This is a genomic window from Mycobacterium hainanense (genome assembly GCF_041890355.1).
Classification (GTDB): domain Bacteria; phylum Actinomycetota; class Actinomycetes; order Mycobacteriales; family Mycobacteriaceae; genus Mycobacterium; species Mycobacterium hainanense.
Map to the genome: position 1 here is coordinate 743,447 of NZ_CP169059.1, position 54,878 is coordinate 798,324.

The following is a 54,878-nucleotide window of genomic DNA, read 5'->3' on the forward strand; positions in this document are numbered from 1 at the left end:
GGACATGTACTCGTCAAGCTTCATCGGTTTCTCCTCTGGACGCCCCGCTGATCGTATGGGGGCGGCTTAGTATCACCTGATGCCGATGGCAGTCGAACCGTTTTCGATCCAGGGGCCCGGCGGCGTCCGCATCGTCGCGGACCGACTGGGTGATCCTGACGCGCGGGCCGTGGTGTTCCTGCACGGCGGCGGACAGACCCGCCGCTCGTGGGGCAAGGCCGCTGCCGCCGTCGCCCAGCGTGGCTGGCAAGCCGTCACCGTCGACCTGCGCGGCCACGGCGAATCCGATTGGTCCGACGAGGGCGACTACCGCGTCGTCAGCTTCGCCGGTGACGTCCAGGAGGTCCTGAGCACGCTGCCGCCGCAGCCGGTATTGGTCGGCGCCTCTTTGGGCGGGTTCACCTCGATGCTGCTGGCGGGCGAGATCGCGCCGGGAATCGCCAGCGCGGTCGTTCTGGTCGACATCGTCCCGAACATGGACGAGTCCGGCGCCAATCGGATCCACGCCTTCATGTCCGAGCGGGTGGAATCGGGCTTCGCCTCCCTCGACGAGGTCGCCGACGCGATCGCCGAGTACAACCCGCACCGGCCGAGGCCGACCGACCTGGACGGGCTGACCACGAACCTGCGCCGTCGCGGCGATCGCTGGTATTGGCATTGGGATCCCCAGTTCATCAGCGGGACCGCCGCCTTCCCGCCGTTCGAGGTCACCGACCCCGATCGGATGCACGCGGCGGTCGACGCGATCCTGCGCGGCGGCGTGCCGATGCTGTTGATCCGCGGCCAGATGAGTGACCTCGTCAGCCAGGAACGGGCCGACGAATTTTTGCAGCGCTTCCCGCAGGTCGAGTTCACCGACGTCCGCGGTGCCGGGCACATGGTCGCCGGCGATCGCAACGACATCTTCGCCGACGCCGTGCTGGGCTTCCTCGCCCGGCATGTCGGCGCCTGACCGTCGGCTGCCAAACGAAACGTGTTGCCGCACAAGGCTTCAATGGCTGTTGTCGTCCACACCAATACGGTGCGGCGTCGCCACCGGTCTCCGCGGAGTGGCCAGGGGGCCGAAACCCGCTGGCGCTGTTAACATGCTGCCCGACACTTCAAGAGAGGCGGCGGCCATGCGGTGGTTGCGAGGGTTGGGCTTGGTCGGTGCTGTGATCGTCGCCGCGACGGCGCTGGCGAACCCGGCGCGTGCGGACGCCCGCGTGACGCCGGGCAGCAAGGTCGAAGATGAAAATAGCTCGTGCACAGCCGGTTTCGCGGCTCAGGGCAATGACGGCAGTTACTACCTGATGACCAGCGGCCATTGCGACGCCCACGATGGTTCGTTGTGGACATACGGGAGCGACGTTCCGCTGGGGAGGATTACCGCCAGCGAGAAGGAGGGCGAAACGCGGGACGCCGCGATCATCCTCCTCGACCCGGGCGTGGGTGCACCGTCGGGCGACGTCGGCGGCAGGTACGTGGTTCGGGATGTGTTGAACCAGAACCAGATTCGTGAAGGTATGCCGTTTTGCAAACTTGGCTCGGTTACCGGTGAAACCTGTGGTTTCGTCAAACACGTAGAGGATGGCGTGGTGACGGCCAGCGTGTTCAGCCTCAACGGTGACAGCGGCAGCCCGGGTTTCGTCAAGAACCCCGACGGCACCGTAAGCGCGGTAGGCCTGCTGATGTCTTCACCCGATGGTGACGACTACACGACCGACTTCACACTCGTCGATCCACTGCTGGGCAGGTGGGGATTGCACGTCCTCCCTTGAGGGATGACCCAGGGCATTTAACACCGCGTTTACGGCTGCGGGGTACCGGGTACCCCGCAGCCCGCGACGTCGGTGAGGCCTCGCTACGTTGACGAAGCCAATGAGTTGTGCAGTGCGACACCAGCGACACGAAGGAGAGCAGTAGTGAAGCGTGGGATTGTCGTCGGCGTGGCGGGCGTGGCCGTGGTGGCCGCGGCATGCGCCGGCTGTTCGAGCAACAAGTCAAGCACCGGATCCTCGGGCTCGTCGACGCCCGCAGCGTCCGGCCCACAGGTGATCGTCGACGGTCAGGCGCAAAACGTGAGCGGCCAGGTCACCTGCACCCCGGCGGGGGACAACACCAACATCGGCATCGGCGACCCGACGGCCGGCGTCGGCGCGGTTGTCAGCAACGCCAACCCGCCCATCGTGCACTCGGTCGGGCTCGGCAGCGTCAACGGCATCACGCTCGGCTTCTCCGACGCGGCTCCCAACCAGGGTGGCAACGCCGGGGCCGCGGTGAACGGGAAGACCTACGCAATCAAGGGCACCGCGACCGGGCTCGACATGAGCAACCCGCAGCAACCGCAGCAGGTGACCAAGTCTTTCGAGTTGGACGTGACATGCCCGTAGTGCAGGCGATCGACACCCAAGAGGGGACGCAGCTATGTCTATGAAACGTGTCGTCAGTGCGGCGGCGTTCGCGGCGGGTTTGAGCTTCTCCGCGGTGACTATGAACGCGGGCCCGGCCTTCGCGGCCCCGCTCGACCCCCCGCCGCCGTGCCCTGGTTGCCACGGCGGCGGTGGCGGGGGCAATCCCGGCGGCGGCGGTGGCGGGGGAAACCCCGGCGGCCCCGGCGGGCAGCATGGTGGTGGTCCCGGCGGCCCGCAGAGCGGACCCGGTGGAGCGCCGGGCGGGCAGAACAACCCGCCCCCGGGCGGGCATGGACAGAATCCCCCGCAGGGTGGGCCGAACAACCCGCCCCAAGGCGGGCCAAACAACCCGCCCCAAGGCGGGCCGGGCAACCCGCCCCAGGGCGGGCAGAACGGGCCGGAGCCCAACGATCACGGGCCGAACCCGCAGCAGGGCGGCCCGAACAACCCGCCCCAGGGCGGGCAGAATGGGCCGGGGCCCAACGATCACGGGCCGAACCCGCAGCAGGGCGGTCCGGCCAACCAGCCGGGCGACCAAGGCCAGAACGGCCCGGGCGGACAGCCCAACGCGCCGGCGAACGGTCACAATCCGCCGCCGCCGCAGGGCAGGCAGGCGCTCAACCCGCCGAGCACGCAGCCTCCGCACCAGCCCTACGTTCCGCGCGGGACGTACGTCAGCGGCAACGCCCAAGTCGGCGGACCCGGCGACGCGCGGGCGGGCTTCAGCATCGTGGACCACGGGGCGCCGCCCCCGCCGCCCCCGCGCGGTCACGGTTGGAACGACGGTCCGGCGCCCGGCCACCCACCGCCACACTGGGTGGGCGCGCCCCCGCCCGGGGGCTGGGACGGTCCGCCGCCTCCGGGTGGCTGGAACCGCCCGTGGTCCGGGCCGCCGCGTGACGTCGCCGTCGCGCAGGTCGATTTCGGGCCATTCCAGTACGACAGCTACACCGCCATCCCCGTCTTCAACTGGCAGTTCGGTGGCTGGGGCTTCTGGTACATGGGAGTTTGGGTTCCGCTCTACTGACCGGTCTGACGGGCGCACTCGGCTCAGTGAGTGCGCCCGTCGGCGGGCGGCGATCCGGGGGCCATGGCAGGCTCCGGGAATGGATGTGCGAGAGAACGTCCGCCGCGCCATCGACGTGATGACGGCGTGGACATCGGACAGCGGCAACGAATTCGCCTGGAACCGCCTCGTCGAGAACGTCATCGACGAGCCCGACGGCGAAATCATGCTGCTGATGGGCTTCGTCAACCTCGCGGGCGAGCTCGGGATCAGGTTGGAGAAGGCCACGGGTCAAGACGTGCGGTCGCACCTGCAGGACATCGCCCTGAAGTACCTGTAGGCCGATGCGGTTACTGCGGATGGGTCGCCAGGTAGTCCTCGACCGGGATCGGGGACGCCGCCTCGTATCCGATCGGTAGCAACACGTCCCCGGCGGTGGTGACGTAATAGACGTCCCACCGATAGTAGGTGGGGAAGGCGGCGGGATCATTGGCGATCAGGGCGGCGTACTGGTCGACGGCCTGGACATATTGGTGGGCGTGGTTGTAGCCGTAGATCGCGCGGGCAGGGTCGTTGGCGAAGCCATTGGCGGCCAGAAAGCGGCCCGCCGCCATAATGCTGTCACGCGGGGAGTGGACGTCACCGCCCTGGCCGTAGGCGGCGAATGTCGACGGCAGGAACTGCATCGGTCCCTGCGCGCCCGCGGTGCTCACGCCGTTGATGCTGCCGAATCGGGTCTCGACCAGGTTGATCGCGGCCAGGTAGTTCCAGCCGACCCCCGTCTCCGCTTCAGCCGCGTGGTAATCGTTCATCAGTTCGTCGGCGGGAACGGGGGGCTCGATCCGCCAGGCGGGCAGCGTGTCTTTCGCCGCCGTCATCGCCTGGAGTTGGCGCCGCGCATCGAGGTTGCGGTCGTAGACGTCGGTTAGCTCCGCGGGGATGCGCAAGCGCGTGACCGAGTCCCATTCGGGGTGCCGCGCGATGGCACGATAGGCGGCCTGTTCGCGGTGCGCCGCGGCCACCAATGCCGGTTCCGGCGTCGACGGGTCCCGCAGCGTGCGCTCGTCGGCGACGAGATTGTCGGCCAGCTGAGCCGGGTCCGATGCCAGTTGGGGCTGCGCGCCGAGGGGTGGATTCGGCGCTGCCGCAACGGTTCTGGACCCGACAGGTGCCGCGGTCGCCGTGGTTGCCGAAGTGGCGACCGGCTTCGCCGTCGACACCGAGCAGCCGACGAGTGCAAACATGATCGCACCCAGCAGCGGCGCCGCGGACGCAGCGACTACCCGGTTCCAGTTCACAGTGGTCACTTCCGTCGATTGCGCTGACCAGTCTTCCGCATCCGACCGGGTGACATCAATGCGTTGACCGATACGTTCGGCGCGGTGCCGGCCGGCGAATTTGGCCGCGAAAGCTTCAACTTGCGACCAGCGCCACGCCATTTCACACTTGAGGATCGGCTTCCCGGCAGAGTGGAAAAGTTGCATGCCTGACGCACCGGCTGAATCATTCGCGAAACGAGCTGGCCGGGCTTCGGGCCGGGCAGTGATGAAGCGCGTCCCGCGCCTCATGCTTCCGGCGATGATCGCGGCAACGATGACCGCACTGGTCGCTGTACCCGAGACGCTCCCCCAACTGCCGCCGGGGTGCGCGATCGGTTGGACGATGGTCGGGCGTACGTTGATTTACGTGCCCGACTGCTCGCATCAGGCACCGGCTCCGCCGCCCCCGCCGGACGGACCACCGCCCGCGCCGGACGGACCGCCTCCGCCGGACGGACCACCGCCCCCGCCGGACGGACCGCCTCCGCCGGACGGACCGCCTCCTCCGGGTCAGTAGTGCGGCGGCGGGAGACGCCGAAACTGCTGTGCAAGAACGAAACTGGCGGGCTGAACCTATCCGGGGCTGGCCAATCAGGATTGCGCCGTGGAGGCGGAATCCTTCTTAGGTCCATCGGAGAAGATCGGGTTCTGCACCGGTTCCGCGTCACCGGCGGCGTGTGACACGACCTCGGGCTCGTAGCGATGCGAAAAGAGATCGGATGATGTCATAAACCGTGGTCCTCTTGGTTTGGCTTCGGCCCGACACGAGTCTGTGGAGCGAAGGGGGATCGATTCGTAGCTGCGCTCATCTGCACAGGAAATGGCTGCGGGGCGGCGCGTACAAAACCGCTGCCACCAATCTACACGCGCCCCGGAGACCGCGCCGCTTGATCGCCTTCCGACCTAGCCCCTTAACGCGCTGTGGGCTGGCGGGAAAGCACCCACCAGCCCACTTCGAGTAGGACTCGCGCTAAACGGCGGTTACTCCGACCGCCTGCGGACCCTTGGTCCCCTGCTCGATGCTGAACTCAACCCTCTGGTTCTCCTCGAGGGATCGGTAACCGCTCCCCTGGATCTCCGAGTAGTGGACGAACACATCTGCTGCGCCGCCGTCCGGAGCGATGAAGCCGAAGCCCTTTTCGCTGTTAAACCATTTCACAGTTCCCTGTGTCATACCTTCAACTTCTCTCATTTTCGAACGGATGCCGACGGGCATCCCCGGGCAGCGTAGCATGCCCGGCATCGGCCACGTGTAATCCGATGCAGCATAAGGTTTTTCATATCGTGCGAGAGCGCTGGCGGGCGAAGCTGCCGGGGGGAAGCGGCCAGCCCATGTCGGCGGACGTTCGAGGGCGTTGGGGCGGCCTCGCCGGTGCTCGAGGCGTCGCCAGGTTCCGGGACTTGTGCCATTGTCGTGACGCTCTCAGACTGGTGATATGCGCGACCGCGAGACGATCGATTCAGAATTGCGGCGCATCGCTCTCGGGCGTCGATCGGTCCGCGAGCGCGGCGGTCAGCCGTCGTCCCGAGAGATCGACGAACTGCTCGATGAGCTCCTAGCTCACAGCGCGGGGACGTCGTCCGTCCCCAACACGGGAAGTGTGCCTGACGGCGCGATCGTCGCCGACGCCCGGGGTGCTCACAAGTCCGGCACCAAGCTCCGCGCGCGCCTGGGTGTGCGGCGCCGCTTGGGTGTCCTCGCGGCGTTGCCGCTCTCGCTGGCGGCCGTCGTGGCCGCGGTGGTGGTGATGTTCGCGGTCCACCAACGGGATTCATCGGCGCAGCCGACCGAAACGGCGCCGTCGGCGGCGGCGCCGCCGTCGGCGGCTGCGCCGCCCAGTCGCATCGCGCCGACGGCACCCGCCCCGCGGATCGAGATCGCCGACATGGCGTTCATCGCCGCTTTGAAGCATGAAGGCGTACCGTTTCCCAGCCAGGAATACGTCATGACCCAGGGGCACGCCGTCTGTGACTTCCTGGCGCACCAACCCAATTTCGCCGATGCGGTGGCGTTCGTGCAGCGGTCCTCGATATGGGATGCAAACCAGAGCGCGCAAGTGACCGCCGGTGCCATCGTCGCGTACTGCCCCAGATCTCAACCCGCAACGCCGGATGAGATGCAGCCGGCCTATCAGAGCGTCCTCTCCGATCTGCAGGCGATCGAGGGAAAGTTGCGAGGCATTCAAGGGGATCTACAAGGCATCCAGGGGGATCTGGGAGACCTGCCGGGCCACCCCTGACCCCCACTCCCGGCGGGCAGGCTGCCCGGCCAGCATCTGCGTGCCGATCCCGTTCGTCCATATCTGCGCCGGAATCTGACGACTCCCGATCAACCCCAAATCCGGAGGTCCACCGGATCACACGAAGACCGTCTCAGCGGCGGCGTAACCACACGATGACGCCGACGGCGGCCGCCAGGACCGCCGCCACCACGGGCACAATGCTGCGGGATGGGAGCGGACCCGTCGCCCGGGCGGCGAGGTGGGTCGACTGTCTGGAATTTTCGTCGTGAGGGGCCACGGGCTCGACCGTTGCTGCGCTGCTCGACGGGGGACGGGTTGCCTCTGCCACCGAGCGCTCGGATGGAATCGGCTGCGCGGGCGCCCCTGGCGACGGTGGCGCCGGTGGCGAAGCCCCCGGCTTGCGGTCCGCTTGGTGGGCCTGCCCGCGACCGCGGTCGCGTCCCCGCCGCGGCGCCCAGACCTCGTCTCCCAACTCGTCGGGAATGAACCACATCAGCAGGGCGAAGTTGACCGCCGCCAGGACACCGTGCAGGACGATGTCGGCCGCGTGGAAGCCAAACGGCGTGAGCCGTGCACGCGCGGTGGCGACACTGCTGAAAAACAGCAACAGCGTGTATGCCACCGCACTCACCGCGGTGACGGTGATCGCGGCGCGGCGTCGGCCGGCGGCCGCGCTGGCCGCCACCCCAAGCCCCAGCAGTACAGCGCTTTGCGCCGGCGTTGATGCCAGGCCCAGAACCGGCGCGCCGGTCGGGCCGGCGGGCGGATGAAGGGCTGCCGACACCAGCCCCGCGACGCCGAACGCCGACACCAGCAGGCCCTCGGCGAGCAGGAACCAACGCCCGCTATGGAAACGCCCGGGGTCCATCGGGACCCTGCGCAAACCCGACGTCGCCCCCGGGACCGGCCCCGCCGTAACTGGCATCGCGCGACCTCCACCCTGAACACCAACCGCTATCACATCGGCTACCCACTGCGGCCGGCACGAAGCAGGTTCGCCTGAGGTGTGTCGCCCCGCCGGCCAACGCGGCATGGGCGGCGTCGAGCGCCGGTGATCGTGACTCGGGGCCTCTGACTCGCCGTGTATGACCGGGTCGTAAGTTCGTTCGGACCCGCAACCTGGCCCATAGGAACACGCGAGTAGGGGAAAGCTTATGAGAATGATCAGGTACCGCCACGCGTCAGTCGTCGCACTGGCCGCCATCGCGCTGATCACTGTCGGCTGCAGTAATGGCAAGAGCGTCGGTGCGTCGCCACAGCCTCAGGAACGGGCGAATACCACTTCCACCTCGCAAGCCCCAGCGCCGCCCACCGAGGTGAAGCTCCTCGGCGAGCGAGATGTGGAGGTGACGCTGACCGGGCCGATCGCCGCCAAGTACTCATCGGCGACCGAGGACCAGAAGAAGGCTCTCGGCAAGCCGCTGACGGGTGACCGCAACGCGGGCACACGGGAGAGCGGCGTGGTATTCCAGCAGTTCCAGGGCGGCGCGATCACCGCCAAGAACGGCGCGACCGGCACGCCCGCATACATCATCCTGGGCAAGATCCGGGAGGCCTGGAATGTCCCCCGCGACCCCGCCGGCGTGCCCTCGGTCACCGGCACCAACGGTTCGGCGGGTCCGCTGGGCGTCCCCACCAGCGACGTGAACGGCGTCGGAGATCTGCTCGTGTCGGAATTCGAGCACGGCAAGATCCAATGGAATCCGACGACCGGCGAGGTCGAAGTGACGGTAAACGGCAAGGTCGTACCGTCCGGGCTGTAGCGGCGCGCCACTGAAAATCGTCGGCGCGGGGAGCGGGCGACTGGACGGCTTGCCGCGACCCGCGCCTGACGTACAAGGTGAGATCGCCGACGGAAAAGCCTCGGCGATACGGGAACCGAAAGTGGGAGCCCCCTGTCAGGATTGAACTGACGACCGCTCGCTTACAAGGCGAGTGCTCTACCACTGAGCTAAGGAGGCGGGATCAAACCGGTCCAAGCCTAATCGGTCACTCGCCGGTGTCGATCACACGCGTGGAGCGCACCGACCGGGACGCGGGACGCCGCCGGCCCGGCAGCGGGATGCGGTCGGCGATGTTGCTCAGCGGGTTGACCACCATGGTCAGCGCGACGACGGCGTCCTGCAGCGTGGCGATCGCGGGCTCCAGCGCTTCCATCCCGGGCGTCAGCCGCGCCAGGGTGTCGGCGACGTCCGCGAGCTGGTCGAGCGGTCCATTCCTCGCCGTGAGTTTGTCGACCAGGCCGCCCTCGCTGAGCAGCCGATCGGCCAGGCCATCCTCCGCCAGCAGCCGCTCGATCAACCCGTCCTCGGCGAGGAGCTGATCGGCCAGACCGCCGGGCTGCAGGGTGCGGTGTAACCCGCCGCCCTCGGCGGTCAGGCGGTCGAGCAGACCGCCCTCCGACGTCAACATGTCGACCACCCCGCCCGGACGCAGCAGCCGGTCGATCGGCCCGTCCGGCGCCACCGCCCGCCCGAGGGGCGCGTCGTCGTCCAGCAGCCGGGCGAGCCGGTTGGCGCGAACGATCGCGTCGTCGATTCCGAACATCGAGGTCACGGCGGTCGATCCGGCGGTCCCACCGTCACCCAAAGCCCGTTTCGCCACACCGACCGCGGCGCTCGCGACGGTCAGGCTGGCATCCGCGGCGGCAAGTCCGACGCGTGCCGGGGCGGTCGCGGTCGCGACGATCCGTGCGGCGAGATTCATCCCACGAGTCTATTAGCGACGCGATCGTGCCATCCGGCGCAGGTCCAAGCCAATGCGATGATTCCTGGCAGACTACTATCAGAGTGTTGGCACTGAGCTTCCAGCAAACACACAATTTTTGCACAGGAAACCTTTAACTAAGGGGCGAAGAACCAATGACCGCGCCATCCCCAAACGAAACGAAACCGGAGGCTCGCGTCCTCGTGGTCGACGACGAGGCCAACATCGTCGAGTTACTCTCAGTGAGCCTCAAATTCCAGGGTTTCGAGGTCTACACCGCGAGCAACGGGGCCCAGGCGCTGGACCGGGCACGTGAGGCACGTCCCGACGCGGTGATCCTCGACGTGATGATGCCGGGCATGGACGGGTTCGGGGTCTTGCGGCGCCTGCGCGCCGACGGCATCGACGCCCCGGCGCTGTTCCTCACTGCCCGGGATTCGTTGCAGGACAAGATCGCCGGTCTCACCCTCGGCGGCGACGACTACGTGACCAAGCCGTTCAGCCTGGAAGAGGTGGTCGCCCGGTTGCGGGTCATCCTCCGGCGGGCCGGCAAGGGCGGCGCAGAGCCCCGCAGCGCCCGCCTGACGTTCGCCGATATCGAACTCGACGAGGAGACCCACGAAGTGTGGAAGGCCGGCGAACCGGTCTCGCTGTCGCCGACCGAATTCACGTTGCTGCGTTACTTTGTGATCAACGCGGGCACCGTGTTGAGCAAGCCCAAGATCCTCGATCACGTCTGGCGATACGACTTCGGAGGTGACGTGAATGTCGTCGAGTCCTACGTGTCGTACCTGCGGCGCAAGATCGACACCGGCGAGAAGCGGCTGCTGCATACGTTGCGCGGAGTCGGTTATGTGCTGCGGGAACCGCGCTGAGCCCGTCCTCGGTCGTCAGCGTTAGCGAGGATTCACGCACATGGCCACACAGGTTCGACGTGGGTTGCCGCTCCGGGTAGGGCTGGTCGCCGCCACCCTGGTGCTGGTGGCCTGCGGCCTGGCGGTCTCGGGCATCGCGGTCACGTCGATCCTGCGGCACAGCCTGGTCGCCCGTATCGATCAAACTCTGCTCGACGCGTCCCGGGGCTGGGCGCAGGCCCCGCGGCGACAGTCTCCGCCGCCCTACGAGGGCCCGGACCCGGCGCGCCCGCCGTCGAAGTTCTACGTGCGCGGTGTCGGCACCGACGGCACCCCGTTCACCGCGATCAACGACCGCAACGCCGAACCGGCGCTTCCGCCCAACAACGACGTGGGCCCCTACCCGACCACGCTGCCCTCGGTCAACGGGTCCGACATCCAGTGGCGCGCTGTGTCGGTGCGCGGCCCGCACGGCCTGACGACCGTCGCGATCGACCTCTCCGACGTCCAACACACGGTCAGCTCCCTCGTCTGGCTGCAGATCGGCATCGGGGTCGCGGTGCTGGTCGTGGTCGGCATCGCCGGCTTCGCGGTGGTGCAGCGCAGCCTGCGGCCGCTGTCCGAGGTCGAGCAGACCGCCGCGGCGATCGCCGCCGGCCAGCTGGATCGCCGCGTGCCCGAACGCGATCCGCGCACCGAGGTGGGTCGCCTGTCACAGGCCCTGAACGGGATGCTCGCGCAGATCCAGCAGGCGCTCGCGTCGTCGGAGTCGTCGGCCGAGAAGGCCCGGGGCTCCGAGGAGCGGATGCGACGGTTCATCACCGATGCCAGTCACGAGCTGCGGACCCCGCTGACGACCATCCGGGGCTTCGCGGAGTTGTATCGCCAAGGCGCCGCGCGAGACGTCGCCATGTTGCTGTCCCGGATCGAAAGTGAAGCCAGCCGAATGGGTCTGCTGGTCGAGGACCTGCTGTTGTTGGCCCGCCTCGATGTGCAGCGGCCGCTCGAGCACAACCGGGTCGACCTGCTCGCGCTGGCCAGCGACGCCGTCCACGACGCGCAGGCGATGGATCCGAAACGGACCATCACCATGGAGGTGCTCGACGGCCCGGGCACCCCGGAGGTGCTGGGCGACGAACCGCGGATCCGGCAAGTGCTGAGCAATTTGGTCGCCAACGCCTTGCAGCACACCCCGGAGAACGCCGACGTCACCGTTCGAGTCGGCACCAAGGGCGCCGACGCGGTGCTCGAAGTCGCCGACAAGGGGCCCGGCATGACCGAGCAGGATGCCTCACGGGTGTTCGAGCGGTTCTATCGCACCGACTCGTCGCGGGCGCGCGCCAGCGGTGGCACCGGGCTTGGGCTGTCGATCGTCGACTCACTGGTGCGCGCGCACGGCGGCAACGTCAGGGTGACGACCTCGCCCGGGGAGGGTTGCTGCTTCCGCGTCACGCTGCCGCGCGTCAGCGAGGTGCCGGCCCAGGAGCCAGTTCACGCCAATTGAGCCAGCGCCGCCTTGATCTTGGCCTGAGCCTCATCCAAGGATTCCGGTGACGGGTTGCGGTCGACGTTGGCGAACCCGAAGTCGCTCAGGCGCCGAGTGGGAAAGACATGCACGTGCAGGTGCGGTACCTCGAGCCCGGCGATGATCACCCCCGCGCGTTCGGTCTTGAAGGCCTTGCACACGGCCTTGCCGATGAGCTGACTGACGGCCATGATCCGGCCGAAGGTCTCGCTGTCGACGTCCTGCCACTGATCGATTTCGGCCCGCGGCACTACCAGCGTGTGGCCCTGGGTCATGGGCTCGATCGTCAAGAACGCGACGACGTCGTCGTCCTCGTAGACGAAGCGGCCGGGTAGCTCTCGGTTGATGATCTTGGTGAAGATCGACGCCATGGCCCCAGCATAGGGAAGTCGAACTTTTCGCCATGGTCCTGGTCGGCCTCACGACCGTGGCGGCAACCTGGGCGATGAGTTCGACGCGCGCCGACGGTCAGTCCTGTCAAGGATCGTCGACCCGGTTAATCACTCAGGAGCTTCACCATGTCACAGGTGCGCGTGCACAACTTCTCGGTTTCCCTCGACGGCTTTGCCACTGGTAGTGGTCAAAGCCTGGATGCACCTTTCGGGCACGCCGGCGGCCGGTTACATGAGTGGTTCTTCAGGACCCGCACCTTCAAAGCGATGCACGGCGAGTCGGGTGGCACTACCGGCGTCGACGACGCGCTGGCCAGCCAATGGGCCCCGGGCATCGGTGCCGAAATCATGGGGCGCAACAAGTTTGGGCCGCAGCGCGGCCCCTGGACAAGCCAGGCTGGCGGTGAAGAGTGGAAAGGATGGTGGGGCGCCGAGCCGCCCTTTCACACCCCGGTCTTCGTGCTCACCCACCACCCCCGGGGGCCGATCGAGATGGACGGCGGCACCACCTTTCACTTCGTCGACGCCGATCCCCCGCAGGCCGTCCGGCTGGCCCGAAAGGTGGCGGGGGATCGAGACATTCGCCTCGGCGGGGGCCCTTCGACCGTCCGTCAATTCATCGCCGCCGACCTGGTGGACCACCTGCACGTCGTGTTGGTGCCCATCGTCTTGGGACGGGGGGAGTCGTTGTGGGAGGGGCTTGAGGACTTCCAGCAGCGATTCGCGGTGGAGTCGGTCACCAGCGCGAGCGGCGTCACGCATCTGATCTTCAGGCGCCGCTGACCGAACCGCCGTTCACTCCTGCTTGCCGAACTCCATGACGTCGAGGTTCCAGTACCCGCGCATGTTGGTGATCAGCCCCTCGTCGTTGACCTTATAGGTGAACACGCCGCGCACCTTGCTCGTGACACCGCCCTCAAACTTGCTCTGCAGCACCAGAATATGGGCGATCTCGTCGGGTGAGCTGGACGGGAAAGTCTCTTCACACGTGATGGTCAGCTGATTCTTGGCGATGTTGTTGTCGAAGAACTCGCCGACGGCTGTTTTGCCGCGCACGCCGGTGCCGTCGGGGTTGGTGACGGACTTGCCGATCGGGTCCTCGATGACGACGTCGTCGGTCATCAGCGCCAGCCAGCCGTCCCGGTCTTTGGCTTGCGCGCAGCGCCACGACGACTGCGAGGCGGTTAGCGCCGGGGATTGAGCGGTTTGGGTCATGGTGATCTCTCCTGTCACTAGATTGCGCACGCGGCGCGGGCGCCTTCCTCGGTTGCCTTGCGGATCAGTCCCAGGCCGGTGCAGTCACCGGCGGCGTGCACTGGGGCGCCGGGCAGAGCGGCGACCAGCGCGTCGAACAGAGTGGTGTCGGCCTCGACCGTGCCGGCCAACACGACGGTGTCGGCTCGGAGCTGCCGGCTGGTGCCCGCCGCGGGCGTGAACACCACCGCGTCGCCGGTGATCCGTTCCACGATTGCCCGGACGTGCACGGTGACGCCGAGCCGGTCGAGGCGATCCATGTGTTCGGTCTTGCGTTTGTGGCCCACTTCCGGGGCGATGTCCTTGCCTGATTCGAGTATCGACACCAGCCGGCCTCGGCCCGCCAGGAATTCCGCCAATTCCAGGGCGACCAAGTCGCCGCCGATGATCGCGACTCGACGCCCGACCGGCATCCAGGCGCGGCTGGCCAGCCGGACCGCGGCGGGTCGCAGCAGCCGCTGCCGCCAGCCGCCGACCGCGGTAGCCGCGAGCCGCTGCCAGGTGGGAGCGCCGGGTTGGGCTTGGCCACCGAGTGATTCGCCCAATCCGGGTCCGGTGTACACGTGTGGCAGGTCGGAGCCTGGGATCGCCGGCACGGCCACCCGGCCGCCGGTCGCCACGACCACCGCGTCGGGACCGGCATCGACCACGTCTTTGGCCGAAACCGCCCGGCCCAGGCGGACTTCCGCGCCGCTGAGGTTGATCTCGTCGCGCAGGTAGCGCAGGAACGGGTGGTTCTCCGGATGCAGGACCGACGCCCAGCGCAGCGCCCCGCCCAGCGCGGCGCCGCGTTCGAAAAGAGTGACGCGGTGACCGCGTTGGGCCGCGACGCGCGCGGCCTCCAACCCGGCCGGTCCGCCGCCGATCACCACCACGCGCTTGACGCGCGCGGCGGGAGCCGCGGCCAGTTCGCGTTCTTTGCCGGTACGCGGATTGACGGCACAGTCGACCGAGAAACGCTGTTCCATTGCGTCGATGCAGTTTTCGCAAGAGATGCACTTGCGGACGCGGTGTGCCTGCCCGTCGCGCACCTTGCGCGGCAGGTCGGGGTCGGCCAACAGGGGACGCCCCATGGCGATGAAATCCGCGCGCCCGTCGGCCAGGATCCGTTCAGCGCGCGCCGGGTCGTGGATGCGGCCGACGGCGATCACCGGCACGTCGACCACCTGCTTGACCGCGGCCGCGGCCCCGACGTTGAGCTCGTCACCGTCGTCGGCGCCGTTGACCATCCCGGTCACCAACCGATCGATGACCCCGCCGCTGACGTGGAACGCGTCGACGCCGGCCGCCACGAAGTCCGGTGCCAGCTGCGCCGTCTCGAAGATGGGCCGCCCACCCGCGACCCGTTCGTAGCCCGAGATGCGCAACGTGATCGGCACCGCGTCACCGATCTCGGAGCGGATCGCGGCCAGCGCCTCCAGCACCACCCGCGCCCTGCCGCGCGCCGAATCGCCGCGATAGTCATCGGTGCGCCGATTGCGTTGCGGGGCAAGGAAGGAGCCCAGCAGCATGTAGCCGTGCGCGGCGTGCAGCTCGATGCCGTCGTAGCCGGCCTCGACGGACCGCCGCGCCGCGGCCTTGAACAGATCGAACACATCGCACAGCTGTTGCCTGCTGATCTCGACCGACGGGCGCCCGGTGAGGTAGGACGGGATCACCGACGGTCCCAATGACGTGACCCCGAAGATTTCGGGACCCAGGCCGTCGGGGCCGGCATGCACGATCTGCGGCTGGATCTTGGCTCCGTGCTCGTGCGCGACGTCCACCAGGGCCCGATGCGCGTCGACCGCCTCGTCGGTGGCCAGGTGCAGGCCGCCGGGCGTCTCGGGGTGTTGACGGTCGATGCCGGTGGCGCCCACCGTGATCAGGCCGACGCCGCCCCTGGCGCGGGCGGCGAAATAGTCGCGGGTGCGCTGCGAGGGCAGCCCTTCGGGGGTGCCGTACATGGTCTCCATCGGAGACATGACGAGGCGGTTGCGCACCGTCATGGCGCCGATTCGGCCCGGCGCCATCAGGTGACCGAAGCCGGTCACTCGCGACTCAGTGGGTGGGAGGTTACCGGTCGGCGTCCGTGTACCGGATGACCCCGCGAATGTTCTTGCCGTCCAGCATGTCCTGGTAACCCTCGTTGATCTGCTCGAGGCGGTATTGGGTGGTCACCATGTCGTCCAGGTTCAGCTTGCCGGCTTTGTACATCGACAGCAGCTGCGGGATGTCGTACTGCGGGTTGCCGCCCCCGAAGATGGTGCCCTGCAGGTTCTTCTGCATCAGGGTGAGCATCGCCAGGTTCAGGTTGACGTTGGTGTCCAGCAGGCTGCCGATGGCGGTCAGCACGCAGGTGCCGCCCTTTTGGGTGATGTTGAGGTAGTTGTCGATGTCGGCGCCCTTCAGCTCACCGACCGTGACCACGACCTTATGGGCCATCAGGCCGTAGGTGACCTCCATGATGCCCATCAGCGCCGCGTTGATGTCGGGATACACGTGGGTGGCACCGAATTTCAGCGCCTGGTCGCGCTTCCATTCGACGGGGTCGATCGCGAAGATGTAGCGCGCACCGGCGTTGACGGCGCCCTGCAGCGCGGCCATGCCGACCCCGCCGACGCCGACGATGGCGACGTCCTGGCCCGGCCGGATGTCGGCGGTGCGGACCGCCGAGCCGTAGCCGGTGGTGACGCCGCAGCCGACCAGGGCGGCCACCTCGAACGGGACGGACGGGTCGATCTTCACCACGGAGCTGCGGTGCACCACCATGTACGGCGAGAAGGTGCCCAGCAGCGTCATGGGGAAGACGTTTTGGCCACGCGCCTGGATGCGGAAGGTGCCGTCGGAGACGGCGGCACCACCGAGCAGACCGGCGCCCAGGTCGCACAGGTTGCGCATGCCGGCCTGACAGGTCGCGCACTGCCCGCAGGACGGGATGAACGACAGCACCACGTGGTCACCCGGGGCGATGTCTTCGACGCCCGGGCCGACCTCGGTGACAATGCCGGCGCCCTCATGCCCGCCGAGCACCGGGAAGCCGGCCATCGGGATGCCGCCGGTAACTAGATGGTGATCCGAATGGCACATCCCGGCCGCTTCCATCTGGATCTTGACCTCGTGCGCCTGCGGGTCGCCGATCTCGATTTCCTCGATGGACCAGGGCTGGTTGAACTCCCAGATCAGTGCGCCTTTTGTTTTCATGAAGGACCTCCATCAGCATGCCCTGACCCGAGTATCGGTGAAAGGGGCCGGCCGGTGCCGGCCGGCAAGTTAGAACGTGTTCTCATTCGCAGACCATTATGACCTTCGTCACCGGGCTGTAAAGAGGGGGGGACCACCAACCGGTCGGGAGGTCACCAGATGGGTACCGGAGCCTGTCCGAGGGGGTAGTAGCCGGGCAACTTCTCGCCGGCGATGCTGCGCTCGATTCGCTTCTGCATGCCGGTGGACAGATCGCCCGACTCGATCAGGGTCGCGAACATCTTGGCGACGTGGCCGAAGTCGAAGAAGTCGCGCTGCCACTCGATGACGTTGTCGGCATTCAGGCGGAACCAACTGCCGCCGATGCCGTAGATTTCGTCCTGGGTGCCGTCTGACTTGTTGACGATCTGCTTCCAGAAGCCGACGATCTCACCCTGCTTCTCGTCGATGAGGACCTTTTGGTATTCGTACACCCAGTTCTCCAGGCCCTCCATCTCGAGGCCGAGGGCGATGTCGCGGATCTCGTCGACGCCGACGCACATCACGTCTTCCTTGGGGCCGATGTTCCAGCCATAGGTGGCGTCCTGGGCGTAGAAGGCGGCCAACGGCCGCCAGTCACCGGCCTTCTCGCAGTCCTTGTTGGCCTGCAGCCAGCGATCGACCCATGTCTCGAGTTCCTCACGTGACGCCTTAGACATTTCGAGTCAGCCTCCCTTGTCTTCTTTGATGAACAGTGCATGCGTTGGGCACATGTCGACCGCGCGTTCGACTTCATCGCGGGCGTCCTCGGGCGGCTCGGGATCAAGGATTTCGACCTTGCCACGCTTGGGCACCCGGAAGTAATCCGGCGCCTCCAGTTCGCACATCGCATGACCCTGGCAGAGATCCAGATCCGCTTCGATTCGAAAACCCATGTTGTTTACGCTTTCCGCCTGCGGTAGCGCACCTTCGCCGGGCGGGCGAGCTGGACGACCATCTTGGAGTGGTCGTTGTGATAACTGTCGGCCGGCTGTGCCATTTCGAACTCGTACTCCCGCAACAAAACCGAGAAGATCGCTTTGATCTGCATCTGGGCGAAAGCGGCGCCGACGCAGCGATGTCGCCCGGCGCCGAACGGAATCCAGGTCCACCGGTTGACGATGTCGGCCTGCTCGGGCTTGTTGTAGCGGTCGGGGTTGAACGCGTCCGGGTCGGGGAAGTCCTCGGGTATCCGGTTCGAGATCGCCGGGGACGCCGCGACGAAGTCGCCGTTGTGGATTCCGAAGCCCTGCACCTCGAATTCGCCCTGCGCCACGCGCATCAGGATGATCAGCGGGGGGTGCAGCCGCAGGGTCTCCTTGACCACGTTGTCCAGCTTCGGGATCGACCGCAGCGCATGAAAACTCACCTCTTGCCCGTCGGCGTAGAGCTCGTCGAGCTCGGCCAGCACCTCGGCATAGACATCCGTGTGGCGGATCAGCTCGATCAGTGTCCACGCAGAGGTCCCGGAACTGGTGTGGTGCCCCGCGAACATCAGCGAGATGAACATTCCGGTGACCTCGTCGGCCGAGAAGCGCGGCTTGCCCTCCTCGTCCTTGATCGACACCAGCACGTCGAGCATGTCCCGGTCGGCCTTGTCCTTCGGCGGGTTGGCCAGCCGCTCGTTCATGATCTCCTGCACCAGCGCAACGAGTTTCACGCGGGCCTCGTCGCGGCGCTTGAAGCTCTCGATCGGCAGGTAGGGGTCGACGTAGCACAGCGGGTCGGTGCCGCGCTCCAGCTCGTGGTAGTACTCGGCGAACCGGTGGTCGAGCTGGTTGCGGAACTTGACGCCGATCAGGCAGGCCGTCGAGGTGTAAATGGTCAGCTCGGAGAAGAAGTCGAGCAGCTCGATCTCGCCCTCGTCGCCCCAGTCGGCGATCATCCCCTTGACCTGAGCCTCGATGGTCGCGGCGTGGCCCTTCATCTGCTCGCCGCGCAGCGCCGAGTTGTGCAGCATCTCCTTGCGCCGCTCCGGGCTCGCATCGAACACCACGCCCTTGCCGAAGATCGGCGCCATGAACGGATACGCCGCGGCCTGGTCGAGGTCCTCGTCGGCGGAGCGAAAGAAGAATTCATTGGCCTGGGCGCCGGACAGCAGGATGACGTGTTTGTCGACCAGCTGGAACCAGCCGACGTCGCCGCATTCCTCCCGGACGCGCTTCATCAAACCGATTGGGTCGGTGCGGAATTCCTCGAGGTGACCGTGCTCTTCCTCGCCGCCGGAAACCCGGGGCACGACGGCGGTGTTCGCCGTGGTTGCGTCAGCCATGTCCTGGCATCCCTTCTTCGCCGAGTGCGAGCTTTTGGCGATCTTTCTTGTCGGCCAGCGGGGCTTCGGGCTGAAGCTCCATGTTGGCGATGAAGCCACCGCGCGGGGTTTCGGCGACGAACGTGATGGCGCGCGCCAAGTCCGCCGCGCGCAGGAAGTAGTCATGGCGGGCCTGGCCCCATTTGGCCCAGTCCTCCAGGGCCGGGCCGATCTTGTCGGCCGGCAGGCTCCAGCCCATCGAAGTCTTCGTCGGTCCGGGGTGCACGATCGAGGCCCGCACCCCCGTGCCCTCGAGCTCCATCTGGAAGTTGGTGACCATGGCGACGAGCGCGGCCTTGGCCGCGCCGTAGGCGCCCATGTGGGGCCGCTGGCGCAGGGCGACGTCGGAGCCGACGAAGATCAAATCGCCGCGCTGCCGCTCCAGCATGCCTGGCAGCACCGCGGCGGCCAGCCGGTTGGCGCCGACCAGGTGAATCTGCAGCTGTGACTCGAATTCGTCGGTTGTGATCTCGGCGAGCTTGCCGAAGTAGGTGTCGCCCGCGCCGGCCACCAGCACCTCGATGTCACCGAGCGCGTCGATGGACTGTGCGACAAAGGATTTCACTGAGTTGGGGTCCGTGACGTCCAGATGGAACCCGACCGCCTCGCCGCCTTCGGCGTTGATCTTGCCGACGATGTCGTTGAGCTTCTCCACCCGGCGGGCGCCGAGCGCGACCGGAAAGCCGTGCGCCGCGAGCTCGATGGCGGTGGCCTCCCCGATACCGGAGGAGGCGCCGGCCACGATGGCCGGCCGTCGTTCGGGCAGGGGGTCGAAGCGGGGCATTCAGCGGACCTCCACGGTCATCGGTAGGTGAGCGAATCCGCGGACATTGCTGGAGTGGACGCGGACGGCGTTGGCCTCGTCCACCTCGTATCCGCGGATTCGCTTGAACAACTCGGTGAGCGCAACCCGGGCTTCCATCCGCGCCAGATGCGCGCCGAGGCAGAAGTGTGCGCCACTGCCGAAACTCAAGAGTTTGGGCCCGATTTCGCGTCCAATCCGGTAGTCGTCGGGGTTGTCGAAGACGCGCTCGTCGCGATGCCCAGAACCGGGCAGCAGCAGCAGGACGTCGCCCTCTGGGATGGTGGTGTCGTACAGGGTGAGCTCTCCGGACACGGTGCGGGCCAGGATCTGGCTGGAGGTGTCGTAGCGCAAGGTCTCCTCGACCCATTGCGGCACCAGGGAAAGGTCGGCATAGACCGGCGTCAATTGGTCCGGATTCTTGTGCCCCCAGAAGGCAGCATTGGCAAGCAGTTTGGTGGTCGTCTCGTTTCCGGCGATCACCATCAGGAACATGAAACCGAGCACTTCGTCGTCGGTGAGGCGGTCGCCGTCGATCTCGGCCTCCAGCAGCGCCGAGGTCAGGTCGTCCGTCAGCTTCTTGCGCCGCTCGGCCACCATGGCCTGGTAGTAGACGATCAGGTTGATGGAGGCCTCGACCGCCTCCGGCGGCACGTCGGTGACACCCTCGTCGCGGTGCATCACCCCGTCGGCCCAGGCCCGGACCTGGACCCGATCCGGCTCGGGAACGCCCATCAACTCGGAGATGACGTCCATCGGCAGCTTCCCGGCGAATTCGTCGACGTAGTCGACCGTGCCGTCCTTCGCCCTTTCCAGCATGGCGTCGAGGTGCTGGGTGGCGATCTCGGTGACGCGCGGCTCGAGTTCTCGAATCCTTCTGGGTGTGAACCCTTTTGACACCAGGGTCCGTAGCCGCAGATGAGCGGGGTCGTCCATCGCCAAGAACGACATCGTCTTGGACGCGTGCGGGCCGCGCGATGCCGGATCCAACGAGACGCCGTACTTGTTGGACAGCGTCGCGCTGTTGCGGAATCCCTGCAGTACGTCCTGGTGCCGCGACAGCGCCCAGAACTTCAGGTCGTGATTGCGATACAGCGGGGCCTCATCGCGGAGTCGCTTGTAGTACGGGTACGGATCTTCGTGGAAGTCGTAGTCGTAGGGATCGAGGATCAGCTCGTGGTCGCCAACATGAACGGTCATTCGGTGCTCGTCTCCTGGCTTGTCTCTCCGGCGCCGGTGAGGATCAGCCGCACCACGTAGGCCAGCCGGTCGGCAATCTCGCGGTAGGTGAATTCGCCGCTGCCGGCCTGCACGAGCGCCCCGAAGAAGGACATCTCCAGCGCGGAAACGGCGGTGGGGTCGGCGTCGGGGCCCATGGCGGACGTGATGCGGCGGTGGATCTCGGCGCCGATCCGGTCGCGCGCTGCGGCCACCGCGGGCTCGGCGCCGCCGCTGAGCAACGCCGTCGTGCAGGCGGCGCTGACCTCGGGTTCGTCGGCGACCACCAGGGCCAGGTGGCGCAACACCTGTTCGACGCGGTTGGGCATCGGGTCGTTGACGTCGGTGAAGTAGGGGACCTGCCGCACCAGGTCGAGGTAGACCTCGGCGATCAGATGGTTCTTCGACGAGAAGTACGTGTACGCGGTGGCGGGGGCGACTTTGGCGCGGGCCGCGACCGCGCGCACCGTGAGGTCCGCGTACGACTTCTCCCGCAGCGTCTCGATGCCGGCGGCGAGCACCTTGCGGAACGTCTCCTCCTGGCGGCGGTTGCGGGCCGGTGGACCGCTCTGTCGCTCGGCCTGAGACGTGATCGTCACCAGTGCATCGCTGGACACATGTCCAAGCTATCGGACCGACAACACCGGAAGCAAGCGCGATCGGTGAAAAGGCTGGTTAAGGTGCTCATTTCCGCGGTGCAACCGCCGACGGCGAGATCGGCCCTTGCACCGCAGACGGCGCGGCGGCTATGGTTCGGTCGGACGATATCGGACAACTGTCCATTCGATCCGCGTACGCGATTGGCCGCATAGACGGGAGCGGGAGATGGCCTTGCTGGCCGACGGCGTGAGTGCACTTTTCATCGACGGCAAGATGTCGCCCGGCAGTGCCGGCACTTTCCCGACGATCAATCCGGCGACCGAGGAAGTTCTGGGGGCCGCGGCCGACGCCGACGCCGACGACATGGGCCGCGCCATCGATGCCGCCCGGCGCGCATTCGACGAGACGGACTGGTCGCGCGACATCGAGCTGCGGGTGCGCTGCGTGCGTCAGCTGCGCGAGGCGATGCAGCGGCACCTCGAAGAGCTGCGCGACCTGACCATCGCCGAGGTCGGCGCGCCCCGGATGCTCACCTCGATCGCCCAGCTCGAAGCGCCCGTTAACGACCTGGCGTTCGCGGCGGACACCGCCGAATCCTACGAATACAACCGGGATCTCGGCGAGGCGTCACCGATGGGCATCCCCACCCGACGCACGATCGCCCGGGAGGCCGTCGGCGTCGTCGGCGCAATCACCCCGTGGAACTTCCCCCACCAGATCAACCTCGCCAAGATCGGACCCGCGCTGGCCGCCGGCAACACCGTCGTCCTGAAGCCGGCGCCCGACACCCCGTGGTGTGCCGCCGTGCTCGGCGAACTCATCGCCGAACACACCGACTTTCCGCCCGGTGTGATCAACATCGTGACGTCCAGCGACCACAGCGTTGGCGCGTTGCTGGCCAAAGACCCTCGGGTGGACATGATTTCGTTCACCGGGTCCACCGCCACGGGCCGCAGCGTGATGGCCGACGGCGCCGCGACCATCAAGAAAGTGTTCCTCGAGCTGGGCGGCAAGTCGGCGTTCATCGTCCTCGACGACGCCGACTTGAGCGGTGCGGTGAGCATGGCCGGTTTCTCGGTGTGCATGCACGCCGGGCAGGGGTGCGCCATCACCACCCGGCTGGTGGTGCCGCGAGCGAAGTATGACGAGGCCGTCGCCATAGCGGCCGCCACGATGGCCGGCATCAAGGCGGGCGACCCCACCGATCCCGGAACCATCTGCGGGCCAGTGATTTCGGCGCGCCAGCGGGACCGGATACAGGGTTACCTCGACTCGGCCATTGCGGAGGGCGGGACGTTCGCCTGCGGCGGCGGGCGGCCGGCCGACCGGGACGTCGGTTTCTTCATCGAACCCACGGTGATCGCCGGGCTGGGCAACGACGCGCGCTGCGCACGCGAGGAGATCTTCGGCCCCGTCCTGACGGTGATCCCGCACGACGGCGACGACGACGCGGTCCGCATTGCCAACGACTCGCCATACGGGTTGTCGGGCACCGTCTTCGGCGCCGATCCGGACAGGGCGGCCCGGGTCGCCGCGCGGGTCCGCGCGGGCACGATCAACGTCAACGGCGGCGTGTGGTATTCGGCCGACGCACCCTTCGGCGGTTACAAGCAGTCCGGAAACGGTCGCGAGATGGGTGTGGCCGGCTTCGAGGAATACCTGGAGATCAAGACCATCGCGACGGCGATTTAACCAGAGGAGCTCGAGAGCATGCGGTTTGAGAACAAGGTCGGTATCGTCACCGGGTCCGGCGGCGGTATCGGGCAGGCCTACGCCGAGGCGCTCGCCCGCGAGGGCGCGGCGGTCGTCGTCGCCGACATCAACGCGCAGGCGGCCGAAGCGGTGGCCAAGCAGATCTCCGCCGACGGAGGCACGGCGATCAGCATCCCGGTCGACGTGTCCGACCCGGCGTCGGCCAAGGCGATGGCCGACCGCACGCTGGCGGAGTTCGGCGGCATCGACTACCTGGTCAACAACGCGGCGATCTTCGGCGGCATGAAGCTGGACTTCCTGCTCACCATCGATCCCGAGTACTACAAGAAATTCATGAGCGTCAACCTCGACGGCGCGTTGTGGTGCACCCGCGCGGTCTACAAGAAGATGGCCAAGCGCGGCGGTGGGGCGATCGTCAATCAGTCGTCCACGGCGGCGTGGTTGTACTCGAACTACTACGGCCTGGCGAAGGTCGGGGTGAACGGGCTGACGCAACAACTCTCGCGCGAGTTGGGCGGTCAGAACATCCGGATCAACGCGATTGCGCCCGGCCCCATCGACACCGAGGCCAACCGGACGACCACCCCGCAGGAGATGGTCGCCGACATCGTCAAGGGCCTGCCCCTATCCCGGATGGGGACTCCCGAGGACCTGGTCGGGATGTGCCTGTTCCTGCTCTCCGACGAGGCCTCGTGGATCACCGGGCAGATCTTCAACGTCGACGGCGGACAGATCATCCGATCATGAGCGAACACGTGAAACTCGGGTATATCGGGCTCGGCAACATAGGCACGCCAATGGCCAAGAAAATGACCGAATGGCCCGGCGGTGTAATAGTTTACGATATCCGCACCGAGGCCATGACGCCGTTGGCCGAAAAGGGTGCGTTGCTGGCCGACAGCGTCGCCGATGTGGCAAGTGCCGACATCGTCCACGTCACCGTGCTGAACGACGCGCAGGTGCGTGAGGTCACCGCAGAGCTCGCGTTACACGCCAAGGCGGGCACCGTCATCGCGATACACTCGACCATCAGCGATACCACCGCGGAAGAGCTTGCGCGCGAACACAAACCGCGTGACATCCACGTCGTCGATGCACCGGTGAGCGGCGGAGCAGGGGCCGCGCGCAAGGGCCTGCTCGCCACCATGGTGGGAGCCGAGGACGATGTTTTCGCCCGGATCAAGGGGCCGTTCTCGCACTGGGCGGAGCTGGTGGTGCACGCTGGGCCGCCAGGAGCGGGCACCCGCATGAAGCTGGCGCGCAACATGCTGACGTTCACAGAATTTGCCGCCGTCGGCGAGGTCTGGAAGCTGGCCGATGCTGCCGGATTGAACCTGCAGGACCTTGGCAATGTCGTGCGCCACACCGACAAGCTGACCGGCGGCGCCGGGTCGATCATGTACCGCGACGACGCCAAAGACCTTGAGCCGGAGCACTTCCTGCACGACCCATTCATTCATACCCGCGGCCTCGGGGAGAAGGACCTAAGCTTGGCGCTGGCGCTGGCCGAGGCGTTGGGGGTCGATTTGCCCATGGCTAAACTGGCACTCGAGCGATTGGCCCCAGGTCTCGGGGTGCCGCACAAACAGAAAGAGGCGTGATGGACGAACTGCGCCGCAAGGGCCTCGAGAAGATGAACGAGGTCTACGGCTGGGAAATGCCCAACATCGAGGGCGACGCGTATTTCGACCTGACCGTCGACCACTTGTTCGGCACCATCTGGAACCGCCCGGGGCTGTCGATGCGCGACAAGCGAATCATGACGCTGACGGCGGTCACCGCGGTCGGCAATCGCGACCTGGCCGAGATTCAGGTCAACGCGGCGCTGCTCAACAAGGAACTCGCCGAGGACGAACTGAAGGAGATGGCGGTCTTCCTCACGCACTACCTCGGGTTCCCGCTGGGTTCGGCGCTCAACGGCGCCGTCGACGCCGTCGTCGCCAAGCGCAAGAAGGCCGCGGCCAAAGGGGCGGCGGAGGACAAGAAGGCCAACGTGGACGCCGCATTGAGGATGCACTCCGGCGAGGCCCGCGACTAATAAGGCCGCACGCCCTCGGGCATCACGTACTCGGAGATCGGCCCGGAGACGCCGTTGACTGATGTCCCGCCGTTGAGAATGCCCGGCGCCATCTGAAGCATGTTGTTCGGAAACCCGAACGTCGGCTTGGTCAGCGCGTCGAGCCGAGCCAGTTCGTCGACGCTGAGGCCGACGTCGACGGCGCGGACGTTGTCGTTGAGTTGCGAGAGCCTGCGCGCCCCGATGATGACGGACGAGACGCCTGGCTGCGCGCGCACCCACGCCAGCGCCACGCTGGCGACGTTCGTCCCGTGGGCCTTCGCGATGAGCTCGAGTTCCTCGACAACGGCGTAGGCCTTGTCGTCGAGGAAGGCGTCAACCATCGCGCCGCGACCGGAGTCCTGCCGGCCGGCGTTGGCCCGGGTGTACTTGCCGCTGAGCACGCCGCCCTTGAGCGGCGACCACGGTGTGATGCCGAGGCCGAATTCGGCCGCCATCGGAACCAGCTCCTGTTCGATGGAGCGTTCCAGCAGCGAGTACTCGACCTGCAGGCCGACGAAACTCGACCAACCGCGAAACCGGGCGATGAGGTTGGCCTGGGCGATCTTCCACGCCGGGGTGTCCGAGACGCCGATGTAGCGCACCTTGCCCGCGCGGACCAGATCGTCAAGCGCTGCCATGGTCTCGTCGATCGGTGTGTTCGCATCCCAGATGTGCAGCCAGTACAGGTCGATGTAGTCGGTTTGCAGACGCCGCAGCGAATTTTCGCAGGCATTGATCACCGACTTGCGGCCCGAGCCGCCGCCGTTGGGATCACCCGGATACAGGTTGCCGCTGAACTTGGTCGCGATCACCAGGCGATCCCGGCGGCCGGCGTCACGCCCGATGTGGTCGCCGATGATCTTCTCGGAGTGGCTTCGGGTGTAGAAGTTGGCAGTGTCGATGAAGTTGCCGCCGAGGTCGGTGTACCGATCGATGATCTGTTGAGACTCTTCGACACTGGTGCCCCAGCCAAGATCCTCGCCGAACGTCATGGCGCCCAGGCACAAAGGGCTGACGCGCAGGCCGGAGCGTCCGAGTGTCACGTACTGATCCAGAGGCATGGTGACCGCTTTCTGGTAAGTTGTTCGATTATGCGTTTGTTCAGCCCTAAACTAGTTCATGTCTGAACGATCTGGCAAGTGGGTGCCGGCGGTCGACGCGGCCAGGGTCTGGTCGTTGAACTACCGGGTGCTGCTGTCGGTCATATCCTGCGCCGAGGCTGACATCTGTGCGCTAGGGCTGGAATCCAAGGAGCTGTTCCTGCTCGCGGAGATCGACGAGCATCCCTACCCGGCCGAACTCGCGGCGACGCTGAGCATGCCCAAGGCGACGGTCACGGTTTACCTCAAACGGCTTGAGGCGGCAGGCTTCGTGCGGCGCGAGATCGACTCCACCGATCTGCGGCGTCATCGGCTCCTGCTAACCCCGGCTGGGCGCAAAGCCGCCACGGACGGCCTGGCGTTGCTGTCCGCCGAGTTCGACAAGCGTCTCGAGCGCCTCACTGTCGCGCAGCGGAGAGACCTCAAGAATCTGCTCGAAAAGATTCTGTGAATGCGGGTGCCGTAGGCGTATGGCGTTTGCCCCGGCTAGTCTGACCTGTCGTGCGAGTCCTGGTGATCGGTTCGGGTGCCCGAGAGCATGCGCTGCTGCTGGCGCTTCGGAAAGACCCGCAGGTCACGGAGCTGTTTGTCGCCCCGGGCAACGCTGGTACCGCCCGGGTCGCCGAGCAGCACGACGTGGACATCACCTCGGGTTCCGACGTTGTCGCCCTGGCGCGCGAAGTCCGGGCCGACCTGGTGGTCATCGGTCCCGAGGTCCCGCTGGTGTTGGGCGTGGCCGACGCCCTGCGAACCGCCGGCATCGTCTGCTTCGGGCCCAGCAAGGATGCCGCGCGCATCGAAGGGTCCAAGGCGTTCGCCAAGGAGATCATGGCTGCGGCCGGCGTGCGCACCGCGGCCAGCGAAACCGTTGACAGCCCTGCCCATTTGGACGCCGCCCTGGACCGGTTCGGGCCTCCGGCTGGTGACCCGGCCTGGGTGGTGAAGGACGACCGGCTGGCCGCGGGCAAGGGTGTGGTGGTGACCGCGGATCGCGGGGTCGCGCGCGCACACGCCGCCGGGTTGCTCGAGGCGGGCCACCCGGTGCTGCTCGAGTCGTTCCTCGACGGCCCCGAGGTGTCGCTGTTCTGCGTCCTCGACGGTGAAACGGTGGTCCCGCTGCTGCCCGCGCAGGACTTCAAGCGTGTCGGCGACGGCGATACCGGCCCCAACACCGGCGGCATGGGCGCCTACGCGCCGGTTCCGTGGCTCCCCGACGAGGTGTACCGCGACATTGTCGGCAACATCGTCGAACCCGTTGCGGCTGAGATGGTTCGGCGCGGCAGCCCGTTCTGCGGTTTGTTGTACGTCGGGCTGGCGATCACCGGCACGGGGCCGGCGGTGGTCGAATTCAACTGCCGGTTCGGCGACCCCGAGACTCAGGCCGTGCTGGCGTTGCTGCAATCCCCACTCGGCCAGCTGCTGTACGCCGCGGGCACCGGCAAACTGGCCGACTTCGGCGAGTTGCGCTGGCACCCGGGTGCGGCCGTCACGGTGGTGCTCGCGGCGGAGAACTATCCCGGCCGTCCCCGCGTCGGCGACGTGGTCGCCGGCGCCGAGGCCGAGGGCGTGCTGCACGCGGGCACGGCGCGCCGCGACGACGGGGAGGTCGTCTCCTCGGGTGGGCGGGTGTTGTCGGTCGTGGGCACCGGCGCCGACCTCGCCGCCGCGCGGGCGCAGGCATACCAGCTGATGGGGTCGATTCGACTGCCCGGCAGCCACTTTCGCGGTGACATCGCGCTGCTGGCCGCCGAAGGCAAGATCAACGTTCAGTAACCCGCGGCCTGGCCGTCGCGGCGGGGGTCGCTGACCGCGAAATATCCGCTGTCGAGCCGCCAGATCGCCTGGCAGCTGCCGAACTGGTTGTAGTCGTCCACCGCGAGCAGTTCGTGCCCGCGGCGACACAATTCGTCCAAGGTCGACGTGGGAAACCCCGGCTCGCAGCTGACCTGCATGCCCTGCACCCAGCGAAACCGGGGACCGTCGCAAGCCGCTTGCGGGTTCTGGCCGTAATCGGCGATGCGGACCAGGACCTGCACATGCCCCTGGGGTTGCATCGGGCCGCCCATCACCCCGAAGCTCATCACCGGCGCGCCGTCCTTGGTGACGAAGCCCGGGATGATCGTTTGGAAGGGCCGCTTGCTCGGTCCGACCCGATTTGGATGATCTTGATCCGCGACGAAACCCGCCCCGCGGTTTTGTAGCGAGATGCCGGTTCCCGGCACCACCACCCCGGATCCGAATCCCAGGTAGTTCGACTGGATCATCGACACCATCATCCCCGAAGCATCGGCGGCCGTGAGGTATACGGTGCCGCCCCGGGGAGTCCCCGCCGACGCCGGCTTCGCTTGATTGCGGTCGATCAGGCCGGCCCGCTGCCGCAGATACTCCGCGTCCAACAGGTCCTCCGGACGGACCGGCATGTGGTCGATGTCGCAGACGTAGGCCTGCGCATCGGCGAAGGCCAATTTGAGCGCTTCGATCTGCAGGTGCAAACTCTCGGCGGAATCGACTGGAAGGGAAGACATGTCGAAATGCTGGAGGATCCCGAGCGCGATCAACGCCACGATGCCCTGGCCGTTCGGCGGAATCTCGTGAACCGTGAACCCGCGGTAGCTGCCGCTGATGGTGCCCACCCAGTCGGCGCGGTGAGCCGCGAGGTCGCCGGCCCGCATCGCCCCGCCGTTGGCCAGCGCGTGTGCCTCGAGTTGGTCGGCCAGCTCCCCGCGGTAGAACGCCTCACCGTCGGTCGCGGCGATCTTCTCCAGCGTGGTGGCCTGCTCGGTAAACCTGAACACCTCACCGGGTTTCGGTGCGCGGCCGGCGGGCATGAACGCCGCGGCGAAGCCGGGCTGCTTTGCAAACAGGGGCACCTGCGCCGCCCACTGGTCGGCGACGGTGGGCGAGACCAGGAAGCCCTTGTTGGCGTAGTCGATCGCGGGCGCAAAGAGCCTTTCGAACGGAAGTTTGCCGAACTTGGCATGCAGTTCCGTCCACGCCGACACGGCCCCGGGCACCGTCACCGCATTCCAGCCGAACGCGGGAACGGCCTTGCCGCCGAAGTAGTCCGGGGTCCAGGCCGCGGGCGAGCGGCCCGACGCGTTCAGCCCGTGCAATTGGCGACCGTCCCACACGACGGCGAAGGCATCCGACCCGATGCCGTTGGAGACCGGCTCCACCACCGTCAGGGCGATGGCGGTGGCGACGGCCGCGTCTACCGCGCTCCCGCCCTCGGTCAGCATCCGAAGGCCGGCTTGGGTCGCCAGCGGTTGTGACGTGCACACAACGTTTTCCGCCAGGATGGGCTTGCGCGGCCAGGCGTAGGGGAGATTCCAGTCGAATGGTGCGGTCACCCTCGCGAGCGTAACGCTGGCGTGACGCTCGGTGCCCGGCGCCGCGCTGGCGTGACGCGGGCCTACGACGAACCGGCCTCAGGCCGTCAACAGCGGTGCCATCCAGGTGAGCTCGGCCGGCAGTTGCGAACTCCAGAACTCCGCGTTGTGCCCGCCGGGCGAGAACCCGCCCGCCGGCGGGTGGGGCAGTTGGGCGATGAACTGCTTGGTGGCGCCGTAAAACGGGTCGCTGTCGCCGCAATCGATCCGAATGGGAATCGACGCCAGCGCCGGCATGCCGAACACGGAGTTCGCCGCGAAGTCGTCGGGCCCGTCGAACGCGCCGGGCGCGGCCGCGCCGGAGGACAGCCATAGTGCGGGACTGACCGCGCAGATGGCCGCGGTGCGCGCCGGACCCAGCCGACCGCCGAGCAGCAACGCGCCGTAGCCTCCCATCGACCACCCCAAAAACGCCACCCGCGAGGTGTCCAGCCCCTGGTTCCCCAGCATGGGTATGAGCTCGTCGAGCACCATCGCCCCGCTGTCCTCGCCGGAGGCCCTCTTGTGCCAGTAGCTGCCCCCGCCGTCCACGGCGACCACCGCAAAGGGCGGCAGCCCCGCGTTGACGGCCTGCGCCAGACCCTGTTCGACGCCGCCGGCCATCACCGTCGACGCATCACTGCCTTTACCGTGCAGCGCGATCACCGGTCGCAGCGCCTTGGTCTGCCCGGGCGGGCGTGCGATGGCCCAGTTGGTGTTGATGCCGCCCCGCGCCGCCGAGACGAAGGAACCGGTCACCATGGTGGGCGCCGGCTGAGCCGGGGGAGCCGGCTCGAGGGGCGGAGGCGGCGGCGGCGCCAGCGGCGCCCGGGTGCCGACCGGCGACAGCGGCATGGCCTGGGACGGTCGGGGCTTGAACAGGATGTCGAGGGCATAAGTGCCGACTGCACCCGCGGCCGCGCTGGCTCCGAGGCCCAGCAGGGCACGGCGGCTCAGGGCGGGCATGCGGGCCATCATGCCATGTTCGTTTGGCGGACCGTTTGGCGGAAATGGCAATGCAGTACCACTTTGGCTGGCACGATGGCTACTCGTGACGGCAGCAGTTACTCCCAAGGGAGAACGTCGACGGTACGCGCTCGTGAGCGCCGCCGCCGAGCTGCTAGCCGAGGGCGGCTTCGAGGCCGTGCGGCACCGCGCGGTCGCTCGGCGCGCCGGACTCCCGCTGGCGTCGACCACGTATTACTTCTCGTCCCTTGACGATTTGATCGCGCGCGCCGTCGAGCACATCGCGATGATCGAGGTGGCGCAGCTGCGGTCGAGAGTCACCGCACTTTCCCGCCGGCGTCGCGGCCCCGAGACCATCGCCGAGGTGTTGGTCGACCTGCTTGTCGGCGACGTGTCCAGCCCGGGACTCAGCGACCAGTTGATCTCGCGCTACGAGCGGCACATCGCGTGCACCCGCCTGCCCGCACTGCGCGAGACCATGCGGCGCAGCCTGCGACAGCGCGCCGAGGCCGTGGCCGAGGCCATCGAGAGATCGGGACGGACGGTGCACATCGAGTTGGTGTGCACGCTGATCTGCGCGGTCGACGGTTCCGTGGTGTCCGCCTTGGTCGAAGGTCGCGATCCTCGCGCGGCGGCGCTGGGGACGGTGGTCGACCTCATCGACGTGCTCGCGCCGATCGATCAGCGGCCCGTGCGGTTGGCGGGCAGCGATGGCGTCACGATGTACCCGGTGGGGAAGTCGCCGTAGATCGTCACATCCGCCGGGCGGCGTTGCGCGTACAACGCCACGTAGGCGCAGACGACGGCGTCGATCGGATCCTCGGCGCGGCGCAGCTCGCTTTTGCGCTGGGCGGTGGTGACACGGGTGCGCAGCCGGCCCCAGTCGTGGTGGGCCGCCACGTCTAACGGCACCGCGGCGTGCGCGAGCCTTTCGATGCGCTCCATCAGCAAGAGCAGCTCGGATCGGAGTTGGTCGACGCCGCGGCCGGGCTTGGCCTTGTACTTGAGCGTTCGCTCCAGCCGGAACAGCACCACCGTCGCCGGGTGCGGATAGACCTCGATGGCGCGGCGCGGCGCGGACGAGCGCGGGTCCATGTCGAGGCCCAGCGCATGGGCCAGTCGCGCGGCGCGCGGTCCGTCGGCGAACTCCGGTTTTGCGGTGTTGGCCGGGTGCGCCCCGGCTTCGAACCTGCGGAAGTCGCGGTTGAGCGCCGCTTCGGCGGGACGCTGGCCGGTCGGGTTGGTGACCACCAGCGGGGCGTCGAAGGCGACGACGCAATTTCCCCCCACGTACGGCGACAACGCGGCGAGCACCGTGGTGTCGTCGCTTGCGGCGCCGATGTGCACCAGGTTTCCCCCGTCGTCGACGACCGCCACCCCTGTGGGGTTGCGCCCAGCCCACGCCAGGTCGACGCCGACGAAGTTCATCGGCCACATTGTGCCGCGAAAGTGCAACCAACTCGGCCGATGCGTTGACAGCCGCACTCTCGCGGCGCCCGCCCCGACCGTAAGCTGTGTGTTCGTGAGCATTCCCAATGTGCTGGCCGCGCGCTACGCCAGCGCGGAGATGGTCGCGATCTGGTCGCCGGAGGCCAAGGTCGTCGCCGAACGCCGACTGTGGCTGGCGGTGCTGCGGGCGCAGGCGGAATTGGGTGTGGACGTTGCGCAGGACGCGATCGCCGATTACGAGCGGGTGCTCGAGGACGTCGACCTGGCCTCGATCGCGGACCGCGAGCGGGTGCTGCGCCATGACGTCAAGGCCCGCATCGAAGAGTTCAACGCGCTGGCCGGCCACGAGCACGTGCACAAGGGGATGACCAGCCGCGACCTGACCGAGAACGTCGAGCAGCTACAGATCCGGCGGTCGATGGAGCTGGTGTTCTCGCACGGCGTCGCGGTGGCGGGTCGGCTCGCCGAGCGGGCGGTGGAATACCGCGACCTGGTGATGGCCGGACGCAGCCACAACGTCGCCGCGCAGGCGACCACGCTGGGCAAGCGGTTCGCCTCCGCGGCGCAAGAGACGCTGATCGCGCTGACCCGACTGCGCGAGCTGATCGACCGCTACCCGCTGCGCGGAATCAAGGGTCCGATGGGCACCGCCCAGGACATGCTGGACCTGCTTGACGGCGACGCTGCCAAGCTGGCCGAACTGGAGCGGCGGGTGGCCGAATTCCTCGGCTTCGCAAGCGTTTTGACCAGCGTGGGGCAGGTGTACCCGCGTTCGCTGGACCACGACGTGCTATCGGCTCTGGTCCAGCTGGGCGCCGGGCCGTCGTCGATGGCCCACACCATCCGGCTGATGGCCGGGCACGAGCTCGTCACCGAGGGGTTCGCCCCCGGACAGGTGGGGTCCTCGGCGATGCCGCACAAGATGAACACCCGAAGTTGTGAGCGGGTCAACGGGCTGCAGGTGGTGCTGCGCGGGTACGCCTCGATGGCCGCCGAGCTTGCGGGCGCCCAGTGGAACGAGGGTGACGTGTTCTGCTCGGTAGTGCGCCGAGTTGCGTTGCCGGACAGCTTCTTTGCCATTGACGGGCAGATCGAGACTTTCCTGACGGTGCTCGACGAGTTCGGCGCCTACCCGGCGGTGATCACCCGCGAGCTGGATCGCTACCTGCCGTTTTTGGCGACCACCAAAGTGCTCATCGCCGCGGTCCGCGCCGGCATGGGCCGCGAGGCCGCGCATCACGTGATCCGCGAACATGCGGTCGCGACGGCCCTGGCAATGCGGGAACGCGGCGCGGAGCCCGACCTGCTGGACCGGTTGGCCGCCGACGAGCGGCTGCCGCTGGACCGGGCGGCGCTGGACGCCGCGCTCGCCGACAAGAAGGCGTTCGTCGGCGCCGCCGGCGACCAGGTGGACGAGGTCGCCGCGTTGGTGGACGCGTTGGTGAGCCGCTACCTGGACGCCGCCAAGTACGCTCCGGGCGCGATCCTGTGACCCTCGCCGGCGCGCTCGCGGGGATCGACTTCACCGATCTGGACAACTTCGCCAACGGTTTTCCCCACGAGCTGTTCGCCATTCATCGCCGCGAGGCGCCGGTGTACTGGCATGAGCCGACCGACAACACGCCCGACGGCGAGGGTTTCTGGTCCGTCGCCACATACGCGGAAACCCTTGAGGTGCTGAAGGACCCGACGACCTACTCCTCGGTCACCGGCGGCGGGCGCCCGTACGGCGGCACGCTGCTGCAGGACCTGGCGATCGCCGGCCAGGTGCTCAACATGATGGACGACCCGCGCCACTCGCAGATCCGGCGGCTCGTGAGCTCGGGTCTGACCCCGCGAATGATCCGGCTGGTCGAGGATGATTTGCGGGCGCGAGCGCGCCGGCTGCTCGATGCGGTGGTGCCAGGTGAACCGTTCGACTTCCTGGTCGACATCGCCGCCGAGCTGCCGATGCAGATGATCTGCATTCTGCTGGGAGTGCCGGAGTCCGAACGGCATTGGCTGTTCGAGGCGATCGAGCCGCAGTTCGATTTCGGCGGTTCGCGCAAGGCCACATTATCGCAGCTGTCACCGCAACCGTCGGTGGAGGAGGCCGGGTCGCGGATGTACGCCTACGGCCGGCAATTGATCGCCGCTAAGCGGGCGGAGCCGACCGACGACATGCTGTCGGTTGTCGCGAACGCGACGGTCGACGATCTCGACGCGCCGTCGCTGTCGGATCTCGAGCTCTACCTGTTCTTCAGCCTGTTGTTCAGCGCCGGCGCGGAGACGACGCGCAACGCGGTCGCCGGCGGCTTGCTGGCCCTGGCCAGGCACCCGGAGCAATTGCGCGCCCTGCGCGCGGATCTCGACGCGCTGCCGACCGCCGTGGAGGAGATCGTCCGGTGGACGTCGCCGTCGCCGTCCAAACGGCGCACCGCCACGCGCGACGTCACGCTCGGTGGGCAGTCGATCCGTTCGGGGCAAAAGGTCCAGGTCTGGGAGGGCTCGGCGAACCGCGACCCCGGTGCATTCGAACGCGCCGACGAATTCGACATCACCAGGAAGCCCAACCCGCACTTGGGGTTCGGTCAGGGCGTGCACTACTGCCTGGGCGCCAATCTGGCCCGGCTGGAACTGCGCGTGCTCTACGAGGAGCTGTTCTCCCGATTCGGTGCGGTGCGGGTGGTCCAGCCGATCGAATGGGCGCGCAGTAATCGGCACACCGGCATCCGTCACCTGGTCGTGGAGCTCCTCGAGGGGTAGTGACGATCCGACGCGCCGACGTCGGCGTGGGTGATTGCGGTCGTCGCGGGGCTGCCGCCGCTCGGCCGCGCGCCGCTAGCGCCCACCAATCGAGATGCCGGCCGCCCGCAGCTCGAGTGCGGCCAGGGCTCGGATGGTGACCGGATCCTCCCGGCGCCATCCACCGACCGGATCCGCGCTGACAGCGGCGAGCTTGCCCGGTGGCCGGTTCGTCAACGCCCGCAGGGCGAGCAGTTGCTCCCCAGCCTGGGTCGCGGCCAGGGCGGTCACCGTCAATTTCCGCCGAAAGAACCGCAGCCGCAGCAGAAGCCACGGCACGTCCGCGACGAGGATCGGGACGGCCGCGATGGCCATCGCCAGCAGGACCGCCAGCCAGCTGGCCGTCGAGTCCAGGTCGTGGCCCGCGCCGGCAAGATCGAGCGCGGCCTGACTGGCGGAATTCAGCGGCTGGCTGACCGCGTCGCCCACCAAGGGGATGTGCTGGGCACCGTGGCCGGCCGACGCCAGGTTGCCGGCGATACCATGCGCGCCGCTCTCGACCTGCCGGCCGGCATCGGCGATGGTGGACACGGCGTCGTAAACCGCCAGGCCCACGAATAGCCAGATAGCGGTCCACAGAACGACGGCGAAGTCGCTGAGCAGCTGGGCCATCAGCCGGCCCGGTCGGGTGGAGTAGGGCAAGAACCGCGGGGTCATGCCCTCGATCCCAGCACAGCTCCCGAGACGCGACCCCTATCCGGGTGGCCGTTAGGCTGACCCGATGCGCCCCGCATTGTCCGAGTATCAGCACCTGGCCAGCGGAAAGGTCCGCGAGATCTTTTCCGTCGACGACGAACACCTGTTGCTGGTCGCGACCGACCGGATCTCTGCATACGACTACGTCCTCGACAGCACGATCCCGGACAAGGGCCGCATCCTGACCGCGATGAGCGTCTTCTTCTTCGGTCTGGTCGACGCGCCCAACCACCTGGCCGGTCCACCGGATGACCCCCGCATCCCGGAGGAGGTCCTGGGCCGTGCGCTGGTGGTGCGGCGGCTGGAGATGCTGCCGGTGGAATGTGTCGCGCGTGGTTACCTCACCGGGTCCGGCCTGCTGGACTATCAGGCGACCGGCAAGGTCTGCGGCATCACGCTGCCGCCCGGCCTGGTCGAGGCCAGCAAGTTCTCCGAGCCGCTGTTTACCCCGGCCACCAAAGCCGCGCTGGGGGACCACGACGAAAACATCTCGTTCGACAGGGTGATCGAGTTGGTGGGCGCCGTCCGCGCCAACCAGCTGCGCGACCGCACGCTGCAAACATACGTTCAGGCCGCCGATCACGCCCTGACGAAGGGAATCATCATCGCCGACACCAAGTTTGAGTTCGGCACCGACCGCGACGGTAACCTGCTGCTGGCCGACGAGATCTTCACACCGGACTCCTCGCGATACTGGCCGGCCGAGGACTACCGGGTCGGGGTGGTGCAGACGAGCTTCGACAAGCAGTTCGTCCGCAACTGGCTCACCAGCCCCGAGTCGGGCTGGGATCGCCACGGCTCGCAGCCGCCGCCACCGCTGCCCGATGACATCGTCTACGCCACCCGCGACCGCTACATCGATGCCTACGAACGTATTTCCGGTTTGAGTTTCGGCGACTGGATCGGCGCGTGACTTCGGCCGCAGCCCCGGCACCGCCCGTCGCGAAGCGGCAGGAGACCCGGCGTGAGCATCACGGAGACGTCTTCATCGATCCCTATGAATGGCTGCGTGACAAGGCCGACCCCGAGGTCATCGCCTACCTCGAGGCGGAAAATGACTATGCCGACAAGATGACGGCTGATCTCGAACCGTTGCGGCAGAAGATCTTTGACGAGATCAAGGCGCGTACCAAGGAGACCGATCTGTCGGTTCCGACGCGCCAGGGCGACTGGTGGTATTACGCCCGCACCTTCGAGGGCAAGCAGTACCGGGTTCAATGCCGTTGCCCGGTCGCCAATCCCGATGACTGGGATCCGCCGGTCCTGGAAGAGGGCACCGAAGTGCCCGGCGAGCAGGTCCTCCTCGACTCGAACGCCGAGGCGCAGGGCCACGAATTCTTCGCGCTCGGTGCCGCCACCGTCACCCTGGACGGCAATCTGCTGGCGTACTCCGTCGACACCGTCGGCGACGAACGCTATACGTTGCGCTTCAAGGACTTGCGCACCGGCGAGCTGTATCAAGACGAGATCGCCGACATCGGCGCCGGCGCGACCTGGGCGGCCGACAACCACACCGTGTACTACCTGACCCTGGACGCGGCCCACCGCCCGGACAAGGTCTGGCGCTATCGCGTGGGCTCCGGCGAGCCGTCGGAGCTGGTGTATCACGAAGCCGACGAACGATTTTGGCTTGGGGTCGGGCTCACCCGCAGCGAGGCCTACGTCTTCATCGCGTCGGGTTCCTCGATCACCTCCGAGTATCGGTACGCGGACGCCGCCGACCCGCGCGCAGCGTTCACCGTCGTACTGCCACGGCGCGAAGGCATCGAGTACGCGGTCGAACACGCGGTGGTCGGCGGGCAGGACCGGTTTTTGATTCTGCACAACGAGGACGCGGTCAACTTCACCCTGACCGAAGCGCCGGTCAGCGACCCGACACGGCAACGCACGCTCATCGGGCACCGCGACGACGTTCGGCTCGACGGCGTGGACGCCTTCGCCGGCCATCTGGTGGTGAGCTACCGGCGAGAGGCGCTGCCCCGGTTGCAGGTGTGGGACGTCGCCACCGGCGGGGAGTACGGCGAGCCCGAGGAGATTTCCTTCGACTCCGAGCTGATGTCGGCCGGTCTTGCCGGCAACCCGAACTGGCATGCGCCCAAGCTGCGGATCAGGGCGGGGTCGCTGGTCGTCCCGGTGCGGGTGTACGACATCGACTTCGCCACCGGTGAACGCACGCTGCTGCGCGAACAACCCGTGCTCGGCGGTTACCGTACGACCGACTACGTCGAGCGGCGCGACTGGGCGATCGCCGACGACGGCGCCCGCATCCCGGTGTCCATCGTGCACCGCGTCGGTGTCGAGTTTCCCGCACCGGCTCTGCTGTACGGCTACGGTGCCTACGAGATATGCACCGACCCCAGCTTCTCCATCGCTCGGTTGTCGCTGCTGGACCGGGGCATGGTGTTTGCGATCGCCCACGTCCGCGGGGGCGGTGAGATGGGCCGGCCCTGGTACGAGCATGGCAAGCTGCTGGAGAAGAAGAACACCTTCACCGATTTCGTCGCGGTGGCAAAGCATTTGGTGGACACCGGCGTCACCCGGCCGCGCCAACTGGTGGCCCTGGGCGGCAGCGCTGGCGGCCTGCTGATGGGGGCGGTCGCCAACCTGGCGCCGGAACTCTTCGCCGGAATCCTCGCGCAGGTCCCGTTCGTCGACCCGCTCACCACCATCCTCGACCCGTCCTTGCCGCTGACCGTCACCGAGTGGGACGAATGGGGAAACCCATTGCAGGACAAGGATGTCTACTGGTACATGAAGTCATATTCGCCGTATGAAAATGTCGAGGCCAAGCGGTATCCCGCCATCCTGGCGATGACTTCGCTCAACGACACCAGGGTCTACTACGTCGAGCCCGCCAAGTGGGTGGCGGCGTTGCGGCACGCCAACGGCAACGGCAACGGCAGCCCGATCCTGCTGAAGACGCAGATGAACGCCGGACACGGTGGAGTCAGCGGTCGCTACAAGGCGTGGCAGGAGACCGCTTTCCAATATGCCTGGCTGTTGGCCGCCGCCAATGCCGACAGCGGCGGCCGCCAGGACGACGGTCCCACGGCGAGCTGAGCGCACCGATCTCGGCGGGATCGCGGCGAGACACCAACCGATGACGGCCTAATCGTCGGTGGGTCGGACCGGCGCCTTCTTCGGCAGGAAAGCCGCCGGGATGATGGTGAACGCGACCAGCGCGACCGCCAGCACGAAGACTGTGGTGTAGGCGTGGGAAAGGTTGTTCAACAGCGCGCTTGCGACGTCGGGCGGAAGAGCCTGCCGTGCTGCTCCGCCGGAGGCATTAGCCGCCGGCCCGTGCCCGGCGACGTTGGACGCCGCGGACGCCGCCTTGCCCGCGATGATGTCGTTGCGGTTGATCTGAGTTGTCACGATGACGGCCATCAAGGCGGCTCCGATGGAGCTGCTCACCTCGAGGTTGACACTCACCAATGTCGTGCCCCGTGCGATCTGCTGCGGGGAAAGGGCCTGAACAACCGCAGCGCCGAGCGGCGCGGTGGTGCAGCCGATGCCCAGTCCCATGATCGCCAACCCGACCAGCAACGTCGGTAGATAGTCGGCATGCCTGGCCACGCCGAAGGCAAAAACGGCCAGGCCTCCTGCGATCAGGGGAAGACCGATCAACACGACCTTGCCCGGGCCGCGCTTGTCCGCGTACATCCCGGCGAGCGGCATGGTCAAAGCGGCGCCCAGCGCCTGGGGGACCAGGCGCATCGCAGACTGCATCGGGGTCTCGTTCATCACCAGCTGGAAGTAGCTCGGCAGCGTGAGCCCGGCGCCGACGTAGCCGACCGTGAAGACCAGCAGGGTCAGGTTGGCCTGTGTGACTACCCGGTTCTTGAGCAACCTCAAGTCGATGAGCGGATGATCAGTGCGATACCAGGCGTGCCAGACGAACGCGGTAATCAGGACGAGGCCGATGATCACCGGTATCAGGACGTAGCGGTCGGCTACCGTATGGCGTCCGGGAATGGACGACACCCCACACAGGAAGATCGCCACGCCCGGCGATAACAGCAGCGCGCCGGTGAAGTCGAGCGCTTCGCTCGGCTCGGGCCGGTCTCTGGGGAACAGGATCGCCGCAAGGCCGATGGTGGTGATCCCGATCGGCAGGTTGATCAGGAAGATCCACTCCCAGCCGTAGGTGTCGATCACCCAGCCGCCGAGGATGGGCGCACCGATTGGCGCAAGTATCAGCGGAATGCCGCCTATCGCTATCAAGCGGCCAAGTCGTTGGGGGCCGGCCTCGCGTGTCAGGATCATCGAACTCAGCGGCATGAGCATACCGCCGCCGAGCCCCTGTATTACCCGGAAAATGATGAGCGCCAAGATGTTTGGCGCCAGTGCGCAGAGCAGCGAGCCCAGGGTGAAAACAAAAACCGCGCCCATGAACAGTCGTTTGGTGCCGAATCGATCGACTGCCCAACCGGTGACCGGGATCACGGTTGCTAACGCCAGCATGTAGCCCGCCATGGTCCACGACACGACTGCCAGCGTCGATCCGAACTGTGCGGCGAAGGTGCGTTGCGCCACGCTGACAACGGTGGTGTCGAGCAGCGCCATGATCGTGGCCATCCCACACACAGCCGCGACCCGGAACAGTGCGGCGTCTAGCTTGTCGGGATACTGACGCTCCTCCGCGTTTGATTGCCCGGTGGCAGCACTCTGCACAGGGGGGTCGGAAGTCACGTATTCGGCCTTCTGCATGGCGTTGCCGAGCATATCTGTACCCGTACCCTCACGCGGACCCTTTCAGACGTTTGCTTCGGCCCCGTCTTAATCTGCCGTTTGGGCTTGGTTCGATATCGGGTCACCACCCTACCCAGGCCCGTGAACTGGATCGGCACGGCGTCGCGCCAGGCCCGCTGCCTGAGGGTTTAACCCAGTTGCGACGTGCAGCGGCCGCGCGTTCACGCGTGCTAATGGCCCACCGTTTGGCTCGCCGGCTTTTTCGGCAGAAAAGACGCCGGGATGATCGTCAACACCACTAACACCACGGCTATCACAAATACCGTCGTATAGGCGCGGGAAAGGTCATGCACGACGTTGTCCCAAAAGCCGGGGCTCAGCGTCTGGCGCGGTATCGCCGACTGGTCGACGGGAACCCCGCCGACCGCGGCCTGCTGCTGTAACGCCGCGAGCTTGTTGGCCGCGACGATGTTCTCGCTGCGATCGAACTGGTTGGTCAGGATCATCGACATCAGGGCCGTGCCGACGGACCCGCCCACCTGATGGCCGACGCTCATCAGCGTCGTGCCCCGGGCGATCTGGTGCGGGGCGAGCGCCTGCACTGCGGCGACGGACAACGGCATCATGGTGCAGCCCATCCCGAGGCCCATGATTGCCAGGCCGATCAGCAGTGTGGGCAAGTAGTCCGCCTGCCTGGCCACGCCGACGGCGAACGTGGAAAGGCCGGCGGTGATCAGGGCGATACCGACCAGCACGATCTTGCCGGGCCCCTGTCGGTCCACCAGTGGCCCGGTCAGACGCATGGTCAGCATGGCGCCGAGTCCCTGGGGGATCATGCGCAGGCCTGCCTGCATCGGCGTCTGGTGCAGAACCTGCTGGAAGTAACTCGGCAGGAGCAGGCCCGCGCCGAAGAAGGCGCCGGCGAAGACCACCATCGTCACGTTGGCGTGGGTGAGCACCGGGTTGCGAAACAAGCGCAGATCGATGAGCGGGTGATCGGCGCGGCGCCACGCGTGCGCGACGAACCCGGCGATCAGGGCGAGGCCGATGGTGGCCGGTATGAGCACGTGCCGGTCGGCGACGGTGCCGCATCGCGGGATCGATGACACCGCGAACAGGAACGTGGCCAGGCCGGGCGACAACAGCAGCACGCCGACAAGGTCGAAGGTTTCCGACCGCGACGGGTGGTCCCGCGGAAAGATGATCGCCCCTAGCGCGATGGTGACGAGGCCGATCGGCAGGTTGATGAAGAAGATCCACCGCCAGCTCGACGCGTCGATGAGCCAGCCGCCCAGGATTGGGCCGCCGATGGGGGCGAGCAGCATCGGGATGCTCAGGATCGACATCAGGCGACCGAGTCGCCGCGGGCCCGCTTCACGCGTCAAGATCATGAAACTCAGGGGCAGCAGCATGCCGCCACCGATCCCTTGGGCTACCCGAAAGGCAATGAGCTGCAAGATGTTTGCGGCCACCGCGCACAGCAGGGAGCCCAGCGTGAAGGCCAGCACGGAGGCCAGGAAAAGCCGTTTGGTACCGAACCGGTCGGCCGCCCACCCGGTGATCGGAATGACCGTTGCCAACGCCAGCGTGTAGCCGGTCATGGTCCAGGAGACGACGGCCTGCGAAGACGCGAATTGATCGATGAAGGTGCGCTGCGCCACGCTGACGACGGTGACGTCCACGATGGCCATGACCGTGGCCAGGATGCACACCCCGGAAATCCGCAACAGGCCGGCGTCCAACTTGTCGGGATAGTCCCGCTCGCCCGCGCCCGACTGCGGGGCGGGGTCGTAAGGCAGCGGTGTGTCGGCCGCCACGTACGGAGCCTGATCCATGGCGTTGCTTAGCATATCGAACCGATTCCGTCAGCGTGTGCCCGCGGGACCCTTTCCGGGTGGCGCGCAGCCGCCCGACCTGCTTTCCAGCGGTATCGATATACGCCTGCCGTCTGCGTGTCCTTCACCGTCCCGAAACCTGGGATCGTCAAACTGCAGGTGTGGCTGGAAAATTGATCGTCTCGGTCTCGGGGATTGGCGAACGCACCCTCGCTGACGTTGAGGCGTTCTGCGCTCAAATGGATGCCCGCAATGTCCCGGTGTCACTGTTGGTGGCTCCCCGGCTCAGCGGTGACTATCGACTCGACCGCGACCCGCGCACCGTCGAATGGCTGACCGCCCGCAGGTCCGGTGGCGACGCGATCGTGCTGCACGGCTACGACGACGCGGCCACCAAGAAGCGCCGCGGTGAATTCGCCATCCTGCGGGCGCACGAGGCCAACCTTCGGCTGATGGCCGCCGACCGCGTGCTCGAGCACCTCGGCCTGCGCACCCGACTGTTCGCGGCGCCCGGCTGGGTGGTGTCCCCGGGAGTGGTCAAAGCCTTGCCCGACAACGGCTTTCGGCTGCTCGCAGATCTGCACGGAATCACCGACCTGGTCCGGCACACCACCGTGCGCTCGCGCGTATTGGGCATCGGCGAAGGCTTCCTCACTGAACCGTGGTGGTGCCGGATGGTGGTGCTGTCCGCCGAGCGGATCGCCCGCCGGGGTGGCGTCGTGCGGGTCGCCGTTGCCGCCCGCCACTTGCGTAAGTCCGGGCCTCTGCAGGCCATGGTCGACGCCGTCGACCTGTCGCTGATGCACGGTTGCGCACCCACCGTGTACCACTGGCAGCGTGACAAGGCGATTCTCGACGCGGCCTGACGAAGCGTCTCCCGAACCCGCTCGGCGCGGGCACTACCCTGATCGGACATGAGCGAATCTTCGGCCGCGGGGTTCGGCGCCGACGTCATCATCGTCGGGGCGGGACTCGCGGGCTTGGTGGCCGCCTGCGAATTGGTGAACCGGGGCCTGCGGGTGTTGATCCTCGACCAGGAGAGCAGCGCCAACCTCGGTGGGCAAGCCTTCTGGTCGTTCGGTGGCCTGTTCTTCGTCGACAGCCCCGAGCAGCGCCGGCTGGGGATTCGCGACAGCCACGAACTCGCCCTACAAGACTGGCTCGGCACCGCGGCGTTCGATCGGCCCGAGGACTACTGGCCGCGCCAATGGGCGCACGCCTACGTCGATTTCGCGGCGGGGGAGAAGCGCAGTTGGCTGCGTGACCGGGGACTGAAGATCTTCCCGCTGGTGGGCTGGGCCGAACGTGGCGGCTATGACGCACAGGGACACGGCAATTCGGTGCCCCGCTTCCACATCACCTGGGGCACCGGCCCGGCCCTGGTCGAAATCTTCGCCCGTCAGCTGCGGGACCGCTCCACCGTGCGCTTCGCGCACCGCCACCAGGTCGACGAGTTGATCGTCGAGGGCGGCGCGGTGACCGGCGTCCGCGGGACCGTGCTGGAGCCCTCGGCGGTACCCAGGGGCGTGGCGTCGTCACGAACACCGGTGGGGCAATTCGAGTTCCGCGCGCCCGCGGTGATCGTTACCAGCGGCGGCATCGGCGGCAACCACGAACTGGTGCGTAAGAACTGGCCCGAGCGCATGGGTCGCATACCCGAGCAGCTACTCAGCGGAGTGCCCGCCCACGTCGACGGCAGGATGATCGGCATCTCCCAGCAGGCCGGCGCCCGGGTGATCAACCCGGACCGCATGTGGCACTACACCGAGGGCATCACCAATTACGACCCCGTCTGGCCGCTGCACGGTATTCGCATCATCCCCGGGCCGTCGTCGCTGTGGCTCGACGCGACCGGCAAGCGGTTGCCGGTACCGCTGTACCCGGGCTTCGACACCCTGGGCACGTTGGAATACATCACCAGATCCGGGTATGACTACACGTGGTTCGTATTGAACGCCAAGATCATTGAGAAGGAATTCGCGCTCTCCGGGCAGGAGCAGAATCCCGACCTGACCGGACAGAGCCTGCGCGAGCTGCTGCGTAACCGGGTGCGCTCCGGGCTGCCCGGACCCGTGCAGGCATTCGTCGACCGGGGAGTGGACTTTGTCAGCGCGAGTTCGTTGCGGGAGTTGGTAACCGCGATGAACAAGCTGCCCGACGTCGCACCGCTGGACTATGCCACCGTGGAGGCCGAGGTGACCGCCCGCGACCGCGAGGTGGCCAACAAATTCAGTAAGGACGGACAGATCACCGCCATCCGTGCCGCCCGCGGCTATCTGGGTGACCGGCTGGGCCGGGTGGTGGCACCGCACCGGCTGACCGACCCCAAGGCGGGGCCGATGATCGCGGTCAAGTTACACATCCTGACCCGAAAGACGTTGGGCGGCATAGAGACCGACCTGGCCGGCCGAGTACTGAAGGCCGACGGAACCCCCCTGACCGGGTTGTACGCCGCGGGTGAGGTGGCCGGGTTCGGTGGGGGCGGCGTGCACGGTTACCGCGCCCTGGAGGGCACATTTCTGGGCGGGTGCATCTTCTCCGGGCGGGCCGCAGGGCGCGGTGTCGGCGACGATATCGCCTAGCGCGGTCGCTGATCGAGTGTCACGCCCGCGTGATCCGGGCGGGCGACCGGCACGCTGGCGTGACGCTCGAGCGAAGAGCGCTAGAAGGTCACCGCGTCCTCTTCGGGGAGCACTTGGAAGTCGGTGGTGGTCATCTCGGTGAGCCGACCGTAATAGATGCCCCGCGCGTCGGGGGCGATGATCCCTTGGTGGATGGGCACGGCGCGCGCGGGCGCGACCGCGCGCAGGTAGTCGACGGCCTCGGAAATCTTCAGCCATGGGGCGGCCGCAGGGGTTGCCAACACGTCCACCGGCTCGTCGGGCACGAACAGCGCATCACCGGGGTGCATCAGCCTGGCGCGATGGTCGCCGTCACCCACCAAAAACGAAATGTTCTCTATCACAGGGAGTTCCGGATGGATGACGGCGTGTTTGCCGCCGACGGCGCGCACCGTCAGTTCACCGATCCGCAATTCGGCACCGACGCGCACCGCCTGGCACGGCGCCCCCAGCTGGGCGGTGGTCTGCGGGTCGGCGTACAGCGCCGCGCCGGGGTTGCCCTCGAGCAGCGCAGGCAGGCGTGCGGCGTCCACGTGGTCGGGGTGCTGATGGGTGATCAGGATGGCCGACAGCCCCGTTATGCCCTCAAAACCGTGCGAGAAAGTCCCGGGATCGAAGAGCACGCGGGTGTGGTCGAATTCTGCAAGTAGACAGGAGTGGCCGAAATGCGTCAGTTGCATGTTTACGATTGTGCCCTGACGGGAGAGTGATGCCGATGCGGGTGATCCTGGCGACCGTAGTGGTGGTCGGCGGCCTCGCGGTGGCTTTGATCGTCGCGGTGCCCGCACATGCCGACCCGCAGGCTTGCCCGCCCGTGTGCGACCAGATCCCTGATTCCGCGTGGATCCAGCGACGCGCCGTCCCACTGGACTCCGTTTACGGCTGGCCTGCGCTGGGGGGACTCGCGGTGCAGGTGACCGGCGCGGCGCCGGGCCCTCGGTTCCGGTTCGAGGAGCTGTGCGCCACAGCCCCGGTGTCGCGGGACGCCCGGGATTCGGCCGTCGTGGCGCGCGCCACCGTGGCCCATCCCGACGGCCAGTGGCAGCTGCAGGCGCAGATCCTGCACTGGCGCGGCGATACGGCCAGCGGCGGCGCGACCGCGTCGTCGGTGTTCACCACCGCCGTCGCCGCGCTGCGCTCCTGCCAGCAACGGGCACCGCTGCAGTCCCCATCGATCACCAGCGACGAAACCAACCGGATGGCGGCGGTGATCAGCGGTCCCATCGTCATGCACACGTACCTGGTCGCCCACCCGTCGAGCAGCACGATCACCGAGCTCACCCTCTGGTCGTCGGCGCCGCCGCAGGTTGCTTGGCCTGCCATGGCCGACGACCCGGTGCTGAACGCGATGACCGCGCCGCTGTGCGACGCCTACATCGCCTCGTGCCCGTAAGCGCCGAGCTGCGGTTTCGCCGGTAGAGTTGGCGCGGAGACAAATCTGAGGAGGAGCGCCGGTGGCCCGGGTGGTCGTTCATGTGATGCCCAAAGCGGAGATTCTCGACCCGCAGGGTCAGGCGATTGTCGGCGCGCTGGGCCGACTCGGTCATCCGGGGATCTCAGAAGTCAGACAAGGCAAACGGTTCGAACTCGAAGTGGACGAAACCGTCGACGACTCGGTGCTCGCCGATATAGCGGAGACGCTCCTGGCGAACACCGTGATCGAGGACTGGACGATCAGCCGGGAGGCGCAGTGAGCGCGCGGATCGGCATCATCACGTTCCCCGGCACCCTGGACGACGTCGACGCCGCCCGGGCGGCGCGGCGGGTGGGTGCCGAGGCCGTCAGCCTGTGGCACGCCGACGCCGACCTCAAGGGCGTCGATGCGGTGGTGGTGCCCGGCGGGTTCTCCTACGGCGATTATCTGCGGGCGGGTGCCATCGCCAGGTTCGCCCCCGTGATGGGCGAAGTGGTGGCCGCAGCGAACCGCGGCATGCCGGTGCTGGGCATCTGCAATGGGTTTCAGGTGCTCTGCGAGGCGGGTTTGCTGCCGGGGGCGCTGACCCGCAACGTTGGTCTGCACTTCGTCTGCCGGGATGTGTGGCTGCGCGTGACGTCGACGTCGACGGCCTGGACGTCGCGTTTCGAGCCTGACGCGGACCTCCTGGTGCCGCTGAAGTCCGGCGAGGGCCGCTACGTGGCACCCGCAGACGTCGTCGAGGAGCTCGAGGGCGAGGGCCGGGTGGTGTTCCGATACCACGAGAACCCCAATGGTTCGCTGCATGATATCGCGGGCGTCAGCTCCGCCAACGGTCGTGTGGTCGGACTGATGCCGCATCCCGAGCACGCCATCGAAGCGTTGACGGGCCCGTCCGACGACGGCTTGGGCCTGTTTTATTCGGTGCTGGACGCGGCCCTTTCGGTCTAGGCGGAAACCCCTGCCGCGGCGCGCAATTCGGCGAACGATGCGCAGATGGCGTCGGTCGCCTCGTGTGGGTCGTTGAACGTCCTGTCATCGGTGAGCACGGCGACGCCCAGCTGGTCGACGTAGCTCCAGACGGTGATGTTGACGGGGGCGCCCGGCGATAGCACCCCGGTGGAGTAGATCTCGCTGACCGCCGCGCCGCCGAAGTGGCCGCGTTCGCGCGGGCCTACCACGCTCGAGACCGCGACGTTCATCAGCTTGTTCGGCGCGTCGCGCCGCCCCAGCCACCGGAAGGCGGCCGGGGCGACGGCGGTCGGCAGGTAGGCCATCAGCCGGCCGTACAGCTCGGGGCCGAGGATCTCGTGGTCTTCCTTGGCGATTCGGGTTGCCAGCGCCACCAGCCGCGCGCGCTCGGCGGGATGGGCGACGTGCACCGGCAACGAAATCATCAGACCGCTGATCTCGTTGCCGGTGACGCGGTCCGACTTGTCGGTGGCGGTCGGTACCGAGGCGATGAGGGGCCGGTCGGCCGCGCCGTCATAGGCCAGCAACAGTGTGCGCAGTCCGCCGGCCACCGTGGCCAGTATCAGGTCGTTGATGGTGATGCCCAACGTCTTGGCGGTCGCCTTGGCGTCGGGCAGCGGCAGCGTTGCGCTGGCGAACCGCCGCTGGGGTGACACGACGTGATTCAGGAACGTCGGTGGGGCGTCGAAGGCCTCGGCCAGATCCGGATGAGCCCCGCGCTCTTTGGACCGGCGGCGCACCCGGCTCAACCCGGTGGCGGCATCCCTGAGCAGGCCGGGGAGTTCGGCGATCTGCCGGGCGTGATCGCGGGCGGCGGCGCGCAGCAGGTCGGCGGCCGACGGGGTGAGGCCCGTTTCGTCGTTGTCCCGCTCGTCGGTGGGCGCGCCCTCGAGATCCATGGCGCGCGCCAACAGGTTCACCGAGGCCACGCCATCGGCCAGCGCGTGATGGACCTTGCCGATCAGCGCGTACCGCCCGCCGGCCAGCCCCTCGGCGAAGTGAAATTCCCACAGCGGGCGACTGCGGTCCAGCGGCGTCGAGGCGACCTGGCCGATCACTTGGTCGAGTTCTCGCCGCCCGCCGGGGGCCGGCACTTGGACCCGCCGCAGGTGGTAGTCGAGGTCGACCGGGCAGTCCTCCTGCCACATCGGGTGATGCAGTTGCCAGGGAATGTCGACGAGCTTGTAGCGCAACGGTTCCAGCAGGTGAAGCCGGCGACGCACGTGGCGGCGGAAGGCGTCGAACCCGAACTGCGAGTCAGCCGGGTCGATGACCGCCACTTTCAGAGTGTGCGTGTGGAGGTTGGGCGTCTCGCTGTAGAGCAGCATCGCGTCCATGCCGTTCAGCCTTTTCATCTGTCAGGCCGCCGCGGGAACACTTTGCGCTGCAATGAATTTCGCACGATGCCGACCTCGACTTACCGTCGATCAGCCGAGGATGGGCAACCGGCGCTGACCGGCCAGCCGCTTGAGGGCCGACTCCATGACGCCGCGCACGTGTGCGTCGACTTCGTCGATGTCGGGATCGTCGCCGAACCGGGCGGTGACGTCGATCGGTTCCAGTACTTCGGTGACGATCTTGGCCGGTAGCGGCAGGTTCGGCGGGAAGATCACACTGAGGCCGAAGGGGAACCCGAAGCTCACCGGCAAAATGTCCATGCGCGCCTTCGTCAAGCCCAACTTGCGCGCCAGCCAGTTTCCGCGGGTCAGGAAGAGCTGTGTCTCCTGGCCACCGACCGATACGGTGGGCACGATCGGCACCCCCGCCTCGATGGCTGTGCGGACGTAGCCGGTGCGGCCGTTGAAGTCGATGGTGTTCGCACTGAAGGTGGGCCGATAGGAGTCGTAGTCCCCGCCCGGGAAGACCAGCACCACCGCACCCGAATGCAGCGCGGCTGCGGCGTTTTCACGGCTGGCCTCGATGACCCCGAGCCGGCGGAGCCAGCCGTCCAGGGGGCCCATGAAGATGCCGTAATGGCCGAGCGTGTAGACCGGGCGGTCGTAGCCGAACTTGTCGTAGAACGCCGGGGAAAAGATCAACACGTCCGGCGTGAGCATGCCCCCCGAATGGTTGGACACCACCAGCGCGCCACCGGACGGCGGGATGTTGTCGATGTTGCGCACCTCGGCCCGATACCACCGCTTGACGATCGGCCCGAGGGCCTTGCTGACCTGCTCGGTGAATGCCGGATCCCATTTGGTGGTCTCGTGGTTGTCGGCCACCTCAACGCCGCTGCCCGCCATGGCTCCCCGCCGTTCGTTGTCAATGCCGTTGGATATTGATTGCCGGTGTGACGCAGATCTCAAACCTCGGTGCCTGCGCGCATACGCTACTCTCCAAAATGAGAATGTCATATCCGTTTGCTGGATTATGCACGGCCTGGGCGCCCGTCGACGTCGGGTGCCACGCGGGATTTCGGGCTCGCCGGCGGGGACGTCGCCAGCCCGCGCGTTTGGGTGACGACATAACCGGCAGGATCAGCCGGCGTCCTGCAACAACGGATGCGCCGTCGGCAGTTCGACGGCCGGGTTCAGATCGTCGAACAACTCGATCGCGTCCGCGATGGTGCGGTCGACGAAGGCGGCGAAATCGTCGAACGAGACGTTCCGTCGAATCCAATGCGACCTGCGCGCCACCACGCCGATTCGGTGCGGATCGGATGACCCGTGCACGATCGCCGTCACCTCGCGGTCCTGGCGGTTCCACGTGTCCGAGAAGTGCACCAGCCAGGGCCGCTCGGTGGCGGGGAAGAAGCAGCCGGGAGTGACGCGGATGATCAGCACATCGCCGTGCGCGGGCGAGATCTCGAGATGGACGTGCAGGCGCCGCGGGTTGGCCCGCGTGACGAAGAAGTATTCGCCATCGTGGTGGCCGCGGAAATAGCGCCGCCCGCGCACGCGCAGGTACCGTTCCACCAGGTCCGCGCACATGGCCTCGTTCGTCATGAAAACATGCTGCGGCCAGTGCCTTTGTGGATGCTGGGAGACAAGCCATGAGTCACCGAAGAATCTGTTGAGAATTGGCTGAGCGCGCCGGTGCAGGAGCGCTGCCTTTCAGGCTTCGTGCAGATCGATGCGCACGGTCAGCAAGTCGGTGCCCAGCGCGCGCACCAGCGAACTGTTGAACCGCGGCAGCGCCGCCAGGCGGGCATACGCGTCATCATGCGGCAACAGCACGGCCGTACCGGCACGCCAACGGCCCCGAATGCGGATTCGAACGCGGTTGTCGGCCTTGATGTTTCGTATGTAGTCCGACGTTTCCCCGTGATCGGACACCAGCCAGAAGGTGTCACCGTCGAGGCGTCCGCCGATCGGTGTGCGGCGGGCGAGGCCGCTGCGGCGTCCTCTGGTCTCGAGGAGAACCTGGGTCGGCAGGCGGCGGGTGACCGGATTGGCGAGGTACCGGTGGAAGAAGCCGACGCGGCGACGTTTGCGTTCGGTTGCACTGACGTTGGTGGCCATTCCCCTAGCATTGTCGAGACCAACGGTCTCGTCAATAGCGCGCTAGCCTGCTGATTGTGATGCCGACCCGAAGGCCCCACACCGGCAGTCGTCGCAACGGCGCGGCCGAACGAGCCATTCTGGATGCTGCCGCCGAGCTGCTCGCCGCCGCCGACTCCGCCTTGATCACTGTCGGCGCGATCGCAGAGCGCGCGGGCGTCGGCAAACAGACGATCTATCGTTGGTGGCCCTCCAAGAGCGCGGTCCTCCTCGACGCCATGATCCACCGGGCTCATCAGACCGCGCCCACGCCCGACAGTGGTGATCTGCACGCCGACCTGCGTGCATTTCTGCGGTCGACGTTTGCTGCCGTGTGCGACAACCGACGCCTGTTGTTGGGAGCGTTACGCGAAGCATTGGCCGATGCCGCGGCCATGGATCGTCTCGCGGCGTTCACCGGGGCCCGGCGCAGTGAGCTGGCGATCATCCTCGACCGGGCGCTGGCTCGGGGTGAGATCGAGCACGCTGCGACCGCCATCGACCAGGCTTTCGGAATGATGTGGTATCGAATGGTTTTCGCTCATGCACCGCTCGATGAGCAGGCCGCCGACCACCTGGCGGCCGCTCTCACCGCGCAGCTGCGCACCAACCAGGAGGATTGACCGTGGGATTTGCGGTGGAACGGATCGACCACATCGTGCTGAATTGCAACGACGTCGAGGCCACCGCGGCGTGGTACGAGCGCGTGCTGGGCATGCGGCGCGAGACGTTCGGGCCCACCAACCGGGTGGCGCTGCGATTCGGGCAGCAAAAGCTGAACCTGCGGCCCGTCGGGGCGCTGGCCGACGATCCCGGGTGGGTCACCGGGGCGGTCGAAGCCGCCGGCAGCGAGGACCTGTGCTTCATCGCTCGTTGCAGCCCCGACGAGGTGCGCGCCCACCTGGTGCGCTCTGGAGCGGAGATCGTTGCCGGGCCCGTCACCAGGACAGGGGCCCTTGGTCCGATGACCTCACACTATTGCCGCGACGTCGACGGGAATCTTGTCGAAATCGCCGTCTACTGAGGGGGATACAACGCCGGCAAGTTGATCACGATCGCCTCTTGGGTGCTGCGCGCGATGACCACCTCCGCCGGCGTGTTCGGGTCGGGGTTTTCTTCGCGGTGCGGCAGATACGGGGGGATGAACACGTAGTCACCGGGTGAAGTGGAGATGCGCACCTCGTGCGCTCCGTCGTGAAAGACGAATTCCGGGTGGCCGCTGCGCACGTAGATGGCGGTTTCCGAGTCGCCGTGATGGTGGTTGGACGAGACGGTCGAGGGCGACGCGTGCGTCTCGCCCATCCAGAGCTTTTCGGCACCGACCGACGTTCCACTGACCGCGGCGAAGCGGCGCAGCCCCTCCGATTGCGCGGTGTCGGAGGTGATGTCAGACGCCTTGATGTGGTGCACCCGGGTGTGGCTGGCCTGCGGTGCTGTCTCGTCGAGTCTGGGTGGAATCCGTCTGCGGTGGCCATGCCTCAATTATGGTCCGACGCATCCCGATACGCCTCGAGGAGCCGCAGCCACAGCTCACTGACCGTGGGGAAGCAGGGCACGGCGTGCCACAACCGGTCGACGGGCACCTCGCCCGCCACGGCGATGGTGGCCGAATGCAGGATCTCGGTGACCCCCGGCCCAACCAGCGTGACCCCAAGCAAGCACCCGCGATCGAGATCCACCACCATCCGCGCCCGCCCGAGGTACCCGTCCGCATAAAGCTTCGCCCCCGTCACGACGTCGCCGATCTGCACATCGACGGTTCGCACCCGATGCCCGGTCTGTTCGGCTTGCTGGGTCGTCAGGCCCACCGCGGCGGCTTCGGGGACGGTAAAGAAGGCCTGCGGCACGGCGTAATGGTCGGCGGTGGTTGCGTGGCGACCCCACGGCGCGGTGTCCACCGGGGCGCCCGCCGCCCGCGCTCCGATGGCCGCTCCGGCAATGCGACCCTGGTACTTCCCCTGATGGGTCAGCAGGGCCCGGTGATTGACATCGCCGGCGGCGTACAGCCAACCGTCTTCGATGGCCCGCACTTGGCAGGTGTCGTCGACGTCGAGCCAGTCGCCGGGTGTCAGCCCGATGGTGTGCAGGCCGATGTCGTCGGTGAGCGGTGCGCGGCCCGTCGCGAAAAGCGCTTCGTCGACCACCAATTCGGAGCCATCGTCCAATTCGAGAGTCACCTCCCCGCCGTCGGCCCGGTGCAACGCGCGCACCGAGACGCCGACGCGCACATCCACGCCCGCGTCGGCGAGGCCAGCGGCGATGAGCTCACCCACGAAGGGCTCCATCTTGGGCAGGAGGCCTGACCCGCGTGCGAGGAGGGTCACCTGAGACCCCAATCCTCGCCAGGCGGTTGCCATTTCGACGCCCACTCCGCCGCCACCCACCACAGCGAGCCGCTCGGGGACCGAGCTGCTCTCGGTGGCTTGGCGGTTGGTCCACGGCCTCGCTTCGTCGATGCCGGGCACGTCGGGTAGGAGGGGCCGGCTTCCAGTGCAGATCACCACTGCGTGCCGCGCGGTCAGCACGGACGTGGTTCCGTCGGGCGCGGTGACCGCCACCCGTCGGGCGCCATCCAAGCGGCCGTGTCCGCGTACCAGGGTGGCACCGATTCCGCCGACCCAGTCGGCCTGGCCGGTGTCGTCCCAGTCGGTGACGTAACGGTTGCGGCGGCCGAAGACCCCCGCGACGCCGATGGGGCCGCTGACCGCCTCCCGTGCGCCGTCGACTTGGCGGGCTTCCGAGACGGCGATCACTGGACGCAGCAGGGCTTTACTGGGCACGCACGCCCAGTAAGAACATTCACCGCCGACGAGTTCACGCTCGACCAGCGCGACGCTCAGGCCCGCCGCGCGGGCGCGCTCCGCGGCGTTCTGCCCGATCGGCCCGGCCCCGAGCACAATGACGTCGTAGCCGGGTTCTTCGTCTGCAGCCGTCATCCGTGGTCCTTCCGGTTGTCCCTCAGTTGTCGATGAGCTGCACGGAAAGTTGGCGCAGGTCACTCGCTACGAGGTGCGGTTGGGGCAGCCCGTCGACGGGCAGCGGCGGATTGCCGGGCCGTGCGATGAGCGCCCCGCTGAAGCCGACATTCTGGGCGCCGAGGATGTCCCAGGCGTGGGCCGCCACCATCATGCAGTCGGCCGGGACCACTTCGAGCGTCTCGCAGGTGTAGCGGTACACGGCCGGCGAAGGCTTGAAGGCTTGGCAGGCATCGACGCTCAATTGGTGCTCGAAGAATTCGGCCAGACCGGAACTCTGCAGCGCTGTCGGTCCGTCCGGGTTGGGCGGTGAATTGGTCAACGTGACCAGCCGAAAACCGTTGTCTTTCAGCCTGGCAAGCCCGTCGGCCACATCCGGGTGAGCCGGCATGGTGAGCAAGCCGGTCCTCAGGCGGTGCACGTCATCGTCGGAGACGTCCACGCGGTGGATATCGGCGACCATGCGGAACACACCTTGGGCCAGCGTGGAGAAATCCACATAACTGTTTGCCAATGTCACCGACATCGAGTACATGACCAGCTGGGCGAACCACTCGCGCAGCACCCGCTGATCGCCGAACAGTTCGGTGAAAAGCGGTGAGAGCGACTCGATGTCGACCAACGTTTCGTTGACATCGAAAACCAGGACGGACGGTACGGGCATCTAAACCTCAACCTTCTTCAGGGTCGGAACGTCCGGCCGGAGATACCCGATCAAGCACAAACAAATCAAAGCCATGCCCACGAACGGCCACCAGAGCGCGGCCACGCCGGCCGCTGTGAAGACGCCGATCGTGATGAACGACCTCATCTGCAACAACCTGCGCATCCGATCGGTGAGGTCTTCTGCGGCGGGTCGGTCGACCACTTCCCAGCACAGCGCGAGATAGGTGATATTCACCAGCACAAACACGAACGCATACAAGGCCAC

At 67.2% G+C, this 54,878-nt stretch carries 57 protein-coding genes, 1 tRNA gene and 3 pseudogenes (2 of these 61 running past the window's edge); 28 read left to right on the forward strand and 33 right to left on the reverse strand.

All coding sequences use genetic code 11. From position 1 onward, the window contains the following. Window positions 1-24, reverse strand: partial view of an amidase gene (locus ACEL92_RS03480; protein ID WP_374024254.1) — the start only. It extends 1,461 nt beyond the left edge of the window; 24 of the gene's 1,485 nt are visible here — the first part of the coding sequence; its start codon is at window positions 22-24; its stop codon lies beyond the left edge, outside the window. 61 nt (window positions 25-85) lie between these two features. Here ACEL92_RS03480 and ACEL92_RS03485 point away from each other — a divergent pair, with 61 nt between their 5' ends. The 5 genes from ACEL92_RS03485 to ACEL92_RS03505 all read left to right on the forward strand — a co-directional run bounded on the left by ACEL92_RS03485 (window position 86) and on the right by ACEL92_RS03505 (window position 3,739). After that, on the forward strand, window positions 86-952 hold the full coding sequence (locus tag ACEL92_RS03485) for an alpha/beta fold hydrolase (protein ID WP_374026064.1): 867 nt from the start codon (window positions 86-88) through the stop codon (window positions 950-952). A 133-nt stretch (window positions 953-1,085) separates the two neighbouring features. Next, entirely contained in the window at window positions 1,086-1,760 is a 675-nt protein-coding gene (locus ACEL92_RS03490) for a trypsin (RefSeq protein WP_374024255.1), read from the forward strand. 144 nt (window positions 1,761-1,904) lie between these two features. Further along, complete coding sequence (locus tag ACEL92_RS03495; protein ID WP_374024256.1) at window positions 1,905-2,372, forward strand: lipoprotein LpqH; 468 nt, start codon at window positions 1,905-1,907, stop codon at window positions 2,370-2,372. Window positions 2,373-2,412: 40 nt separating this feature from the next. Further along, window positions 2,413-3,420: an MAP_0585 family protein gene (locus ACEL92_RS03500; protein WP_374026065.1), complete on the forward strand. Its 1,008-nt coding sequence runs from the start codon at window positions 2,413-2,415 to the stop codon at window positions 3,418-3,420. Window positions 3,421-3,499: 79 nt separating this feature from the next. Beyond that, window positions 3,500-3,739, forward strand: a complete 240-nt coding sequence (locus ACEL92_RS03505; protein WP_374024257.1) for a hypothetical protein — start codon at window positions 3,500-3,502, stop codon at window positions 3,737-3,739. A gap of 10 nt (window positions 3,740-3,749) precedes the next feature. Here ACEL92_RS03505 and ACEL92_RS03510 read toward each other — a convergent pair whose 3' ends face one another. From ACEL92_RS03510 to ACEL92_RS03520, 3 genes are all read right to left on the reverse strand, one after another. Next, window positions 3,750-4,643 carry a transglycosylase SLT domain-containing protein gene (locus ACEL92_RS03510; RefSeq protein WP_374026066.1) on the reverse strand — a complete coding sequence of 298 codons (894 nt, stop codon included), beginning with the start codon at window positions 4,641-4,643 and terminating at the stop codon, window positions 3,750-3,752. 666 nt (window positions 4,644-5,309) lie between these two features. Beyond that, window positions 5,310-5,447 carry a hypothetical protein gene (locus ACEL92_RS03515; protein WP_374024258.1) on the reverse strand — a complete coding sequence of 46 codons (138 nt, stop codon included), beginning with the start codon at window positions 5,445-5,447 and terminating at the stop codon, window positions 5,310-5,312. Window positions 5,448-5,688: 241 nt separating this feature from the next. Further along, window positions 5,689-5,892, reverse strand: coding sequence for a cold-shock protein (locus tag ACEL92_RS03520; RefSeq protein ID WP_374026067.1), 204 nt, complete (start codon window positions 5,890-5,892; stop codon window positions 5,689-5,691). 262 nt (window positions 5,893-6,154) lie between these two features. Here ACEL92_RS03520 and ACEL92_RS03525 point away from each other — a divergent pair, with 262 nt between their 5' ends. After that, window positions 6,155-6,958 carry a DUF732 domain-containing protein gene (locus ACEL92_RS03525; protein ID WP_374024259.1) on the forward strand — a complete coding sequence of 268 codons (804 nt, stop codon included), beginning with the start codon at window positions 6,155-6,157 and terminating at the stop codon, window positions 6,956-6,958. Between the two features lie 133 nt (window positions 6,959-7,091). Here ACEL92_RS03525 and ACEL92_RS03530 read toward each other — a convergent pair whose 3' ends face one another. Beyond that, window positions 7,092-7,886: a DUF4383 domain-containing protein gene (locus tag ACEL92_RS03530; RefSeq protein WP_374024260.1), complete on the reverse strand. Its 795-nt coding sequence runs from the start codon at window positions 7,884-7,886 to the stop codon at window positions 7,092-7,094. A 229-nt stretch (window positions 7,887-8,115) separates the two neighbouring features. Between ACEL92_RS03530 and ACEL92_RS03535 the strand changes: the two genes are divergently transcribed. Further along, entirely contained in the window at window positions 8,116-8,724 is a 609-nt protein-coding gene (locus ACEL92_RS03535; RefSeq protein WP_374024261.1) for an LGFP repeat-containing protein, read from the forward strand. Between the two features lie 126 nt (window positions 8,725-8,850). Here the strand turns inward: ACEL92_RS03535 and ACEL92_RS03540 are convergent. Both ACEL92_RS03540 and ACEL92_RS03545 read right to left on the reverse strand, forming a co-directional pair. Continuing rightward, window positions 8,851-8,922, reverse strand: a tRNA-Thr gene (locus ACEL92_RS03540). Between the two features lie 28 nt (window positions 8,923-8,950). After that, on the reverse strand, window positions 8,951-9,667 hold the full coding sequence (locus ACEL92_RS03545; RefSeq protein ID WP_374024262.1) for a hypothetical protein: 717 nt from the start codon (window positions 9,665-9,667) through the stop codon (window positions 8,951-8,953). A 155-nt stretch (window positions 9,668-9,822) separates the two neighbouring features. Here ACEL92_RS03545 and phoP point away from each other — a divergent pair, with 155 nt between their 5' ends. Both phoP and ACEL92_RS03555 read left to right on the forward strand, forming a co-directional pair. Continuing rightward, a complete protein-coding gene (gene phoP, locus ACEL92_RS03550) occupies window positions 9,823-10,542 on the forward strand; it encodes a two-component system response regulator PhoP (RefSeq protein ID WP_374024263.1) in 720 nt (239 codons plus the stop codon). A 40-nt stretch (window positions 10,543-10,582) separates the two neighbouring features. Then, a pseudogene (locus ACEL92_RS03555) lies at window positions 10,583-12,041 on the forward strand (sensor histidine kinase). On the opposite strand, the gene ACEL92_RS03560 reads toward ACEL92_RS03555, so the two are convergent. Further along, complete coding sequence (locus tag ACEL92_RS03560; RefSeq protein ID WP_374024264.1) at window positions 12,013-12,417, reverse strand: HIT family protein; 405 nt, start codon at window positions 12,415-12,417, stop codon at window positions 12,013-12,015. The pseudogene ACEL92_RS03555 and the gene ACEL92_RS03560 sit on opposite strands and share 29 nt — an antisense overlap. A 147-nt stretch (window positions 12,418-12,564) precedes the next feature. Here ACEL92_RS03560 and ACEL92_RS03565 point away from each other — a divergent pair, with 147 nt between their 5' ends. After that, complete coding sequence (locus ACEL92_RS03565; protein WP_374024265.1) at window positions 12,565-13,221, forward strand: dihydrofolate reductase family protein; 657 nt, start codon at window positions 12,565-12,567, stop codon at window positions 13,219-13,221. Between the two features lie 12 nt (window positions 13,222-13,233). On the opposite strand, the gene ACEL92_RS03570 is transcribed toward ACEL92_RS03565, so the two are convergent. From ACEL92_RS03570 to ACEL92_RS03610, 9 genes are all read right to left on the reverse strand, one after another. After that, window positions 13,234-13,653, reverse strand: a complete 420-nt coding sequence (locus tag ACEL92_RS03570; protein ID WP_374024266.1) for a ketosteroid isomerase family protein — start codon at window positions 13,651-13,653, stop codon at window positions 13,234-13,236. A 17-nt stretch (window positions 13,654-13,670) separates the two neighbouring features. Then, window positions 13,671-15,725, reverse strand: a complete 2,055-nt coding sequence (locus ACEL92_RS03575) for an FAD-dependent oxidoreductase (protein ID WP_374024267.1) — start codon at window positions 15,723-15,725, stop codon at window positions 13,671-13,673. Between the two features lie 22 nt (window positions 15,726-15,747). Next, a complete protein-coding gene (locus tag ACEL92_RS03580) occupies window positions 15,748-16,875 on the reverse strand; it encodes an NDMA-dependent alcohol dehydrogenase (RefSeq protein ID WP_374024268.1) in 1,128 nt (375 codons plus the stop codon). 152 nt (window positions 16,876-17,027) lie between these two features. After that, complete coding sequence (locus tag ACEL92_RS03585) at window positions 17,028-17,573, reverse strand: nuclear transport factor 2 family protein (RefSeq protein ID WP_374024269.1); 546 nt, start codon at window positions 17,571-17,573, stop codon at window positions 17,028-17,030. Between the two features lie 6 nt (window positions 17,574-17,579). Then, the gene (locus ACEL92_RS03590) at window positions 17,580-17,789 is read right to left on the reverse strand and encodes a ferredoxin (RefSeq protein ID WP_374024270.1); all 210 of its coding nucleotides are present in this window, start codon (window positions 17,787-17,789) and stop codon (window positions 17,580-17,582) included. A gap of 5 nt (window positions 17,790-17,794) precedes the next feature. Then, on the reverse strand, window positions 17,795-19,165 hold the full coding sequence (locus ACEL92_RS03595) for a cytochrome P450 (protein ID WP_374024271.1): 1,371 nt from the start codon (window positions 19,163-19,165) through the stop codon (window positions 17,795-17,797). Further along, window positions 19,158-19,988 (reverse strand): SDR family oxidoreductase, encoded by an 831-nt coding sequence (locus ACEL92_RS03600; protein WP_374024272.1) that lies wholly within the window; start codon window positions 19,986-19,988, stop codon window positions 19,158-19,160. The genes ACEL92_RS03595 and ACEL92_RS03600 overlap by 8 nt, the downstream gene beginning before the upstream one ends. Continuing rightward, a complete protein-coding gene (locus ACEL92_RS03605; RefSeq protein WP_374024273.1) occupies window positions 19,989-21,206 on the reverse strand; it encodes a cytochrome P450 in 1,218 nt (405 codons plus the stop codon). Beyond that, window positions 21,203-21,841, reverse strand: coding sequence for a TetR family transcriptional regulator (locus tag ACEL92_RS03610; RefSeq protein ID WP_374024274.1), 639 nt, complete (start codon window positions 21,839-21,841; stop codon window positions 21,203-21,205). Before ACEL92_RS03610 ends, ACEL92_RS03605 begins: the two co-directional genes overlap by 4 nt. A 208-nt stretch (window positions 21,842-22,049) precedes the next feature. Here ACEL92_RS03610 and ACEL92_RS03615 point away from each other — a divergent pair, with 208 nt between their 5' ends. Genes ACEL92_RS03615 through ACEL92_RS03630 form a run of 4 tightly spaced genes read left to right on the forward strand, consistent with a single transcriptional unit; the run spans window position 22,050 to window position 25,575 of the window. Further along, window positions 22,050-23,516 carry an aldehyde dehydrogenase gene (locus tag ACEL92_RS03615; protein ID WP_374024275.1) on the forward strand — a complete coding sequence of 489 codons (1,467 nt, stop codon included), beginning with the start codon at window positions 22,050-22,052 and terminating at the stop codon, window positions 23,514-23,516. An 18-nt stretch (window positions 23,517-23,534) separates the two neighbouring features. Then, window positions 23,535-24,284 carry an SDR family oxidoreductase gene (locus tag ACEL92_RS03620; RefSeq protein WP_374024276.1) on the forward strand — a complete coding sequence of 250 codons (750 nt, stop codon included), beginning with the start codon at window positions 23,535-23,537 and terminating at the stop codon, window positions 24,282-24,284. Next, entirely contained in the window at window positions 24,281-25,138 is an 858-nt protein-coding gene (locus ACEL92_RS03625; protein WP_374024277.1) for an NAD(P)-dependent oxidoreductase, read from the forward strand. The genes ACEL92_RS03620 and ACEL92_RS03625 overlap by 4 nt, the downstream gene beginning before the upstream one ends. Beyond that, window positions 25,138-25,575 (forward strand): carboxymuconolactone decarboxylase family protein, encoded by a 438-nt coding sequence (locus tag ACEL92_RS03630; protein ID WP_374024278.1) that lies wholly within the window; start codon window positions 25,138-25,140, stop codon window positions 25,573-25,575. The genes ACEL92_RS03625 and ACEL92_RS03630 overlap by 1 nt, the downstream gene beginning before the upstream one ends. On the opposite strand, the gene ACEL92_RS03635 is transcribed toward ACEL92_RS03630, so the two are convergent. Continuing rightward, window positions 25,572-26,657, reverse strand: coding sequence for an aldo/keto reductase (locus ACEL92_RS03635; protein ID WP_374024279.1), 1,086 nt, complete (start codon window positions 26,655-26,657; stop codon window positions 25,572-25,574). The genes ACEL92_RS03630 and ACEL92_RS03635 overlap by 4 nt on opposite strands. A gap of 58 nt (window positions 26,658-26,715) precedes the next feature. Between ACEL92_RS03635 and ACEL92_RS03640 the strand changes: the two genes are divergently transcribed. Together ACEL92_RS03640 and purD are read left to right on the forward strand one after the other, a co-directional pair. Further along, the gene (locus ACEL92_RS03640) at window positions 26,716-27,147 is read left to right on the forward strand and encodes a MarR family winged helix-turn-helix transcriptional regulator (protein WP_374024280.1); all 432 of its coding nucleotides are present in this window, start codon (window positions 26,716-26,718) and stop codon (window positions 27,145-27,147) included. A gap of 50 nt (window positions 27,148-27,197) precedes the next feature. Next, window positions 27,198-28,469, forward strand: a complete 1,272-nt coding sequence (purD, locus tag ACEL92_RS03645; RefSeq protein WP_374024281.1) for a phosphoribosylamine--glycine ligase — start codon at window positions 27,198-27,200, stop codon at window positions 28,467-28,469. Here purD and ACEL92_RS03650 read toward each other — a convergent pair. After that, complete coding sequence (locus ACEL92_RS03650) at window positions 28,463-30,046, reverse strand: gamma-glutamyltransferase family protein (RefSeq protein WP_374024282.1); 1,584 nt, start codon at window positions 30,044-30,046, stop codon at window positions 28,463-28,465. The genes purD and ACEL92_RS03650 overlap by 7 nt on opposite strands. 78 nt (window positions 30,047-30,124) lie before the next feature. Continuing rightward, entirely contained in the window at window positions 30,125-31,042 is a 918-nt protein-coding gene (locus tag ACEL92_RS03655; RefSeq protein WP_374024283.1) for an alpha/beta hydrolase-fold protein, read from the reverse strand. A 73-nt stretch (window positions 31,043-31,115) separates the two neighbouring features. Between ACEL92_RS03655 and ACEL92_RS03660 the strand changes: the two genes are divergently transcribed. Continuing rightward, window positions 31,116-31,778 (forward strand): TetR/AcrR family transcriptional regulator, encoded by a 663-nt coding sequence (locus tag ACEL92_RS03660; protein WP_374024284.1) that lies wholly within the window; start codon window positions 31,116-31,118, stop codon window positions 31,776-31,778. On the opposite strand, the gene ACEL92_RS03665 is transcribed toward ACEL92_RS03660, so the two are convergent. After that, window positions 31,712-32,458 carry a DUF429 domain-containing protein gene (locus tag ACEL92_RS03665; protein WP_374024285.1) on the reverse strand — a complete coding sequence of 249 codons (747 nt, stop codon included), beginning with the start codon at window positions 32,456-32,458 and terminating at the stop codon, window positions 31,712-31,714. The two genes, ACEL92_RS03660 and ACEL92_RS03665, sit on opposite strands and share 67 nt — an antisense overlap. A gap of 94 nt (window positions 32,459-32,552) precedes the next feature. Between ACEL92_RS03665 and purB the strand changes: the two genes are divergently transcribed. Next, window positions 32,553-33,971 (forward strand): adenylosuccinate lyase, encoded by a 1,419-nt coding sequence (gene purB, locus ACEL92_RS03670; RefSeq protein ID WP_374024286.1) that lies wholly within the window; start codon window positions 32,553-32,555, stop codon window positions 33,969-33,971. Then, window positions 33,968-35,224: a cytochrome P450 gene (locus ACEL92_RS03675; protein WP_374024287.1), complete on the forward strand. Its 1,257-nt coding sequence runs from the start codon at window positions 33,968-33,970 to the stop codon at window positions 35,222-35,224. The genes purB and ACEL92_RS03675 overlap by 4 nt, the downstream gene beginning before the upstream one ends. A 75-nt stretch (window positions 35,225-35,299) precedes the next feature. On the opposite strand, the gene ACEL92_RS03680 is transcribed toward ACEL92_RS03675, so the two are convergent. Beyond that, entirely contained in the window at window positions 35,300-35,920 is a 621-nt protein-coding gene (locus tag ACEL92_RS03680) for a hypothetical protein (RefSeq protein ID WP_374024288.1), read from the reverse strand. A 64-nt stretch (window positions 35,921-35,984) separates the two neighbouring features. On the opposite strand from ACEL92_RS03680, the gene ACEL92_RS03685 reads away from it, so the two are divergent. Together ACEL92_RS03685 and ACEL92_RS03690 are read left to right on the forward strand one after the other, a co-directional pair. Next, entirely contained in the window at window positions 35,985-36,872 is an 888-nt protein-coding gene (locus ACEL92_RS03685) for a phosphoribosylaminoimidazolesuccinocarboxamide synthase (RefSeq protein WP_374024289.1), read from the forward strand. After that, window positions 36,869-39,019 carry a S9 family peptidase gene (locus ACEL92_RS03690; protein WP_374024290.1) on the forward strand — a complete coding sequence of 717 codons (2,151 nt, stop codon included), beginning with the start codon at window positions 36,869-36,871 and terminating at the stop codon, window positions 39,017-39,019. Before ACEL92_RS03685 ends, ACEL92_RS03690 begins: the two co-directional genes overlap by 4 nt. A gap of 48 nt (window positions 39,020-39,067) precedes the next feature. Here ACEL92_RS03690 and ACEL92_RS03695 read toward each other — a convergent pair whose 3' ends face one another. Beyond that, window positions 39,068-40,684: a DHA2 family efflux MFS transporter permease subunit gene (locus ACEL92_RS03695; RefSeq protein ID WP_374024291.1), complete on the reverse strand. Its 1,617-nt coding sequence runs from the start codon at window positions 40,682-40,684 to the stop codon at window positions 39,068-39,070. A gap of 197 nt (window positions 40,685-40,881) precedes the next feature. Beyond that, the gene (locus ACEL92_RS03700; protein ID WP_374024292.1) at window positions 40,882-42,501 is read right to left on the reverse strand and encodes a DHA2 family efflux MFS transporter permease subunit; all 1,620 of its coding nucleotides are present in this window, start codon (window positions 42,499-42,501) and stop codon (window positions 40,882-40,884) included. Window positions 42,502-42,647: 146 nt separating this feature from the next. On the opposite strand from ACEL92_RS03700, the gene ACEL92_RS03705 reads away from it, so the two are divergent. Both ACEL92_RS03705 and ACEL92_RS03710 read left to right on the forward strand, forming a co-directional pair. Beyond that, window positions 42,648-43,352 carry a DUF2334 domain-containing protein gene (locus ACEL92_RS03705; RefSeq protein WP_374024293.1) on the forward strand — a complete coding sequence of 235 codons (705 nt, stop codon included), beginning with the start codon at window positions 42,648-42,650 and terminating at the stop codon, window positions 43,350-43,352. A gap of 48 nt (window positions 43,353-43,400) precedes the next feature. Continuing rightward, window positions 43,401-45,068 carry an FAD-binding dehydrogenase gene (locus ACEL92_RS03710; RefSeq protein WP_374024294.1) on the forward strand — a complete coding sequence of 556 codons (1,668 nt, stop codon included), beginning with the start codon at window positions 43,401-43,403 and terminating at the stop codon, window positions 45,066-45,068. Between the two features lie 80 nt (window positions 45,069-45,148). Here ACEL92_RS03710 and ACEL92_RS03715 read toward each other — a convergent pair whose 3' ends face one another. Continuing rightward, window positions 45,149-45,787: an MBL fold metallo-hydrolase gene (locus ACEL92_RS03715; protein ID WP_374024295.1), complete on the reverse strand. Its 639-nt coding sequence runs from the start codon at window positions 45,785-45,787 to the stop codon at window positions 45,149-45,151. Between ACEL92_RS03715 and ACEL92_RS03720 the strand changes: the two are divergent. The 3 genes and pseudogenes from ACEL92_RS03720 to purQ all read left to right on the forward strand — a co-directional run bounded on the left by ACEL92_RS03720 (window position 45,764) and on the right by purQ (window position 47,472). Continuing rightward, window positions 45,764-46,500, forward strand: a pseudogene (locus tag ACEL92_RS03720) (ATPase). The gene ACEL92_RS03715 and the pseudogene ACEL92_RS03720 sit on opposite strands and share 24 nt — an antisense overlap. A 61-nt stretch (window positions 46,501-46,561) precedes the next feature. Further along, the gene (gene purS, locus ACEL92_RS03725; protein WP_374024296.1) at window positions 46,562-46,801 is read left to right on the forward strand and encodes a phosphoribosylformylglycinamidine synthase subunit PurS; all 240 of its coding nucleotides are present in this window, start codon (window positions 46,562-46,564) and stop codon (window positions 46,799-46,801) included. Further along, the gene (gene purQ / locus ACEL92_RS03730; RefSeq protein WP_374024297.1) at window positions 46,798-47,472 is read left to right on the forward strand and encodes a phosphoribosylformylglycinamidine synthase subunit PurQ; all 675 of its coding nucleotides are present in this window, start codon (window positions 46,798-46,800) and stop codon (window positions 47,470-47,472) included. Before purS ends, purQ begins: the two co-directional genes overlap by 4 nt. Here the strand turns inward: purQ and ACEL92_RS03735 are convergent. The 4 genes from ACEL92_RS03735 to ACEL92_RS03750 all read right to left on the reverse strand — a co-directional run bounded on the left by ACEL92_RS03735 (window position 47,469) and on the right by ACEL92_RS03750 (window position 50,954). Further along, window positions 47,469-48,848 carry a wax ester/triacylglycerol synthase family O-acyltransferase gene (locus ACEL92_RS03735; protein ID WP_374024298.1) on the reverse strand — a complete coding sequence of 460 codons (1,380 nt, stop codon included), beginning with the start codon at window positions 48,846-48,848 and terminating at the stop codon, window positions 47,469-47,471. The genes purQ and ACEL92_RS03735 overlap by 4 nt on opposite strands. A gap of 72 nt (window positions 48,849-48,920) precedes the next feature. Then, window positions 48,921-49,736 (reverse strand): lysophospholipid acyltransferase family protein, encoded by an 816-nt coding sequence (locus tag ACEL92_RS03740; RefSeq protein ID WP_374024299.1) that lies wholly within the window; start codon window positions 49,734-49,736, stop codon window positions 48,921-48,923. Window positions 49,737-49,970: 234 nt separating this feature from the next. Beyond that, complete coding sequence (locus ACEL92_RS03745) at window positions 49,971-50,438, reverse strand: hypothetical protein (RefSeq protein WP_374024300.1); 468 nt, start codon at window positions 50,436-50,438, stop codon at window positions 49,971-49,973. A gap of 108 nt (window positions 50,439-50,546) precedes the next feature. Further along, window positions 50,547-50,954, reverse strand: a complete 408-nt coding sequence (locus ACEL92_RS03750) for a nitroreductase/quinone reductase family protein (RefSeq protein WP_374024301.1) — start codon at window positions 50,952-50,954, stop codon at window positions 50,547-50,549. Window positions 50,955-51,013: 59 nt separating this feature from the next. On the opposite strand from ACEL92_RS03750, the gene ACEL92_RS03755 reads away from it, so the two are divergent. Beyond that, a complete protein-coding gene (locus ACEL92_RS03755; RefSeq protein ID WP_374024302.1) occupies window positions 51,014-51,595 on the forward strand; it encodes a TetR/AcrR family transcriptional regulator C-terminal ligand-binding domain-containing protein in 582 nt (193 codons plus the stop codon). A 2-nt stretch (window positions 51,596-51,597) separates the two neighbouring features. Continuing rightward, the gene (locus tag ACEL92_RS03760; protein ID WP_374024303.1) at window positions 51,598-51,996 is read left to right on the forward strand and encodes a VOC family protein; all 399 of its coding nucleotides are present in this window, start codon (window positions 51,598-51,600) and stop codon (window positions 51,994-51,996) included. Here ACEL92_RS03760 and ACEL92_RS03765 read toward each other — a convergent pair. The 4 genes and pseudogenes from ACEL92_RS03765 to ACEL92_RS03780 form a co-directional block, all read right to left on the reverse strand. Then, a pseudogene (locus ACEL92_RS03765) lies at window positions 51,990-52,447 on the reverse strand (cupin domain-containing protein). The gene ACEL92_RS03760 and the pseudogene ACEL92_RS03765 sit on opposite strands and share 7 nt — an antisense overlap. Before the next feature lie 3 nt (window positions 52,448-52,450). Beyond that, entirely contained in the window at window positions 52,451-53,908 is a 1,458-nt protein-coding gene (locus tag ACEL92_RS03770; RefSeq protein ID WP_374024304.1) for an NAD(P)/FAD-dependent oxidoreductase, read from the reverse strand. A 22-nt stretch (window positions 53,909-53,930) separates the two neighbouring features. Beyond that, complete coding sequence (locus ACEL92_RS03775) at window positions 53,931-54,611, reverse strand: haloacid dehalogenase type II (RefSeq protein ID WP_374024305.1); 681 nt, start codon at window positions 54,609-54,611, stop codon at window positions 53,931-53,933. Beyond that, a protein-coding gene (locus ACEL92_RS03780; RefSeq protein WP_374024306.1) for a TMEM175 family protein crosses the window boundary here: on the reverse strand, window positions 54,612-54,878 show its end. The gene runs 327 nt beyond the window's last position; the window shows 267 of its 594 coding nt (coding positions 328-594); the start codon falls outside the window, past its right edge — the gene reads right to left on this strand; its stop codon occupies window positions 54,612-54,614.

Bases quoted from the DNA above. Each gene is read 5' to 3' on its own strand.
- ACEL92_RS03485 (WP_374026064.1), top strand. From the start codon at position 86: ATGGCAGTCGAACCGTTTTCGATCCAGGGGCCCGGCGGCGTCCGCATC.
- ACEL92_RS03490 (WP_374024255.1), top strand. From the start codon at position 1,086: ATGCTGCCCGACACTTCAAGAGAGGCGGCGGCCATGCGGTGGTTGCGA.
- ACEL92_RS03500 (WP_374026065.1), top strand. From the start codon at position 2,413: ATGAAACGTGTCGTCAGTGCGGCGGCGTTCGCGGCGGGTTTGAGCTTC.
- ACEL92_RS03505 (WP_374024257.1), top strand. From the start codon at position 3,500: ATGGATGTGCGAGAGAACGTCCGCCGCGCCATCGACGTGATGACGGCG.
- ACEL92_RS03510 (WP_374026066.1), bottom strand. From the start codon at position 4,643: ATGTTTGCACTCGTCGGCTGCTCGGTGTCGACGGCGAAGCCGGTCGCC.
- ACEL92_RS03515 (WP_374024258.1), bottom strand. From the start codon at position 5,447: ATGACATCATCCGATCTCTTTTCGCATCGCTACGAGCCCGAGGTCGTG.
- ACEL92_RS03520 (WP_374026067.1), bottom strand. From the start codon at position 5,892: ATGACACAGGGAACTGTGAAATGGTTTAACAGCGAAAAGGGCTTCGGC.
- ACEL92_RS03525 (WP_374024259.1), top strand. From the start codon at position 6,155: ATGCGCGACCGCGAGACGATCGATTCAGAATTGCGGCGCATCGCTCTC.
- ACEL92_RS03530 (WP_374024260.1), bottom strand. From the start codon at position 7,886: ATGCCAGTTACGGCGGGGCCGGTCCCGGGGGCGACGTCGGGTTTGCGC.
- ACEL92_RS03535 (WP_374024261.1), top strand. From the start codon at position 8,116: ATGAGAATGATCAGGTACCGCCACGCGTCAGTCGTCGCACTGGCCGCC.
- ACEL92_RS03545 (WP_374024262.1), bottom strand. From the start codon at position 9,667: ATGAATCTCGCCGCACGGATCGTCGCGACCGCGACCGCCCCGGCACGC.
- phoP (WP_374024263.1), top strand. From the start codon at position 9,823: ATGACCGCGCCATCCCCAAACGAAACGAAACCGGAGGCTCGCGTCCTC.
- ACEL92_RS03560 (WP_374024264.1), bottom strand. From the start codon at position 12,417: ATGGCGTCGATCTTCACCAAGATCATCAACCGAGAGCTACCCGGCCGC.
- ACEL92_RS03565 (WP_374024265.1), top strand. From the start codon at position 12,565: ATGTCACAGGTGCGCGTGCACAACTTCTCGGTTTCCCTCGACGGCTTT.
- ACEL92_RS03570 (WP_374024266.1), bottom strand. From the start codon at position 13,653: ATGACCCAAACCGCTCAATCCCCGGCGCTAACCGCCTCGCAGTCGTCG.
- ACEL92_RS03580 (WP_374024268.1), bottom strand. From the start codon at position 16,875: ATGAAAACAAAAGGCGCACTGATCTGGGAGTTCAACCAGCCCTGGTCC.
- ACEL92_RS03585 (WP_374024269.1), bottom strand. From the start codon at position 17,573: ATGTCTAAGGCGTCACGTGAGGAACTCGAGACATGGGTCGATCGCTGG.
- ACEL92_RS03590 (WP_374024270.1), bottom strand. From the start codon at position 17,789: ATGGGTTTTCGAATCGAAGCGGATCTGGATCTCTGCCAGGGTCATGCG.
- ACEL92_RS03595 (WP_374024271.1), bottom strand. From the start codon at position 19,165: ATGGCTGACGCAACCACGGCGAACACCGCCGTCGTGCCCCGGGTTTCC.
- ACEL92_RS03600 (WP_374024272.1), bottom strand. From the start codon at position 19,988: ATGCCCCGCTTCGACCCCCTGCCCGAACGACGGCCGGCCATCGTGGCC.
- ACEL92_RS03605 (WP_374024273.1), bottom strand. From the start codon at position 21,206: ATGACCGTTCATGTTGGCGACCACGAGCTGATCCTCGATCCCTACGAC.
- ACEL92_RS03615 (WP_374024275.1), top strand. From the start codon at position 22,050: ATGGCCTTGCTGGCCGACGGCGTGAGTGCACTTTTCATCGACGGCAAG.
- ACEL92_RS03620 (WP_374024276.1), top strand. From the start codon at position 23,535: ATGCGGTTTGAGAACAAGGTCGGTATCGTCACCGGGTCCGGCGGCGGT.
- ACEL92_RS03625 (WP_374024277.1), top strand. From the start codon at position 24,281: ATGAGCGAACACGTGAAACTCGGGTATATCGGGCTCGGCAACATAGGC.
- ACEL92_RS03630 (WP_374024278.1), top strand. From the start codon at position 25,138: ATGGACGAACTGCGCCGCAAGGGCCTCGAGAAGATGAACGAGGTCTAC.
- ACEL92_RS03635 (WP_374024279.1), bottom strand. From the start codon at position 26,657: ATGCCTCTGGATCAGTACGTGACACTCGGACGCTCCGGCCTGCGCGTC.
- ACEL92_RS03640 (WP_374024280.1), top strand. From the start codon at position 26,716: ATGTCTGAACGATCTGGCAAGTGGGTGCCGGCGGTCGACGCGGCCAGG.
- ACEL92_RS03655 (WP_374024283.1), bottom strand. From the start codon at position 31,042: ATGATGGCCCGCATGCCCGCCCTGAGCCGCCGTGCCCTGCTGGGCCTC.
- ACEL92_RS03665 (WP_374024285.1), bottom strand. From the start codon at position 32,458: ATGAACTTCGTCGGCGTCGACCTGGCGTGGGCTGGGCGCAACCCCACA.
- ACEL92_RS03680 (WP_374024288.1), bottom strand. From the start codon at position 35,920: ATGACCCCGCGGTTCTTGCCCTACTCCACCCGACCGGGCCGGCTGATG.
- ACEL92_RS03685 (WP_374024289.1), top strand. From the start codon at position 35,985: ATGCGCCCCGCATTGTCCGAGTATCAGCACCTGGCCAGCGGAAAGGTC.
- ACEL92_RS03695 (WP_374024291.1), bottom strand. From the start codon at position 40,684: ATGCTCGGCAACGCCATGCAGAAGGCCGAATACGTGACTTCCGACCCC.
- ACEL92_RS03700 (WP_374024292.1), bottom strand. From the start codon at position 42,501: ATGCTAAGCAACGCCATGGATCAGGCTCCGTACGTGGCGGCCGACACA.
- ACEL92_RS03710 (WP_374024294.1), top strand. From the start codon at position 43,401: ATGAGCGAATCTTCGGCCGCGGGGTTCGGCGCCGACGTCATCATCGTC.
- ACEL92_RS03715 (WP_374024295.1), bottom strand. From the start codon at position 45,787: ATGCAACTGACGCATTTCGGCCACTCCTGTCTACTTGCAGAATTCGAC.
- ACEL92_RS03735 (WP_374024298.1), bottom strand. From the start codon at position 48,848: ATGAAAAGGCTGAACGGCATGGACGCGATGCTGCTCTACAGCGAGACG.
- ACEL92_RS03740 (WP_374024299.1), bottom strand. From the start codon at position 49,736: ATGGCGGGCAGCGGCGTTGAGGTGGCCGACAACCACGAGACCACCAAA.
- ACEL92_RS03745 (WP_374024300.1), bottom strand. From the start codon at position 50,438: ATGACGAACGAGGCCATGTGCGCGGACCTGGTGGAACGGTACCTGCGC.
- ACEL92_RS03750 (WP_374024301.1), bottom strand. From the start codon at position 50,954: ATGGCCACCAACGTCAGTGCAACCGAACGCAAACGTCGCCGCGTCGGC.
- ACEL92_RS03755 (WP_374024302.1), top strand. From the start codon at position 51,014: ATGCCGACCCGAAGGCCCCACACCGGCAGTCGTCGCAACGGCGCGGCC.
- ACEL92_RS03770 (WP_374024304.1), bottom strand. From the start codon at position 53,908: ATGACGGCTGCAGACGAAGAACCCGGCTACGACGTCATTGTGCTCGGG.
- ACEL92_RS03775 (WP_374024305.1), bottom strand. From the start codon at position 54,611: ATGCCCGTACCGTCCGTCCTGGTTTTCGATGTCAACGAAACGTTGGTC.